Source organism: Massilia sp. TS11 (assembly GCF_022012445.1).
In the GTDB taxonomy this organism is placed as follows: domain Bacteria; phylum Pseudomonadota; class Gammaproteobacteria; order Burkholderiales; family Burkholderiaceae_D; genus Telluria.
The window spans coordinates 1-57,165 of sequence record NZ_JAKLTS010000005.1; the positions used below are offsets into that span (position 1 = coordinate 1).

The 57,165-nt window shown below is 67.6% G+C and carries 48 protein-coding genes, 1 tRNA gene and 1 pseudogene (1 of these 50 only partly in view); 27 read left to right on the top strand and 23 right to left on the bottom strand.

From position 1 onward, the window contains the following. Positions 1–243 precede the first annotated feature (243 nt). Positions 244–2,331, top strand: a complete 2,088-nt coding sequence (locus tag LZ005_RS21875; protein WP_237806832.1) for an EAL domain-containing protein — start codon at positions 244–246, stop codon at positions 2,329–2,331. 62 nt (positions 2,332–2,393) lie between these two features. On the opposite strand, the gene LZ005_RS08930 is transcribed toward LZ005_RS21875, so the two are convergent. Further along, a tRNA-Arg gene (locus tag LZ005_RS08930) sits at positions 2,394–2,470 on the bottom strand. A 273-nt stretch (positions 2,471–2,743) separates the two neighbouring features. Here LZ005_RS08930 and LZ005_RS08935 point away from each other — a divergent pair. Next, on the top strand, positions 2,744–6,667 hold the full coding sequence (locus LZ005_RS08935) for a two-component regulator propeller domain-containing protein (RefSeq protein ID WP_237806834.1): 3,924 nt from the start codon (positions 2,744–2,746) through the stop codon (positions 6,665–6,667). A 442-nt stretch (positions 6,668–7,109) separates the two neighbouring features. Here the strand turns inward: LZ005_RS08935 and LZ005_RS08945 are convergent, their stop codons facing one another. Then, positions 7,110–8,048: a D-2-hydroxyacid dehydrogenase gene (locus tag LZ005_RS08945; protein WP_237806836.1), complete on the bottom strand. Its 939-nt coding sequence runs from the start codon at positions 8,046–8,048 to the stop codon at positions 7,110–7,112. A gap of 11 nt (positions 8,049–8,059) precedes the next feature. Continuing rightward, positions 8,060–8,971, bottom strand: coding sequence for a LysR family transcriptional regulator (locus tag LZ005_RS08950; protein ID WP_237806838.1), 912 nt, complete (start codon positions 8,969–8,971; stop codon positions 8,060–8,062). Between the two features lie 105 nt (positions 8,972–9,076). On the opposite strand from LZ005_RS08950, the gene LZ005_RS08955 reads away from it, so the two are divergent. From LZ005_RS08955 to LZ005_RS08965, 3 genes are read left to right on the top strand one after another with little or no spacing between them, the layout of a single operon-like run. Beyond that, positions 9,077–9,268 (top strand): hypothetical protein, encoded by a 192-nt coding sequence (locus LZ005_RS08955; RefSeq protein WP_237806840.1) that lies wholly within the window; start codon positions 9,077–9,079, stop codon positions 9,266–9,268. After that, positions 9,268–10,077 (top strand): alpha/beta hydrolase, encoded by an 810-nt coding sequence (locus tag LZ005_RS08960; RefSeq protein ID WP_237806842.1) that lies wholly within the window; start codon positions 9,268–9,270, stop codon positions 10,075–10,077. Before LZ005_RS08955 ends, LZ005_RS08960 begins: the two co-directional genes overlap by 1 nt. 37 nt (positions 10,078–10,114) lie before the next feature. Then, positions 10,115–11,335 (top strand): hypothetical protein, encoded by a 1,221-nt coding sequence (locus tag LZ005_RS08965; protein WP_237806844.1) that lies wholly within the window; start codon positions 10,115–10,117, stop codon positions 11,333–11,335. A gap of 64 nt (positions 11,336–11,399) precedes the next feature. On the opposite strand, the gene LZ005_RS08970 is transcribed toward LZ005_RS08965, so the two are convergent. Further along, complete coding sequence (locus LZ005_RS08970) at positions 11,400–11,648, bottom strand: hypothetical protein (RefSeq protein ID WP_237806846.1); 249 nt, start codon at positions 11,646–11,648, stop codon at positions 11,400–11,402. Positions 11,649–11,806: 158 nt separating this feature from the next. On the opposite strand from LZ005_RS08970, the gene ligD reads away from it, so the two are divergent. Then, positions 11,807–14,164, top strand: a complete 2,358-nt coding sequence (ligD, locus tag LZ005_RS08975; protein WP_237806848.1) for a DNA ligase D — start codon at positions 11,807–11,809, stop codon at positions 14,162–14,164. Between the two features lie 3 nt (positions 14,165–14,167). Here the strand turns inward: ligD and LZ005_RS08980 are convergent, their stop codons facing one another. Then, on the bottom strand, positions 14,168–15,004 hold the full coding sequence (locus LZ005_RS08980) for a Ku protein (protein ID WP_373889315.1): 837 nt from the start codon (positions 15,002–15,004) through the stop codon (positions 14,168–14,170). 4 nt (positions 15,005–15,008) lie between these two features. Next, a complete protein-coding gene (locus LZ005_RS08985; protein ID WP_237806852.1) occupies positions 15,009–15,842 on the bottom strand; it encodes an SDR family oxidoreductase in 834 nt (277 codons plus the stop codon). A gap of 134 nt (positions 15,843–15,976) precedes the next feature. On the opposite strand from LZ005_RS08985, the gene LZ005_RS08990 reads away from it, so the two are divergent. From LZ005_RS08990 to LZ005_RS09030, 8 genes are all read left to right on the top strand, one after another. Continuing rightward, positions 15,977–16,558, top strand: a complete 582-nt coding sequence (locus tag LZ005_RS08990; protein WP_237806854.1) for a TetR/AcrR family transcriptional regulator — start codon at positions 15,977–15,979, stop codon at positions 16,556–16,558. 44 nt (positions 16,559–16,602) lie between these two features. Then, positions 16,603–18,249, top strand: coding sequence for a SulP family inorganic anion transporter (locus LZ005_RS08995; protein WP_237806856.1), 1,647 nt, complete (start codon positions 16,603–16,605; stop codon positions 18,247–18,249). Between the two features lie 63 nt (positions 18,250–18,312). Then, positions 18,313–20,052 carry a DUF1302 domain-containing protein gene (locus LZ005_RS09000; protein WP_237806858.1) on the top strand — a complete coding sequence of 580 codons (1,740 nt, stop codon included), beginning with the start codon at positions 18,313–18,315 and terminating at the stop codon, positions 20,050–20,052. An 81-nt stretch (positions 20,053–20,133) separates the two neighbouring features. Then, on the top strand, positions 20,134–21,339 hold the full coding sequence (locus LZ005_RS09005; protein WP_237806860.1) for a response regulator: 1,206 nt from the start codon (positions 20,134–20,136) through the stop codon (positions 21,337–21,339). Then, positions 21,336–21,956, top strand: coding sequence for a response regulator (locus tag LZ005_RS21880; protein WP_237806862.1), 621 nt, complete (start codon positions 21,336–21,338; stop codon positions 21,954–21,956). Before LZ005_RS09005 ends, LZ005_RS21880 begins: the two co-directional genes overlap by 4 nt. Before the next feature lie 81 nt (positions 21,957–22,037). Beyond that, a complete protein-coding gene (locus LZ005_RS21775; RefSeq protein ID WP_307727788.1) occupies positions 22,038–23,657 on the top strand; it encodes a methyl-accepting chemotaxis protein in 1,620 nt (539 codons plus the stop codon). A gap of 20 nt (positions 23,658–23,677) precedes the next feature. Beyond that, entirely contained in the window at positions 23,678–26,248 is a 2,571-nt protein-coding gene (locus tag LZ005_RS09025; RefSeq protein ID WP_237806864.1) for a response regulator, read from the top strand. Continuing rightward, on the top strand, positions 26,245–27,480 hold the full coding sequence (locus tag LZ005_RS09030; RefSeq protein WP_237806866.1) for a sensor histidine kinase: 1,236 nt from the start codon (positions 26,245–26,247) through the stop codon (positions 27,478–27,480). Before LZ005_RS09025 ends, LZ005_RS09030 begins: the two co-directional genes overlap by 4 nt. Here LZ005_RS09030 and LZ005_RS09035 read toward each other — a convergent pair. After that, the gene (locus tag LZ005_RS09035; RefSeq protein ID WP_237806868.1) at positions 27,462–28,073 is read right to left on the bottom strand and encodes a 1-acyl-sn-glycerol-3-phosphate acyltransferase; all 612 of its coding nucleotides are present in this window, start codon (positions 28,071–28,073) and stop codon (positions 27,462–27,464) included. The genes LZ005_RS09030 and LZ005_RS09035 overlap by 19 nt on opposite strands. A 130-nt stretch (positions 28,074–28,203) precedes the next feature. On the opposite strand from LZ005_RS09035, the gene arsC reads away from it, so the two are divergent. Together arsC and LZ005_RS09045 are read left to right on the top strand one after the other, a co-directional pair. Next, the gene (arsC, locus tag LZ005_RS09040; RefSeq protein WP_237806870.1) at positions 28,204–28,545 is read left to right on the top strand and encodes an arsenate reductase (glutaredoxin); all 342 of its coding nucleotides are present in this window, start codon (positions 28,204–28,206) and stop codon (positions 28,543–28,545) included. A gap of 87 nt (positions 28,546–28,632) precedes the next feature. Next, positions 28,633–30,258 (top strand): M28 family peptidase, encoded by a 1,626-nt coding sequence (locus tag LZ005_RS09045; RefSeq protein WP_237806872.1) that lies wholly within the window; start codon positions 28,633–28,635, stop codon positions 30,256–30,258. A 177-nt stretch (positions 30,259–30,435) separates the two neighbouring features. Here LZ005_RS09045 and LZ005_RS09050 read toward each other — a convergent pair whose 3' ends face one another. From LZ005_RS09050 to LZ005_RS09060, 3 genes are read right to left on the bottom strand one after another with little or no spacing between them, the layout of a single operon-like run. After that, a complete protein-coding gene (locus LZ005_RS09050; RefSeq protein ID WP_237806875.1) occupies positions 30,436–31,494 on the bottom strand; it encodes an alkene reductase in 1,059 nt (352 codons plus the stop codon). 9 nt (positions 31,495–31,503) lie between these two features. Continuing rightward, positions 31,504–31,863, bottom strand: coding sequence for a DUF1304 domain-containing protein (locus LZ005_RS09055; RefSeq protein ID WP_237806877.1), 360 nt, complete (start codon positions 31,861–31,863; stop codon positions 31,504–31,506). A gap of 9 nt (positions 31,864–31,872) precedes the next feature. Further along, a complete protein-coding gene (locus LZ005_RS09060) occupies positions 31,873–32,763 on the bottom strand; it encodes an EamA family transporter (protein ID WP_237806879.1) in 891 nt (296 codons plus the stop codon). Positions 32,764–32,863: 100 nt separating this feature from the next. Here LZ005_RS09060 and LZ005_RS09065 point away from each other — a divergent pair, with 100 nt between their 5' ends. The 4 genes from LZ005_RS09065 to LZ005_RS09080 all read left to right on the top strand — a co-directional run bounded on the left by LZ005_RS09065 (position 32,864) and on the right by LZ005_RS09080 (position 36,178). After that, positions 32,864–33,544, top strand: a complete 681-nt coding sequence (locus tag LZ005_RS09065) for a c-type cytochrome (protein ID WP_237806881.1) — start codon at positions 32,864–32,866, stop codon at positions 33,542–33,544. After that, the gene (locus tag LZ005_RS09070; protein WP_237806883.1) at positions 33,541–34,821 is read left to right on the top strand and encodes a cytochrome c; all 1,281 of its coding nucleotides are present in this window, start codon (positions 33,541–33,543) and stop codon (positions 34,819–34,821) included. Before LZ005_RS09065 ends, LZ005_RS09070 begins: the two co-directional genes overlap by 4 nt. A gap of 9 nt (positions 34,822–34,830) precedes the next feature. Continuing rightward, positions 34,831–35,148, top strand: coding sequence for a quaternary ammonium compound efflux SMR transporter SugE (gene sugE / locus LZ005_RS09075; protein ID WP_237806885.1), 318 nt, complete (start codon positions 34,831–34,833; stop codon positions 35,146–35,148). An 85-nt stretch (positions 35,149–35,233) separates the two neighbouring features. Beyond that, positions 35,234–36,178, top strand: coding sequence for a 4-hydroxyproline epimerase (locus tag LZ005_RS09080; RefSeq protein WP_269106628.1), 945 nt, complete (start codon positions 35,234–35,236; stop codon positions 36,176–36,178). Here LZ005_RS09080 and LZ005_RS09085 read toward each other — a convergent pair whose 3' ends face one another. The 7 genes from LZ005_RS09085 to LZ005_RS09115 all read right to left on the bottom strand — a co-directional run bounded on the left by LZ005_RS09085 (position 36,179) and on the right by LZ005_RS09115 (position 41,210). Next, the gene (locus tag LZ005_RS09085) at positions 36,179–36,910 is read right to left on the bottom strand and encodes an AraC family transcriptional regulator (protein ID WP_237806887.1); all 732 of its coding nucleotides are present in this window, start codon (positions 36,908–36,910) and stop codon (positions 36,179–36,181) included. Then, entirely contained in the window at positions 36,891–37,853 is a 963-nt protein-coding gene (locus LZ005_RS09090; RefSeq protein ID WP_237806889.1) for a succinylglutamate desuccinylase/aspartoacylase family protein, read from the bottom strand. The genes LZ005_RS09085 and LZ005_RS09090 overlap by 20 nt, the downstream gene beginning before the upstream one ends. A gap of 25 nt (positions 37,854–37,878) precedes the next feature. After that, the gene (locus LZ005_RS09095) at positions 37,879–38,364 is read right to left on the bottom strand and encodes a hypothetical protein (protein WP_307727789.1); all 486 of its coding nucleotides are present in this window, start codon (positions 38,362–38,364) and stop codon (positions 37,879–37,881) included. Between the two features lie 8 nt (positions 38,365–38,372). Beyond that, a complete protein-coding gene (locus LZ005_RS09100) occupies positions 38,373–38,843 on the bottom strand; it encodes a cupin domain-containing protein (RefSeq protein WP_237806893.1) in 471 nt (156 codons plus the stop codon). 9 nt (positions 38,844–38,852) lie between these two features. After that, a complete protein-coding gene (locus LZ005_RS09105; protein ID WP_237806895.1) occupies positions 38,853–39,611 on the bottom strand; it encodes an ABC transporter substrate-binding protein in 759 nt (252 codons plus the stop codon). A gap of 60 nt (positions 39,612–39,671) precedes the next feature. Then, on the bottom strand, positions 39,672–40,544 hold the full coding sequence (locus tag LZ005_RS09110; RefSeq protein WP_237806897.1) for a pirin family protein: 873 nt from the start codon (positions 40,542–40,544) through the stop codon (positions 39,672–39,674). Between the two features lie 66 nt (positions 40,545–40,610). Beyond that, a complete protein-coding gene (locus LZ005_RS09115) occupies positions 40,611–41,210 on the bottom strand; it encodes an FMN-dependent NADH-azoreductase (RefSeq protein ID WP_237806899.1) in 600 nt (199 codons plus the stop codon). A 115-nt stretch (positions 41,211–41,325) separates the two neighbouring features. On the opposite strand from LZ005_RS09115, the gene LZ005_RS09120 reads away from it, so the two are divergent. Both LZ005_RS09120 and LZ005_RS09125 read left to right on the top strand, forming a co-directional pair. Continuing rightward, the gene (locus LZ005_RS09120; RefSeq protein ID WP_237806901.1) at positions 41,326–42,243 is read left to right on the top strand and encodes a LysR family transcriptional regulator; all 918 of its coding nucleotides are present in this window, start codon (positions 41,326–41,328) and stop codon (positions 42,241–42,243) included. Between the two features lie 92 nt (positions 42,244–42,335). Continuing rightward, a complete protein-coding gene (locus LZ005_RS09125) occupies positions 42,336–42,560 on the top strand; it encodes a hypothetical protein (protein WP_237806903.1) in 225 nt (74 codons plus the stop codon). A 46-nt stretch (positions 42,561–42,606) separates the two neighbouring features. On the opposite strand, the gene asd is transcribed toward LZ005_RS09125, so the two are convergent. Next, positions 42,607–43,458: an archaetidylserine decarboxylase gene (gene asd / locus LZ005_RS09130; protein ID WP_237806905.1), complete on the bottom strand. Its 852-nt coding sequence runs from the start codon at positions 43,456–43,458 to the stop codon at positions 42,607–42,609. Between the two features lie 156 nt (positions 43,459–43,614). Here asd and LZ005_RS09135 point away from each other — a divergent pair, with 156 nt between their 5' ends. From LZ005_RS09135 to LZ005_RS09150, 4 genes are all read left to right on the top strand, one after another. Then, a complete protein-coding gene (locus LZ005_RS09135) occupies positions 43,615–45,795 on the top strand; it encodes a TonB-dependent siderophore receptor (protein ID WP_237806907.1) in 2,181 nt (726 codons plus the stop codon). A 71-nt stretch (positions 45,796–45,866) separates the two neighbouring features. Beyond that, on the top strand, positions 45,867–48,032 hold the full coding sequence (locus LZ005_RS09140; RefSeq protein ID WP_237806909.1) for a TonB-dependent siderophore receptor: 2,166 nt from the start codon (positions 45,867–45,869) through the stop codon (positions 48,030–48,032). Between the two features lie 56 nt (positions 48,033–48,088). Then, positions 48,089–48,544, top strand: coding sequence for a hypothetical protein (locus tag LZ005_RS09145; protein WP_237806911.1), 456 nt, complete (start codon positions 48,089–48,091; stop codon positions 48,542–48,544). Beyond that, positions 48,531–50,798 (top strand): GAF domain-containing protein, encoded by a 2,268-nt coding sequence (locus LZ005_RS09150; protein WP_237806913.1) that lies wholly within the window; start codon positions 48,531–48,533, stop codon positions 50,796–50,798. The genes LZ005_RS09145 and LZ005_RS09150 overlap by 14 nt, the downstream gene beginning before the upstream one ends. 4 nt (positions 50,799–50,802) lie before the next feature. Here LZ005_RS09150 and LZ005_RS09155 read toward each other — a convergent pair whose 3' ends face one another. The 5 genes and pseudogenes from LZ005_RS09155 to LZ005_RS09175 form a co-directional block, all read right to left on the bottom strand. Beyond that, positions 50,803–51,594, bottom strand: coding sequence for an ABC transporter substrate-binding protein (locus LZ005_RS09155; RefSeq protein ID WP_237806915.1), 792 nt, complete (start codon positions 51,592–51,594; stop codon positions 50,803–50,805). Positions 51,595–51,636: 42 nt separating this feature from the next. Then, a complete protein-coding gene (locus LZ005_RS09160; protein ID WP_237806916.1) occupies positions 51,637–52,434 on the bottom strand; it encodes an ABC transporter substrate-binding protein in 798 nt (265 codons plus the stop codon). After that, positions 52,431–53,678, bottom strand: a complete 1,248-nt coding sequence (locus LZ005_RS09165; protein WP_237806918.1) for an MFS transporter — start codon at positions 53,676–53,678, stop codon at positions 52,431–52,433. The genes LZ005_RS09160 and LZ005_RS09165 overlap by 4 nt, the downstream gene beginning before the upstream one ends. Positions 53,679–53,717: 39 nt before the next feature. After that, entirely contained in the window at positions 53,718–54,377 is a 660-nt protein-coding gene (locus tag LZ005_RS09170) for an HD domain-containing protein (RefSeq protein ID WP_237807808.1), read from the bottom strand. A gap of 45 nt (positions 54,378–54,422) precedes the next feature. Then, a pseudogene (locus LZ005_RS09175) lies at positions 54,423–54,761 on the bottom strand (reverse transcriptase-like protein); the annotation flags it as partial. A 78-nt stretch (positions 54,762–54,839) separates the two neighbouring features. Here LZ005_RS09175 and LZ005_RS09180 point away from each other — a divergent pair. Continuing rightward, positions 54,840–57,165, top strand: the 5' portion of a protein-coding gene (locus LZ005_RS09180; RefSeq protein ID WP_237806920.1) for a penicillin-binding transpeptidase domain-containing protein. The gene runs 668 nt beyond the window's last position; 2,326 of the gene's 2,994 nt are visible here — the first part of the coding sequence; its start codon is at positions 54,840–54,842; its stop codon lies beyond the right edge, outside the window.

The window sequence follows — 57,165 nt, forward strand, 5'->3', positions numbered from 1 at the left end:
AAAAAAAGGCCCACTCCGGGGAGTGGGCCGAATCTATTTCCTGTTGAGGAGAATAGAGGAGACAGGTTCATAATGCTGCATCGCAAAATGCTTTTCCAATTGTATTTCGTGATAACAGTCATAGCTAGAACTTATTTCTCTGAGGTAAAAATAACCTAATGGAATGATCGCATCGCAAGCGCTTATGGCGATGAACTTTGGGCGTGCGGTGGCGGTCCAAGTCGATAAAAAGACAGGTTCGCCGTGGCTCATCGTGTCGTCATCATCTCTGCCCACCCTGCAGACGTGCAGGCGCTGGAACACGCGCTCGGTCAGGCCCGTGATGGCCCCTTCGAGTGTGTGCCGGCCGCCTCATTGGCCGAAGGGCTTGCCGCAGTGGCCAGGCTGCAGCCGGACGCCATCCTGATCGACCTCGACCTGCCCGACAGCCAGGGCCTGGCTGGCTTCTATCGCCTTTATGCGGCGGCGCGTCATACGCCGATTCTGACGCTGTGCGCCCTCGACAATGAGGATGATGCCACCGCCGCCGTGCAGCACGGCGCCCAGGGCTTCCTCTCCAAGGGCTATTTCGACAGCTACCTGGTGCCCCAGGCGCTGCGCAACATCATTCAGCGCAAGGCGTTTGAAGAGCGGCTCTATCTGGCCCAGGTGCGTGCCGAAATCACGCTCAACTCGATCGGCGACGGCGTCATCTCGACCGACATGCATGGCCGTGTCGACTATCTGAATATCGCCGCCGAGCAGTTGTCTGGCTGGACGCGCGAGGCCGCGCGCGGGCGCCTGATCAGCGAGGTCCTGCAGCTGGTTGACGCCGACAGCGGCGAAGCGATCAGCAATCCGGTTGCGCATGTGCTGTCGCACGACACCGGGATTGCCTTGCGTGCCGACACCGTTCTCATCAGCCGCACCGGCGCCTGCGCGCCGATCGAGGATTCGGCCGCGCCCATCCACGACCGCGACGGCCAGATCGTCGGGGCGGTGCTGGTGTTTCGCGACATTTCGCGCACCCTGGCCCTGACGCGCGGGATGCGCCACCTGGCCCAGCATGACTATCTGACCAATCTGCCCAATCGTCTGCTGCTGAACGACCGCATCGAGCAGGCGATCGCCATGGCGCGGCGCCACGACGCCCATCTGGCCGTCCTCTTTCTCGACCTCGACAAGTTCAAGCACATCAATGACTCGCTCGGCCATGCGGTTGGCGATAAATTGCTGCGCTCGGTTTCGCAGCGCTTGCTCGCCTGCGTGCGCACCTCGGACACGGTCAGCCGCCAGGGCGGCGATGAATTCGTGATTCTGCTGGCCGAGGACCGGCGCGTCGAGGACGCGGCGCTGACTGCGGAAAAGATTCTGGCCGCGCTCAACCGCCCCCATTGGATTGGCGGCAATGAATTGAGCGCTTCCACCAGCATCGGCATCAGCGTCTTCCCGGCCGATGGCGAAGATGCCGGCACCCTGATCAAAAACGCCGACACCGCCATGTACCACGCCAAGGAGCGCGGCCGCAATAACTACCAGTTCTTCCGCGAGGAAATGAATACCCGGGCGGTCGAGCGCCAGCGCATCGAAGCCGACTTGCGGGGCGCCATCGCGCGCGCCGAGCTGCAGGTGTTTTATCAGCCCAAGGTCGACTTGCTGACCCGACGCATCACCGGCGTCGAGGCTTTGCTGCGCTGGCAACATCCGCAGTGGGGCCTGCTGCTGCCCGAGCGCTTTGTGGCCGTGGCCGAGGACTGCGGGCTGATCCTGCCGATCGGCCGCTGGGTGCTGGAGCAGGCCTGCCTGCAGGCGGTACGCTGGCGCGCGGACGGCTTGCATCCGATCTCAGTGGCCGTCAATGTCTCGGCCCTTGAGTTCCGCAACAAGGACTTCTACGAGCATGTGTGCGACACCATCCGCACGACCGGCGTCGATCCGCATTGCCTGCAGCTGGAGCTGACCGAAAGCGTGCTGATGCGCGATGTCGACGCCAGCGCCGCCGTGCTGAGCAAGTTCAAGGCTTGCGGCGTGCAGATTGCCGTGGACGACTTCGGCACCGGCTATTCAAGCCTCAGCTATTTGAACCAGTTCCCGATCGACGTGCTGAAAATCGACCAGTCGTTTGTGCATGCGATCAATGCCGGGGCGGAGCGCAATGGCGCCATCGTCAGTGCCGTCATTGGCATGGGCAATAATCTGCACCAGCGCGTTATCGCCGAGGGGGTGGAAGATCTGGCTCAGCTGGCCTTTTTGCGTGCGCGCCAGTGTCCGGAGGGGCAGGGCTATCTGTTCAGCCGCCCGGTCGATGCGGCTGCCATGCAGGGCATGCTGCGCACGGGCGTGTGTGCGTGAGGGGAGGTAAAAAGACAAAGGGCCTAGGATTTCTCCTAAGCCCTTCATCCTACTACTGAATTTGGCGCGGCTGGCAGGAATCGAACCCACGACCCCTTGGTTCGTAGCCAAGTACTCTATCCAGCTGAGCTACAGCCGCTTAAGCAACATTATAGCATCTTTATTTCATTTTCGGAAGAGCGATTTAAAAAATCTTTTTTCGCTCACCAAAAGCGCGATGCTTTTGATCAGGCAAACACGATGTTCTGTCTTTGCTTGTCTTCGTCGATGTGCAGCAACGAAGAAGCAAGATTATAGGGGTGCTGTCAGATTTTGTCTAGTGCTTTCCAAAAGTTTTTGCTGGGTTCGGTGAAAGGCCCCTGTAAGGGATTTCCGGTGGTAAATTTGTCGCACGACTATCCACCTCTACATAATGCGCTGGCTTCGCTCCCTGTGCGTGCTGTGTTTTGTCTTGCTTGGCTGCTGGAGCCAGGCCGCGACGCCGCCGTCGCGCAGTCTGCGCTTCGAGCGCATGGGCGTGGAGCAGGGCCTTGCGCAGGAGTCGGTGCTGACGGTGCTGCAGGACCGTCAGGGCTTCATGTGGTTCGGTACCCAGGCTGGTTTGACCATGGCCGATGGCTACCAGACGACGATCTTCAAGAACGATCCTTCCGATCCGGCCAGCCTGGTCGACAATTATGTGCTCGCCTCCTATGAAGATGGGCAGGGGCGCCTGTGGTTCGGCACCAAGGGCGGTCTGGTGGTCTATCTGCCGGCGACGCGCAAATTTCAGCGTTTTCTGCCCGACGCCGACGCCGCCGGCGTGCGTCCCAACCGGACCGTCAGCGCGATCACCGGCGATGGCGCCGGCGGTCTGTGGCTGGCCAGCGGCGATGGACTCAAACACCTGGACCCGGCCAGCGGCAAGTTCACCAGCCTGCGTCACGAGTCGGCGGATGCGCAGAGTCTCAGCGATGACCGGGTGAATGCGCTGCTGCGCACGGCCGAGGGCGATCTGTGGGTGGGCACGGCCAGCGGGCTCGATTGGCTGCCCAAGGGCGCACAGCGCTTCCGCCATATCGACATCGAACAGGCGGCAACCGGCGGCAAGCAGACGGCCGTGCAGTCGCTGGCCCTGCTGGGCGGTGCAGCGCCGGTGCTGTGGGTCGGCACCAGCGCCGGACTGCAGGCGTTCGCCCTCAAGCCGCACGGTCCCCAGCGCCAGGGCGCCACCCAGCTGCCCGGCCAGCGCATTCTGAGTCTGCTGCACGACCGCGAGCAGCGCCTCTGGATCGGCACCGACAATCAGGGCCTGTTCTGGCGCCATCCCGAGAGCGGGGCCCTGATCAACTACCGCAATCAGCCGCTCGACCTGCATGCTCTGTCGGACAATCAGATCAGCGCCATCTATCAGGACCGCACCGGCACGCTCTGGGTCGGCACCTGGTATGCGGGCGTGAACCGGGTCGATCTGGCCAGCGGCGGCTTTGAGCGCGTGAGCTTCCGCGCCGGCGAGAGCGGCGGCCTCAGTAACAGCAAGGTCAAAGCCGTGGCCGACGCGGGCGCGGGCAAGCTGTGGCTGGCCACCTCGGGCGGCGGCTTGAATCGCTACGATCCGGCCAGCGGCACATCCGAGGTCTGGCGCGCAGCGCCGGGCAAGGCCGGGGCGCTGCAGGACGATCTTCTGACGACAGTGGAGCCGGGCGCGCACGGCAGCCTGTGGGTCGGTTCCCAGACCGGGCTGGCGCGCTTTGATCCGGCGCGCGCCAGCTTTACGATGGTGCCGCTGTCTTCCGACCCCAACGCCAACTATATACAGCGGGTCTATCACGACCGCGCCGGCTACGTGTGGGTGGTCACGCGCGGCGGCCTGCACCAGCTGGACGCGGACGGGCACATGGTGAAGACCTGGCGCCACGATCCGCGCGACCCCTCCAGCCTGGGCGACAACTGGGGCTTCTTCGCGCTCGAAGACCGCGAGGGCAATTTCTGGATCGGCACCGACAATGGCCTGGACCGCATGGACCGCGCCGGCGGCCGCTTCCGCCATTACCGCCACGACCCGGCCAATCCGGCCTCGCTCAGTCATAGCCGCGTGCACTGGATGCTGCAGGCGCGCGATGGCACGCTGTGGGCCGGTACGGCCGGTGGCCTGAACCGGGTCAGTATCGACGCCCAGGGGGAGGTGCGCTTTCAGCACTACTCGCTCAGTAACGGCAGCATGTCGGACCCGATCGGCGCGGTGCTCGAGGATTCGTCGGGCCAGCTGTGGATCTCGACCACCGCGGGCCTCGTGCGCTTCGATCCGCGCAGCGGGCGCTTCAAGCAGTACACCTCGCGCGATGGCCTGATCGATGGCTCCTTCTTTGTCGGCTCTGGCTTCGCGGGTAATGACGGCAGCCTGTATTTTGGCGGGTTGAATGGCCTGCTGATGTTCCGGCCTGGCGCCATCCACGATAATCCGCATCCGCCGGCGGTGGCGATCACCGATTTTCTGGTGTCGAACCATTCGATCCGCAATGTGCCGCCGCTGGGCGGCGAGCTGCTGTCCACGCCGATCGCGGAGACGCGCGAGATCGCGCTGTCGTATCTGAACTCGGTGTTCTCGTTCGAGTTCGCCGCCCTGCATTTCGCCGACCCGGCGCGCAATCGCTACGCCTATCAGCTCGAAGGCTTTGACCGCGAATGGGTCACCACCGACGCCAGCAAGCGCTTCGCCACCTACACCAATCTTGACCCGGGCCGCTACGTGTTCCGCGTGCGCGCCGCCAACAAGGACGGGGTCTGGAATGAAACCGGGGCGCGCCTGGAGGTGGTGATCCTGCCGCCGTTCTGGCGCACCTGGTGGTTCCGCCTGATGCTGGTGGCGCTGGTGCTGGGCAGCGCCTACGTGATCTACCGGCTGCGCGTGCGTGCGCTGCTGGCGCAGCAGCACCGGCTGGAGGAGGAAGTCGGCGCCCGCACCGAGGAGCTGGTACGCCAGAACGCCAGCGTGGAGCGGCAAAAGGCCCATATCGAGCAGGCGCACCGCAATATCTCGCTGCTGTCCGAGATCGGCCGCACGCTGACGGCCAAACTCGATTACGAGCAGATCATGCTGATCCTGTACGACCGCGTGAACGCGCTGATGGACGCGCATGTCTTCGGGATCGGCTTCTACCGCCCCGAGCTGGAACTGATCGAATACCCGTTTGCCATCGAGATGGGCAAGCGCTATGCGCCCTACACGCGTTCGATGCGCGAGCCGAACCAGCTCGGCGTGTGGTGCATCACGCATAACCGCGAAGTCTTCATCAATAACCTCGATGCCGACTACAAGCAGTACATCGACCACCTTGACTACACCTCCAGCCCGGAGGACATGGGCACGCTCGACGACGGCACGCTGCCGACGGTGCCGCATTCGATGCTGTATGTGCCGATCGTGGTGGGCGAGCGGGTGCTGGGCGTGATCTCGGTGCACAGCTACCGCGAGAATGCCTACCAGGGCGTGCACCTGGATATGCTGCGCACGCTCGCCTCGTATGTCGGCGTCGCCTTTGATAACGCCGACGCCTACCGCCAGCTGAAGGACACCCAGCAGCAGCTGGTGGCGCAGGAGAAGATGGCGGCCCTCGGCTCGCTGGTGGCTGGCGTCGCGCACGAACTGAATACGCCGATCGGCAATAGCCTGCTGATGGCCAGCACCCTGCAGGAGCGCACCACCAGCGTGGGACGCCTGATGGAGGCCGGCACGATCAAGCGCTCGGACCTGAGCGGCTTTATCGCCGCGGCGCAGGAGGCGACGACCCTGATCATGCGCAGTCTGCGCAGTGCGGCTGATCTGGTCAACAGCTTCAAACAGGTGGCCGTCGACCAGGCCAGCGCCCAGCGCCGCAAATTCAATCTGGCCCAGACCTGCGGCGAGATCGCGGCCACCATGGCCAATGCGGTGCGCAAGGCGGGCCACAGCCTGACGCTCGACATCCCGGAACGCATCGAGATGGAGAGCTATCCGGGGCCGCTCGGCCAGGTCATCATCAACCTGATTAACAACGCCCTGCTGCACGCCTTCGATGAGCGCAAGGGCGGGCATATCCAGCTGAGCGCCAGCCAGCCGAGTCCCGAGCGGGTACTGATCGTATTCAGCGATGACGGCTGCGGCATCCCGCGCCAGCATCTGGCACGCATCTTCGATCCCTTCTTCACCACCAAGATGGGGCAGGGCGGCAGCGGCCTGGGTTTGAACATCACCTATAACATCGTCACCGGTCTGCTGGGCGGCTCGATCCGGGTCGAGAGTGCGGTCGGCAGCGGCACCAGCTTCTTCCTCGATATCGCGCTGCAGGCGCCGGTCCAGAGCGCACCGGAGGCCTGATCGCGCAGGCCGCAAACGCGCTACAATCGCGGCTTCAACGCGATTGACCATGTCCGCTCAACTGCCCATCTCACTGCGTACCGAATGTCCGCCAGGCGCCTGCACCTGCGAGCGCGCGCGCCTGTTCGACGATCCGCAGGCCGACACGCGCGTGCTGCGTCTGACCCAGGCGGAGGAGAAGAAGCTGGTGGCGCGCATCGAAACTATCGGCACGCTCGAGGATCTGCGCCGCATCACGGAGCGCATGGACAGCCTGCTCGGCATCCGCCTGCACATCCTGCCGTCGGTGCGCGGGGTGCGCACGGTGCTGGGCTTTCGCATCTATCTCGACAAGCGCCCCGGCCTGTGCCGCAAGACCCACAAGGCGATTCCGGCGGCCGTGCGGCGCTGCCTGCGGCGGCACCCGCAAATCGTCTATGACCTGCTCAACTCCCTCGACCTGCTACAGTCGATTGAGGGGACGCCCGGCGGCGAAGGCTTCTATGTTCTCGATGAGGATGTCGGCGAGCCGCTGCATGGACCCGGCGCTGGCCCAGGCGTTGTGGGGCGTGAGGATGAAGTTCGGCTGATCGATTGAGAGCAGCGGCTGGCTGTCCGTGGGCGGCTCCTGGCTCAGCACATCGAAGCCGGCGCCGCCGATGCGCCCGGCCCGCAGGGCCTCGGCCAGGGCCTGCTCGTCCACCAGGCCGCCGCGCGCGGTATTAATCAGCAGGGAGTCCGGCTTCATCCAGCCCAATTCGCGCGCGCCGATCAGGTGGCGCGTGGCTGCCGACAGCGGCAGGTGCAGGCTCACCACGTCGGCGCTGCGCAGCAGGCTCTCCAGATCCAGATTGGTTTCATCCGGCACCGGGCGGCGGCTGTGCACGACCACTTCCATCCCAAACGCGCGCGCCAGCCGCGCGACCGACTGACCAAGCACGCCGTAGCCGATGATGCCCAGGCGGCTGCCGGCCAGGTCGCGCAGCGGGCGGTCGAACAGGCAGAAGGCGGGCGCCTGCTGCCAGCGCCCGGCGCGTACATCCGCGTGGTAGGCCAGCAGCTGGCGGCGCAGGGCCAGCATCAGCATGAATACGTGTTCGGGCACGGCCGCCTGCGAGTAATTGCGCACGTTGGCCACGGCGATGCCGCGCGCGCGGCAGGCATCGAGGTCGATGATGTCGGTGCCGGTGGCCGCCACCGCGATCATGCGCAGCTGCGGCAGCTGGTCGAGCTGGGCCGCGTTCAGGCGCACCTTATTAGTGACGGCGATGCTGGCGCCGGCCAGCCGTTCGACTACCTGATCGGGCGTACTGTAGTCGTAATCGGTCCAGCGGTGGGCGAAGCCGGGGGCGCGCAGCTGGGCGATCAGGGTGGCGCGGTCAAGAAAAACGATGTCGTGCATGCGGTGCTCCATCAGGTCGGACGCAGATCGGGGTGGGCGGCAAACAGGTCGGCCACCCATTCGACAAACACGCGCACCTTGACCGACAGGTGGCGGTTCTGCGGGTAGACCACCTGCACCGGACGGGCGCCGACCTCCCATTCCGGCAGCAGGCGTTCGAGCTGGCCGGCGCGGATCAGGGGCAGGGCGGAGAAACTGGCCAGGCGCACCACGCCCAGGCCTTCCAGCCCGGCGCGCAGGTAGGCCACCGAGTCGTTCACGGCCAGATTCCAGGGCGTGTTCAGGGCGATGCGCTGGTCGCCGCGCGCGAACTCCCAATCATAGACCTTGCCGGTGCGGTGGGAAAAATAGTGGATGCAGCGGTGTGCGGCCAGATCCTGCGGTTGGGCCGGGCGGCCGTGCCGGGCGAGATAGGCCGGCGCGGCGGCGACCACAAACTGCAGCACCCCGATGCGGCGCGCAATCAGGCTGGAGTCGGCCAGCTCGCCGGCGCGCAGCGCGCAGTCGACGTTTTCCTCGATCAGATCGACCGGCCGGTCGCTGCAGCCCAATTCGAGCGTGATATCGGGATAGCGTGCGAAGAAGTCGGGCAGGGCCGGGATCAACAGGTGGTTGCCGATGCCGGTCGAAACGTCGACGCGCAGCCGGCCGCTCGGGCTGGCGCGGGTGCGCGACAAGGATTCCTCGGCGTCGCGCACATCGGACAGGATGCGCACGCAGCGTTCGTAATAGGCGGCGCCATCGGCGGTCAGGCTCAGGCGTCTTGTGGTGCGGTGCAGCAGCCTGACCCGCAAGCCTTGCTCCAGCTGTTGCAGCAGACTCGATACCGTCGCCTTGGGCAACTGCAGCTGGTCGGCCGCGCGCGAAAAGCTGCCGGCATCGACGACCTGGACAAACACTTCCATTGCCTGCAGTTTATTCATGGTAGCCTGTATTATCCAAAAATCTGAACAATGATTTCCAAATTATGCGCTTTATCTTTGATTTCATCAATATTACAGTGTGAACCATCGATTAAGGAGGCAATCATGCGTACGAAACACATCACGCTTGCGCTGGCCACCCTGGCCCTGAGCCTGGTGGCATTCGCGGGCATGGCCAATACCGACCAATTCGCTCGCGCTGCCGTGGCGGAAGCCGCTGGCCGCGATGCCCTGGTGCTGCAGGTGTTCGGTGGTGCCGATGCTGCATCGCAGCAGCTGTGCCAGGTCGAGCAGTAATGATGCTGGACGCGCCGCTGCAGATCCGCGCGCTCGACGTCCAGGGACAAGAGGATGCGCTGGCCGCCCGCCTGTACACGGCGGGGGCATGCGCAGCCAAGTCCGATACTTTGCTGGTGTTCTTCCATGGCGGCGGTTTCGTCGGCGGGGATCTCGATCAGGCCGACCCGCTGCTGCGCCAGCTGGCCAGCGAGGGCGTCAGCGTACTGGCCAGCACCTACACGCTGGCCGGCGTGCGGCCCTTTCCCGCCGCAGTCGAAGATGCGCATGCCGTGCTGGCCTGGGCGCGCAAGCACAAAACCGCTCTGAAATGGAGCGGCAAGCGCCTGGTCGTCGCCGGGATTGAAGCCGGCGCCAATCTGGCGGCCGCCTGTACCCTGATGGCGCGCGACCGCGGCGGCCCGGCGCTGGCCGGGCAGGTGCTGATCATGCCGATGCTGGACCCGGGCATGAGCAGCGGCTCGATGCGCGCGATGCGCTGCCCGAATACCGTCAAGCTGGCCGACAGCTGCGCCGCCAGCTACCGTGGCTATCTGCCGCATGCGGCCGACCGCATGCATCCCTACGCGGCGCCGCTGCATGCCAGCCGCCTCAAGCAGCTGCCGCCGGCCCTGATTCTGGCGGCCGAGGCCGACCCCCTGTGCGACGAGGCCGAGCAATATGCGCGCAAGCTCGACGCCTGCGCCGTGCCGGTGACGGTCCGGCGCATCGATCCGGTGCCGCTGCAGGACCCGCAGGCGCGCATGGCTTGCGCCTGCCGCCACGCGGCGCTCGACGAAATCCAGCACTTCCTGGCCGCGCTGGCCTGATTGCCAGCGGCGGCGGGCCTGCCTACAATGGGCCGCCATGGACCCCGCCGATTCGGACGAGACCCTGCTCGATGCCTTGAGCGACGGCGATCTCGACGCCTTCCAGACCCTCTATCAAGGCCATGCCGCCGAGATGGCGCGTCTGGCCGCCGTGCGCGTGGCCGATCCGGCCTGGGTGGAGGCGGCGCTGCGTGCGGCCTGGGCCCAGCTTCAGCATGGCCGCTCGCGCGTCCAGGCGGGTGTGGCGCTGCGCCTGCAGCTGCTGCGCTGGGTGCGCGACCAGCTATTCGAACAACTGCGCCAGCAGCAGCATCTGCTCGATTGCGAGGCGGACCCGCACGGCCAGCGCCGCCTGGCCGATCTGATGCTCGACAGCGTCGGCGCGCCCAGCGCCCGCGATGGCGAGACCGACCCGTGGCGCAGACGCTTGCGCAGCCTGCCCGGCGAACAGCGCGAAGTGCTGCTGCTGGCCGCGCACGGCCTGAGCGCGGCGGATATCGCTTATGTTGTTGACAGTACGCCGAGCGCCGCCCACGCCATGCTGGAGACGGCAGCCCACGCCTGGGGCCTGGACGACGCCGCCATGCTGGCCGATGGGGAGCATGCCGCGGCGCGTGCCTTGCGTGGCCTGCCGGCGGACGCCGCGCCGGCACTGGCGGCCAGCATTGGGCGCGCCATGCGCTTCGCACTGCGGCCCACAATCACCACGCCGCGTGTGCCCGCACCGCGCCCATCGCGCGCGTGGCTGTGGCAGCTGCCGCTGGCCGTGGGCAGCCTCGTCCTGATCGGCGCACTGCTTTCGCTGTGGCTGACACCGGACCGCGAGAATGCCGGGAGCGCGGGTGTGACCGCGATGGCCGGGGCCGGACTGGCCGGACCGGGCGCTCGGAATGCGGCGGCGACCGCGGTCGGTAACGGCGCACGGGGCGCTGAAGTCAGCCGCCAGTCAACGATGCTGGGCGGCGCCAGCGGCGATGGCGCGGGCAGCGGCCAGATTGTGCGTGAGGCGGATGTGGTGGAGCAGGGCGCGGCGGCGGGCAAGACCGCGGGCGGGGGCAGCCGCGCCGGCACCGAAGCCAGTGTGCAGGTCGGCGCACTGCCGAGCGAAGCAGCCTGGCTTGATTTGATCGATGCCTTGCTCCAGGCCGGAGAGCGGCGCGAAGCCCTGGCGGAATGGGCGCGTTTTCGCGCGGCCTACCCGAAAGCGAAGCTGCCACCTGCGCTGGCCAAGCGTCTGGCCGCCGCGGCACAGCCCTGAAATGGCGCTGGCGCCGCCACCTTGCGGTGGACGGCGCCAGCGTCAGAAGCTCAGCGAGATGTGATTACTTCTTGGCTTCAGCCGAAGCAGCCGGGGCGCTGGCCGAGGCGCTGGCCGAGGCTTTGTGATGCTTGGCTTTGTGGTGCTCAGCCTTGGCCGAGGCCGAAGCCGGAGCCGAGGCAGCGGCCGAAGCCGAAGCCGGGGCGGAAGCGGCCGGAGCCGAAGCTTTAGCGGAAGCCGAAGCGGCCGGAGCCTGGGCGAAAGCAGCGGTAGCGAACAGGCCGGCGATCAGGGTAGCGAACAGTTTGGTCATTTTGTAACTCCTTAGCGATGTTGAGGTTTGGGGAACGATTCCCGCGTTCCTTGAGCCAGAAACGGGTCAGGCTTTCCTGGGGTTGACCCTTTTTACATCCAGTAACAAAGTGCGTTCGCGTACAGACAGCTTCGACCCGCGCGGACCAGACTGCGGGCATGGCCGATCCGCTCGCCCGCTACAAAGCCAAGCGCAACTTCAGCCGCACGCCGGAGCCCGCGGCAGGCGGCAGCGCGGCCGGTATCTTCGTCGTGCAGGAGCATCACGCGCGCCGCCTGCACTACGATTTCCGGCTCGAGCTCGACGGCACACTCAAAAGCTGGGCCATACCCAAAGGCCCGAGCCTGGATCCGGCCGTCAAGCGCATGGCCGTGCAGGTGGAGGATCACCCGGTGGCTTACGCCCAGTTCGAGGGGCGCATTCCCGCGCCCGAATACGGCGCCGGCGAGGTGCTGGTGTGGGATCAGGGCCTGTGGACGCCCGTGGGCGACGCGCGCGCGGGGCTGGCTAAAGGCGAGCTCAGGTTCACGCTGGACGGGCGCAAGCTCGGTGGCGCCTGGGTGCTCGTGCGCCTGAAGGATGGCAAGAACTGGTTGCTGATCAAAGAGAAGGATGCCTACGCGCGGGCCGGCAGCGACTTCGACGTGGCGCGCGACCGGCCCGGGAGTGTACTGACGCCAGTCCTGCCAAGGCACTTGGCTCCGCAGTTGGCCACGCTGGTCACCCAGCCGCCCCGGGACAGCGAAGACTGGCTGTTTGAGGTGAAGTTTGACGGCTATCGCCTGCTGGCCCGGCTCGCCGCGGGCGAGGTCCGGCTGTTCACGCGCCAGGGCCTGGACTGGACCGCGCGCCTGCCGCGGCTGGCGGACGAGCTGCGCCAGCAAAAGCTGCCCGATGCCTGGCTTGACGGCGAAATCGTCCTGCCCGGTGCCGACGGGCGGCCCGATTTTGCCGGTCTGCAGCAGGCGATCGAGGGCGACACGGCGGACCTCGTCTACTACCTGTTCGACCTGCCATTTGCCCACGGCCAGGACCTCCGCCACCTGCCGCTGGCGCGCCGCCGCGCCTTGCTCAGCGAACTGCTGGCGGACCGTGCATCGCCGCATCTGCGCCTGTCCGAGGCGATTGCCGCCCCGGCCGCGGAGATTGTGGCGGCGGCCTGTGCGCTGGGACTTGAGGGCGTGGTCGGCAAGCGTCGCGACGCCCCCTATGTGGCCGGACGCTCGCCCCACTGGATCAAGCTGAAGTGCGGGCAGCGCCAGGAGTTTTTGATCGTCGGCTACACGGCCGCAAGCGCACAGCCTGACGGTCTGTCGGCCCTGATGCTGGGCTACCACGCGGACGATGGCCAGCTGCGTTTCGCGGGCCATGTGGGCACGGGCTTTGACCAGGCGGCCCGGCGCGATCTGCTGGAGCGCCTGCGTCCGCTCGAACAGGCCGGTCCGGCTGTGCCGCTGCCGACGGCGCGTGCGAGACGCCGGCGCGGCGTCACGCTACACTGGGTGCGTCCGCAACTGGTCTGTGAAGTCAGCTTTGCCAACTGGACTGCGGGCGGCGCCTTGCGCCATGCCAGTTTTCGCGGTCTGCGCACTGATAAGCCTGCCAGCGCCATCGGGCGCGAGCGGGCGCAGCCGGTGGAGGAAGCCATGCACCTGACCCATGGAGAACGCGTGATCGATGCCCGCAGCGGCTGCACCAAGCAGCAGTTGGCGGCGTATGTCGATGCGGCAGCCGATCGCATGCTGCCCTGGCTGCAGGACCGGCCGGTGGCCCTGCTGCGCGCGCCCGGCGGTATCGGTGCTGAACGCTTTTTTCAGAAGCACGCCGAGCCCGGCAGTCTGGACGGCGCGCGCTTGCTGCCGACGGCGCTCGATCCTGGTCATCCGCCGATGCTGGTGCTCGACACGCGCGCGGCGCTGCTGGCCGCCGTGCAATGGAATGTCGTCGAAATTCACGCGCAAAATGCCTGCGGCGCGCGCTATGCCCAGCCGGACCGCATGGTGTTCGATCTCGATCCCGGCGAGGGTGTGGCCTGGCCCCAGATGCAGGAAGCGGCGCGCGTCGTGCACGGTTTTCTTGATGAACTTGGCCTCACGGCCTTTCTCAAGACCAGTGGCGGCAAGGGCCTGCACCTGGTCGTGCCGCTGGTGCCACGCTGGGGCTGGGACGCCGTCAAGGCCACCTCCCAGGCTGTGGTTCAGCAGCTGGCCAAGGTGCTGCCCCAGCATTTTGCCGCCAAGAGCGGGCCGCGCAACCGCGTCGGGCGCATCTTTGTCGACTATCTGCGCAATGGGCGCGGCGCGACCACGGTCACGGCCTGGTCGCCGCGCGCCCGGCCCGGCATGGGTATTTCTGTGCCGCTGGCTTGGGATGAACTGGACGCGGTGGGCGCCGGCGACCATTGGCATATTCTGAACGTGTTCGCCAGACTGGAAGTCGGCAATACCCCATGGGATGGCTATGCCGATGCCGCGGGCCGGCTCGACAAGGCGCGCCGGCGCCTCGGTCTGGATTAGCGCTCAGGCCTTGCGCTTGCGCGGCGGCGGCTTGGGCTTGGTGTCGGTTCGCTCGCCCAGGCTTTGCTTGAGCAGGGCGACCAGGTCGACCACATTGCCGGTTTCGGGCGTTGGCGCCGCTTCGGGCGTCAGTACAGCGTGGGTCTGCTGGGCGGCGACCTTTTTCTCGACCAAGGCCAGCACGTCCTCGCGGTAGGTATCGCGGTAGGCCTCGGGCTGCCAGGGCGCATTCATGCTGTCGACCAGGGACAGCGCCATGGCCACTTCCTTGTCGCTGATGGCTGTGGCCTCGGCGGGAATCTTCAGCTCGCCAGCTTCGCGGATCTCGTCCGCATAGCGCATCGTCATCAGGACAATGGCATCGCCCTCGCAGACCAGCGCCGCCAGATGCTGCTTGATGCGGATGACGACCTTGGCCACGCCCAGCTTGCCCGCCCGGCGCAGGGTTTCGCGCAGCAGCGCATACACCTTGGCGCCGCCTTTGTCCGGTGCCAGATAGTAGGGCGTGTCGAAATACAGCATGGAGACCTCGGCCGCATCGACAAAGGCAAGGATGTCGATCGTCTGCGTGGCCGCCGGATTGGCGCTGCGTAATTCCTCGTCGCTCAATAGCACGTAGTCGCCGTGCGCGACCTGATAGGCCTTGACGATGTCCTCCTTGTCGACATCGTCCCCCGTGCTTTTGTTATAGCGCTTGAAGCCGATCGGCGCAAAGTCGCGCCGGTCGACCAGGTCCAGGTCGAGCGCATTGTCGCGCGTGGCCGGGTACATCTCGACCGGAATGTGCACGAGGCCGAAGCTGATGGCGCCTTTCCATATGCTGCGTGGCAAAGCCTGCACCTCCTTACATGTCGCTGATGCTGCCGGTAACGGGCAGCACAATGCCGGTGATATAGCTGGCGCAGCAGGGCGCGGCCAGGAACACATAGGCCGGGGACAGCTCCTCGGGCTCGGCCGGGCGGCCCATGTCGGCGTCTTTGCCGAACTGTGCCAGCTGCTCGGGCGGCTGGTCGGCCGGATTCAGCGGCGTCCAGACCGGGCCTGGCGCCACCGCATTGACGCGGATGCCGCGCGCCAGCAGATTGTGCGCGAGCGATTTGGTAAAGGCGTGAATCGCGCCCTTGGTGGTGGCGTAGTCGAGCAGGTGGCCGGAGCCGCGCAGCCCGACCACCGAGCCCGTGTTGATGATGGCCGCGCCCGCGCCCAGGTGGGGCAGGGCAGCGCGTGCCATATACAGATAGCCGAGGATATTGGTGCGGAAGGTGCGTTCGAGCTGATCGTCGGGGATGTCTTCGAGCTGGGCCGCCTGCTGCTGGAAGGCGGCGTTGTTGACCAGGATATCGAGCCGGCCCAGGCCCTGCAGCACCTGCTGGACGGCCTGACGGCAGAAGTCCGGGTCCTGCACGTCGCCGGCGATGGCGATGCAGCGGCGGCCCTCGGCCTCCACATATTGGGTGGTGATGGCAGCGTCGTCATGCTCGGACAGGTAGACAATGGCGACGTCGGCCCCTTCGCGTGCGAACAGCACGGCGACGGCCCGGCCGATGCCGGAATCGCCGCCGGTGATCAGGGCGACTTTGCCCTCGAGCTTGCCGCTGCCGCGGTAGCCATGGGCGAGAAATTGCGGTTTGCGCTCGAGCTCGGTTTCATGCCCGGGCTTGGGAATGGTGGTAGTCATGCTGGCCTCCTGACTGCCAGTGTCCCGGCGCCGCCAATCCGGCGTCCGTACGCACGCGCACATTCGGCAGGGAAAAGACCTTGATATATGACGGTCATCACATATAATGAGGGTCAGGTCTGGAGGAAGGCATCATGAAAGTCAGCAAGGAACAAGCGAAGGAAAACCGCGAGCGCGTGATCGATACGGCGGCACGCCTGTTTCGCGAGCGCGGCTACAACGGCGTCGGCGTGGCCGACCTGATGCAGAACGCCGGCCTGACCCACGGCGCTTTCTACGGCCAGTTCAAATCCAAGGACGACCTGCTGGCCGAGGCCTGCCAGCATGCGATCGAAGGCGCCACGCGCACCTGGGCCAAGGTGGGCGCGGCCCATCCCGAGGACCCGCTGGCGGCCATCGCCGGCGCCTATCTGTCGCCCCTGCACCGCGACCATCCGGGCCAGGGCTGCGCGCTGGCGGCGCTCGGCCCCGAGCTGGCGCGCCAGTCCCTCACCGTGCGCGACGCCGTCACGACGGCGATGAAAAAGCAGGTCGGCCGCCTGGCGCCGCTGATGCACGGCGAGACCGAAGCCGAGCGCGAGCAGGGGGCGCTGGTGACCATCGCCTCGATGGTCGGGGCGCTGCTGTTGTCGCGCATCGTCACCGATCCGGCGCTGTCCGAGGGTTTTCTCGACGCCGTCCACGACGCCATCACCGGGCACGAGACTTCCGACTGAAGCGTGGCCATGGTAGGCTGGCGCCTTTCCCATCCAAGGCGCGCATGAGGCACTGGCTTTTTCATTACCGGCGGGAGCACCTGGCGGGCGATCTGATCGCCGGCGCCGTGGTCGCCATGATGATGATCCCGCAGGGGATGGCCTATGCGCTGCTGGTCGGCCTGCCGCCGGCCACCGGCCTGTACGCCAGCCTGGTGCCGTGCGCCGTGTATGCGCTGATCGGCACCAGTTCCACCCAGTCGGTCGGGCCGATGGCGGTGATTTCGCTGATGACCGGGGCTGCGCTGGCGCCGCTGGCGGCGCCCGGCTCCGGCCTGTATCTGGTCCTGTCGGCCCAACTGGCCCTGCTGGTGGGCGTCTGCCTGCTGGTGTGCGGCCTGCTGCGCCTGGGTTTCCTCTCGCAGTTTTTCTCGCGCCCGGTGATGAGCGGCTTTACCAATGGCGCGGTGCTGCTGATTATCTGGGGCCAGCTGCAGGTGGCCTGCGGCGGCGCCGTATTCGCTCCCCATCTTCCGAGTCTGCTGCTGGCCGCCTGCGCCGTGGCCCTGCTGCTGGCCGCGCGCCGCTGGGGCGCCGCAGGCCTGCGCGCGCTGGGTCTGGGCGCCAAAGCGGCCGATATCGGTGCGCGCCTTGCGCCGATGCTGGTGCTGCTGCTGTCGATCGCGGCCGACCTGGCCGGCGTGTTCGCGGGGCGCGGCGTGGCCCTGGCGGGCGAAGTGCCGCGCGGTCTGCCGGCCTTGAATCTGGCGACCTCGCCCGCGCATTGGCATGCGCTGCTGCAGCCGGCCGCCCTGATTGCCTTCATCGTGTTTGTGGTGTCGATGTCCTCGGCCCAGGCGCTGGCGATACGCCGCCGCGAGACCCTGCTGCCGGACCGCGAGCTGCTTGGCCTGGGCGCGGCCAATATCGGCAGTGCGCTGGCGGGCGGCTTTCCGGTCACCGGCGGCTTGTCGCGTTCGGCCGTGAATGCGGCTGCCGGCGCCCACTCGCAGCTGGCGTCGCTGGTGGCGGTGCTGCTGCTCGGCCTGGCCCTGTACGCGCCGACCGGCTGGCTGGCCCTGATGCCCTTGCCGGTGCTGGCCGCCACGATTCTGGTGGCGGTTGCCAATATGCTGGAGTGGGGCACCCTGGCCGCCGCCTGGCGCTACGACCGCGCCGATGCCCTGGCCCTGCTGGCCACCTTCGGCGGTGTGCTGCTGCTGGGCGTGCAAAGCGGGGTGCTGATCGGCGTGGCCCTGTCCATGGCCACCCTGATCTGGCGCGAGAGCCGCCCGCACATCGCCGTGCTGGGGCGCGTCGCCGGCACCGAGCACTTCCGCAATGTCCAGCGCTTCGCCGTCGAGACCCAGCCCGGCGTGCTGCTGCTGCGGGTCGATGCCGATCTGTTCTTCGCCAATACCGGCGCCGTCACCAACCGCATCGAGCAGGAGCTCGAGCGGCATCCGGCCACGCGGCACCTGGTGCTGGTGCTGTCGGCCGTGAACGGAATCGACACCTCGGCCCTGTTCGCGCTGGAGGAACTGAATGCCGCCCTCAAGGCGCGCGGCATCGGCCTGCACTTCGCCGAGGTCAAGGGACCGGTGATGGACCGGCTGCGCGGCAGCCGTCTGCTGGCCCAGCTGCACGGGCGGATTTTCCTCTCCACGGCCATGGCCAGCACGGAACTGGGCGCCCTCGCCAATGCGCATTGACGCTGTCCGGCAGCGTCGCTAGCATCAGTTTCGTCACCAACAAAACAAGAAGCGGGAGACCCCATGGGGAACTGGCGTGACGCCGGCTGGCTCGGCCTGTGTCTGCTGTCGCCGCTGGCGCGCGCGGACGTCGACGTGGACTTCAGCGGCCGGTTTGCGCTGGGGGCGGTGTACCGGATGCAGGCGCGCGCGCCGCAGCTGCTACAGACGGTCAATGCGGCTGCGCTCGGCCTCCCCGGCAGCGCCGGCAGCGGCCAGAACATGGACGATGGCCAGCTCAATTTCGGCCCTCACGATGCGCTCTCGGGCGCGCTCCACGGCTACCTCGATGCAGGTCTGCGCGGACGCGGCTGGCATGCCCTGGTGCGCGTGCTGGCCTGGTACGACGACACGCTGCGGCACGCCGCGCGGCCGTGGGGGAATAGCCCGAACGGCTATCAGCCAGGCTTGCCGCTGTCGGATGTCGGGTTTGCGCCACTATCGCGTTTTTCCGGCCTGCTGCTGGGGGACGCCTGGGTCGCTGTGCCGCTGGGCGGCGGCGAACTGCGTCTCGGCCAGCAGAGCCTGGGCTGGGGCGAAGGCGCCGCTTTTCCCGGCGGTCTGGCCGTACTGGACGCGGCCGATTTGCCGGCCCTGCACCGTGCCGGCAGTAGCGCGCCACAGTGGCGCGTGCCTGCGCCGCAGTTGGTGCTGCACCTGCCGCTGGCGGCAGGACGGCTCGAAGCCTTTGTCCAGACCCGCTTTCGCGCCAATGCGGCCGACGGCTGCGGCACCTTCTTCGCCATCAATGACTTCAGCGCCGAGGGCTGCAACCGGGTCGTGGTCGGCCAGCCGAACGGGCCGGATGCGCAGCGTCTGGGCGCGGGCGCCTACCTGAAACGCATCGCCTCGCCGTATCGCCCCGGCGCGGGCGAATTCGGCCTCGCCTGGCGCCAGCGCCTGGAAGGCGAGGGCGAGTGGGGCCTGTATGGCGCCCAGTTCACCGCGCGCCACGCCCACCCGGGCCTGAAGAAGAGTACCCGCGCCGGCCTGCCGTTCATCAGCGCTGACCCGGACGGGCGCAACGTCAGCTACTTTGTGGAATACCCGGACGCGGTGCGCATGCTGGCCCTGCGCTGGCAGCAGCCGATCGACGGGGTGCGCTGGAGCGCCGAACTGGCCTGGCGTCCCAATCAGCCGCTTCAGCAAACGGCGACCGACCTGCTGACGCCCTTCGTCAATGCCAGCGCGGCGGCCCTGCTGCGGCGCGAGGTGGATGCACTGCCGCCCGGTGGCCTGTACCACGGCTACGACCGCAAGCCGGTCAGCCAGCTGCAGGCCGGCGCGCAGTGGCAGTGGCAGGGGGTGGGCCTGCGCTGGGGGACGGCATTCGACGCGGTCTGGAAGCACGTGCACCATCTGCCGCCGGCGGCGCTGCGCCGCTATGGCCGCGCAGACGTATTCAACCCCGGGCCGGTGAATGGTAGCTGCAGCGTCAGCAGCGCGCTGCCAGCACTGCAGTGCAGTCTCGATGGGTTTGTCAGCGCCGATGCGCTTGGCATGCGGGTGCGCGTGGATACGCGCGTGAGCGGCCTGGCGGCGGGCCTTGTGCTGCAACCGAGTGTCACTTACGCGCGCGATCTGCACGGCTGGTCTTACGATAATCAACTCAACGCCGGCCGCCAGAGCGCCCAGCTGGCGCTGCGGGCGCAGTGGCATGGCCGCTACACGGGCGAGCTGGTACTGGCGCCCATCTGGGGTGGACATTACAATGCCTTGGTCGACCGCGACTGGCTGGCCTGGTCGCTCGGCGTCAAATTCTAAGCCGGGACCACCCGGCCACAACGGGAGAGGATCGACGTGCGCACGGATTGGCCAGACCTGGAAGCGCAGGGAGAAGTCTTGGTGGTCGAAGACACACCGTCTTCGCTGAAGCTGTTGGCGGGCCTGCTCGCCACGGCCGGCCACCGCGTGCGTCAGGCGCCGAACGGCGAACTGGCGCTGTGGACCGCGGGCGCGCATCCGCCCGATCTGGTCCTGCTCGACATCCGCATGCCGGGCATGGATGGTTTCGAAGTCTGCCGCCGCCTGAAGGCCATTCCCGGCCTGGGGGAGGTGCCGGTCATCTTCCTGTCGGCCTCCACCGACACCGACGACAAGGTCAAGGGCTTCGAAGCGGGCGGGGTCGATTACATCTCCAAGCCCTACCAGTTTGAAGAGGTCAATGCGCGCGTCAAGACGCATCTGAAGATCCGCCGCCTGCAGCAGCGCCTGGCCTACCAGAACGAGAATCTGGCCCAGCTGGTCGAAGCCAAGGCCAGCGAACTGGCCCAGACCAAGGTGTCGCTGATGGCCGAACGCGAGCTGCGCGATATCGCCGAGCGCGAATCGGCCCAGCGTCTGGCCGAAATCGCCCACATGAACCGCAATGCCAGCGCCTCGGTGTATTCGGCGGCCCTGATCCACGAATTGAACCAGCCGCTGGCGGCCATCCTGTCGAATGCCGAAGCGGCCGAACTGCTGCTGCGCCAGGCCCCGCCGGCCCTGGGCGAAGTCGCCGAGATTCTGGCCGACATCCGGCGCGACGACTTGCGCGCGCGCGACCTGATCCTGCGTATGCGCGAGCTGCTGCGCAAGTCCGACCCGCGGACCGAGGCGATCGACCTGAACGCGCTGCTCGACACCGTGGCCACCCTGCTGGGCAGCGAGGCGCGCATGCGTCAGGTGCGCCTTGAAACCCGCCCGTCGGCCGCGCCGCTGCTGGTGGCCGGCGACCGCATCCAGCTGCAGCAGGTGCTGGTTAATCTGGTGCTGAATGCGATCGAGGCGCTGGGCGCGGCCGGCAGCGGTGCGCGTCTGGTCAGTCTCGAGTGCCTGCCCGGTCCGGCCGGCGAAGCCGAAGTGCGGGTGCGTGACAGCGGCCCCGGCTTCCCCGACCTGGGCCGTGTATTCGAATCGTTTTTCACCACCAAACCCCAGGGCATGGGCCTGGGTTTGCCGATCTGCGCCTCGATCATCGCCGCCCACGGCGGCCGGATCTGGGCCGAGAATCCCGGCAGTGGGGCCCTGGTGGCCTTCCGCCTGCCCCTGTATGAAGAGGAGACCGTGTGAGCGCTGCCCAGATCCATATCGTCGACGATGACCAAGCCCTGCGTACCGCCCTGACGCGCCTGTTGAGCGCGCACGGCTACCAGGTGGTGGCGTATGAATCGGCCAGCGCTTTCCTCGAGCGCGTGCCGGACGACGCGGCCGGCTGCATCCTGCTGGACGTGGACATGCCGGGCCTGACTGGCCTGCAGCTGCAGGAGCATCTGGCGCGCACCGGCTCCATCCTGCCCATCGTTTTCCTGACCGGGAACGGCAATATCGCCATGAGCGTCAAGGCGATCAAGGCCGGCGCCGAGGATTTTCTGGCCAAGCCGGTCGCCTCCGAAGACCTGCTGGCCGCGCTCGAACGGGCGCTGGCGCGCTACCGCGAGGCCGCCGCCAGCAACCACCATCTGCTGGAGCTGCAGCGCCGCTTCGGCACCCTGTCCGGGCGCGAGCGCGAGGTGTTCGAACTGGTGATCCAGGGCCTGCTGAACAAGCAGATCGCGTTCGAACTCGGGAACACCGAGCGCACCGTCAAGGCCCAGCGCCAGGCGGTGATGGAGAAGCTGGGCGCGCGCTCGGTGGCGGAACTGGTGCAGATGGGGATGCAGCTCGGGGTGCTGAAAAAGGCCGCCTGAACGTCTGTATTGCACCAAAGGACAAGTGCCAGCGCTCGCGCCAGGACCTAGAGTGCTGTTGAGGGGACGGAGGGTAAAAGCATGCTAAAAGACTTGTCGATCAAAGGACGCCTGATCGGGGCCATGAGCGTACTGGCGGCGCTGCTGCTGGCCACTGGTAGCGGCGGCCTGTATAGCCTGAGCCGGGCGAACGACGCGTTCAAAACTGTGTACGAAGACCGCCTGGTGGCGCTCGGCCAGCTGGCCGATGTCAATGTGGCGATGCTGAATGTGCAGGTCGCCCTGGGCAAGGCGGTGGACCAGGAAGGCAGCGCGCGCGAGGCGGAAATCCAGGCCGCCGACCAGGCCCTGGCCCGCGCCGACAAGCGCTGGGGCGAGTACATGGCGACCTTCCTCACCGCCGACGAACAGAAGCTGGCCAAGGAATACGACGCGGCGCGGCGCCTGGCGCGCGAGCAGGGCATGCAGCCGCTGCTGGCCGCGCTCAAAGGCAGCGATGGGGCCAGCGCCCAGGCCGTGCTGCACGAGCGCTTCGACCCGGCCGTGACGGCCTCGCTGGCGGTGATGGAGCGTCTGAGCCGCCTGCAGCTGGAGGTCGGCAAAGCCGAATACGAGCGCGCCGAGCAGACCTATGAACGCTTCCGCCTGATCGCCGTGCTGGCCATCGTGGCGGGGCTGCTGGTGGCCGCCGGCATGGCGGTCTGGCTGCTGCGCGCGATCATGCTGCCGCTGCAGCACGCGGTGCAGTTGGCCGAAGCAGTGGCCGCCGGCGACCTCACGCAGCAGATCGAGGTCGATTCGCGTGACGAGATGGGCCAGCTGGTGCAGGCCCTGAAAACGATGACGGAGAGCCTGGCCCGGATCGTGGCCCAGGTACGCAGCGGCACCGACACCATCAGCGTGGCCTCGCAGCAGATCGCCAGCGGCAATGCCGACCTGTCGGCGCGCACGGAGACCCAGGCCTCCACGCTGGAAGAAACGGCCAGCTCGATGGAGGAACTGACCGGCACCGTGCAGGCCAATACCGAGAATGCGCGCCAGGCCAATACCCTGGCCACGGCCGCCAGCGACGTCGCCACCAAGGGCGGCGCGGTGGTGATGCAGGTGGTCGATACGATGGGCAGCATCAGCGCCGCCTCGACCAAGATCGTCGATATCATCGGCGTGATCGACGGGATCGCCTTCCAGACCAATATTCTGGCCCTGAACGCCGCCGTGGAAGCGGCGCGCGCGGGCGAGCAGGGGCGCGGTTTCGCCGTGGTGGCAAGCGAAGTGCGCAATCTGGCCCAGCGCAGCGCCGCCGCCGCCAAGGAGATCAAGACCCTGATCAACGACTCGGTGGCCCAGGTCAATGCGGGCAGCCGGCTGGTGAACGAGGCCGGCGTCACCATCCAGGAGGTGGTGGGCAGCGTCAAGCGCGTCACCGACATCATGGCCGAAATCATGCATGCCTCGGTCGAGCAGTCGGCCGGGATCGAACAGATCAACCACGCCGTCACCGAGATGGACACGGTCACCCAGCAGAATGCCGCCCTGGTCGAGGAGGCCGCCGCGGCGGCCATGGCCATGCAGGAGCAGGCCGCGCGCCTGGCCGAGGCGGTGTCCGTATTCCGCGTCGACCAGCGCACTGCCCTGAGCGGCGCGCCAGCGGCTCCCCGCCTGACCAGCGCCGCGCCGCGTCTGCGCAGGAGCCTGGCCTGAGCGATTGAGGCGACACCCCGATGCTTAAGCGCCTGCTCCAGCGCACCAGCCAACTGTCGATCGCCCTGATCGCCAGCGCTGCGCTCACCACCGTGGTCACTCTGATCCTGCTGGTGTTTGCGTTCATGTCGTATAGCGGCGAGCGCAGCCAGCGCGAGGAGGCTTTGCATCACGACCTGGTGGCGGCGGCCGACCAGATGGCCTTGTCGCTGGCCCTGCCGACCTGGAATTTCGACGACAGCCAGGTGCTGGCCGTGATGCGCTCCAGCCTGAACGACCCTGATCTGGAAGCCGCCGTGGTGGCCGCCACCGCCAACCGCCGCACCTTCGCCGTGACCCGCGCGGCCGACGGCAGCCTGCAGGTGGTCGATCATGGCCCGAACGATCCCGAGCTGCTGGTGGCGGTGCGGCCGATCAAGATCGCCGAGCAGACCATCGGCACCGTCAGTGTGTATGCGACCCACCGCCTGCTCGAAGAAGACCTGCGCCAGCGCCGCTTTGCGCTGGGCGGCGTGATTCTGCTGCTGGACGCGGCCCTGGTGGCGGCCCTGTATGGCCTGATCTGGCTGCTGATTCTGCGTCCGCTGAAGGACCTGGGCCACTACGCGGCCGCCGTGAAGGATGGCGGTGAAGTCGGCCACATGGCCGGCCAGGACACCTATTTCGCCGGCGAGCTGCTGGTGCTGCGCGATGCCGTGACCGAGATGGTGGGCCTGCTCGACCAGCGCTACCTGGCCCTGCGCACCAGCGAGGAGCGGCTGTCGATCGCGACGCGCGCCGCCAATATCGGCATCTGGGACTGGAATGTGCTGACCAATGTGCTGGTCTGGGATGGCGAGATGTACCGCCAATACCAGCTGACGCCCGCCCAGTTCGACGGCCAGTTCGAAAGCTGGACCCGCTGCATCCTGCCCGAGGACCTGAGCGCCACCAACGAAGCGGTGCTGGCGGCCCTGCGTGGCGAGCGCGAGTTCCAGGCCGAATTCCGCATCCTGTGGCCGAACGGCGCGATCCGCCATCTGAAGGCCGACGCCATGACCGTGCGCGATCCGGGCGGCCGGCCGCTGCGCATGATCGGCGTCAGCTACGACGTGACCGACACCAAGCTCGCCCAGCAGGAGCTGATGCGCCACCGTAACCACCTGGAAGAACTGGTCGCGGAGCGCACGGCGGCGCTGTCGGTGGCCGTGGCCGAGGCCAAGGCCGCGAATCACGCCAAGAGCGTGTTCCTGGCCACCATGAGCCACGAGCTGCGCACGCCGCTGAACTCCGTGATCGGCTTCTCGCGCCTGATGGCCAATTCGGCCACCATGTCGGACGAGGAGAAGCGCAATCTGAGCATCATCCACCGCTCTGGCCAGCATCTGCTCACCCTGATCAATGACATTCTCGAGTTGTCGAAGATCGAGGCCGGCCGCGTCACGCTGCAGGAAGAGGCGATCGACCTCAAAGGCCTGCTGCGCGAAGTGATGGACATGAACAGCGCCCGCGCGCGCCAGGGCCAGCTGCGCCTCGAACTCGATACGCGCGACCTGCCGCCGGCCGTGCGCCTCGATGGCGCCAAGCTGCGCCAGGTGCTGCTCAACCTGATGAGCAATGCGGTGAAATTCGTCGACCAGGGCAGCGTCACCCTGCGCGCCTGGGCCAGCCCGGCCGGGCCGGAGCGCGTGCGTCTGGCCTTCGCCGTCAAGGACACCGGCATCGGCATCAGCCCGGCCGACCAGGCGCGCGTCTTCGAGCCCTTCATCCAGGGCGAGAACAACAGCAAGCGCGATGGCACCGGCCTGGGGCTGACCATCTCGCGTGAATTCGTGCGCCTGATGGGCGGGAATCTGGAAGTCGAGTCCGAGCTTGGCAAAGGCTCCGAATTCCGCTTCAGCGTGGAGGCCGCGATTGCGGAGGCCCTGCCGGTGCAGGCGCCGAATGAAGCGGTGTCGCTGCCGGCCGAGCAGCGCGGCAAGCATATCCTGATCGTCGACGACAACGCCGACGGCCGCGCACTGCTGGCCGGGCTGCTGCAGCCGCTGGGCTTCGTGGTCGATGAAGTCGGCGACGGCGTGGCCGCGCTGGCCGCGCTCGAACGGCATGTGCCCGATCTGGTGATCATGGACTGGCGCATGCCCGGCATGGACGGCCTGACCGTCACGCGCCGCCTGCGCGCGCGCCAGCTGCCACGCCAGCCCAAGGTGGTGGTGCTGACGGCTTCCGCCTTCGAAGACGAACGCACCCAGGCGCTGGCCGCCGGCGCTGACGACTTCCTGCGCAAGCCGATCGAATACGACAAATTGTGCCGCGTGCTCGAACAGCAGCTTGGCCTGCAGTTCGAACGGCGCGCGCGGCGCGAAGAGCCGGTGCCGCCGCCGGCGCCGCCGCGCGAGCCGACCGAAGCCGAACTGGCCGCGCTGGCGCCGGAACTGCGGCGCGGTCTGCGCGCGGCGCTGCAGGACCTGGACATGGAAGAAGTCGAGCGGCTGCAGGCGAGCGTGGCCGCGGCCAATCCGGCGCTGGCCGAGGCCATCGCCCAGATGCTGGGCCGGCACCAGTATCCGCGCCTGTGCGCGCTGATCGACGCCTGCGAGGTGAGCGCATGAAGCAGGATGTGCAGAACAGCGGCGAAGTGCTGGTGGTGGAGGACACGCCGGCCTCGCTCAAGCTGCTGACCGATCTGCTCAAGGCCGAGGGCTATGCGGTGCGCCAGGCGCCCGACGGCGAGCTGGCCCTGTGGTCGGCCCAGTCGCGTCCGCCCGAGCTGATCCTGCTCGATATCCGCATGCCCGGCATCGACGGCTATGAAGTCTGCCGCCGCCTGAAGACCAATCCGCGGCTGGCGCCGATTCCGGTGATCTTCCTCTCGGCCCAGCACGACACCGACGACAAGGTGCGCGGCTTTGCCGCCGGCGCGGTCGATTTCATCGGCAAGCCCTACCAGGCGGAAGAAGTGCTGGCGCGCGCCCACGTGCACATCACACTGGCGCGCACCCAGGCCGCGCTGGCGCGCACCAACGGCGAACTCAGTGCCACGCTGGACAAGCTGCGCACCGCGCGCGACGAAGTGCTGCGTGCCGAGCGCCTGGCCGCGCTGGGCGCCCTGGTCAACGGCGTGGCGCATGAACTGAATACCCCGATCGGCAATTGCGTGCTGACCGCCTCCACGCTGGCCGGGCACGCGCGCAGCTTTGGCGAGCGGATCGAGCAAGGCGTGCGCAAGTCGGAGCTGGCGCAGTTCGTGGCCGAGACCAGCGTCGCCGCCGATCTGCTGATGCGCAATCTGGACAAGAGCGCCGCGATTGTCACCAGTTTCAAGCAGGTGGCGGCCGATCAGGCCAGCGCCGAGCGGCGCCGCTTCGACCTGGGCCAGCTGGCGCGCGACATGAGCATCACGATCGCGCCGCTGCTGCGCGAGCGCAGCGTGCGGCTGGAGCTCGATATCCCCGATGGTCTGATGCTCGATAACTATCCGGGGCCGCTCTGCCAGGTGTATAACCAGATCGTCAGCAACGCGCTCCAGCATGGCTACGGCCCGCACGACGCGGGCTGCATCCGTGTCTCCGCCTCGCTCGAGGGCGAGCAGGTACGCATGCGCTTTTGCGATGACGGGCGCGGCATCGCGCCCGAGCACGTCGAGAAGGTGTTCGATCCCTTCTTCACCACCCGCATGGGCCAGGGCTCGGGCGGCCTTGGCCTGCACATCGTCCACAACCTCGTGAACAATGTGATGGGCGGGCATATCGGCGTGTTCAGCGCGCCCGGCGCCACCTGCTTCGAGCTGTGGCTGCCGCTGACGGTGCCGCAGATCGGTCCCGCTCAGCTGTCCTTGAACTGAATCGGCGCCGCCAGTTCCGGGTGCAGGCCCGGACGGTCCGCGTACACGGCGGCGATCGCGGCCAGGTCGCGCTGCGGGTCGCCACTGAGCTCCAGGCAGTCGACCACGCCGAGTTCCTTGCGCTTGTAATCGAGGTAGACCACCAGCAGCGGCACCTTGGCCGCCACCGCGATGTGATAGAAGCCGCTGCGCAGATAAGGCTTATAGGAGCGCGTGCCCTCCGGCGCCAGCGCCAGCCAGCACCAGGGTTCGGCCTTGATCTGGGCGGCCAGGCGTTCGATCGCCCCGGTCGAGGCATGGCGCTCGACCGGCATGCCGCCCCAGGCGCGCATGAAGGGGCCGAGCAGGCTGCCGATCGGCCCTTTGAACAGGCTGTCCTTGCCGAGCCAGCGGAAGGGCAGGCCGAGCGCCCACTTGCCGAGCAGGCCGACGAAGAAGTCCCAGTTCGACGTGTGTGGATAGACGATGGCCACACCGTGCGGGCCGGGCAGGGGTTTGAAACGCATATTCCAGCCAAAGGCATTCAGAATACGCAGGGCGGCGCGCTGTCCCCAGCGGGGCAGTTGTTCCGGTTGCAGCCGGGTGTCGGTCATACCATCTCCTCTCGCGCCCGGCGTTGCATAGCCGCCGGGTCTGTCGTCTGTACGCATTTTATCGGCGCCGGCGAGACCCCACAAGCGCGGCGCCAAGCTGCTATCCTTCGATTTTTTGTCCGAGGCGAGCATGAAGGCCACCATCTACCACAACAACCGCTGCTCCAATTCGCGCGGCGCGCTCGAACGGCTGCGCGCGGCCGGCATCGAACCCGAGATCATCGACTACCTGGCCAATCCGCCGTCGCGCGCCCAGATCGCGGCCCTGATCGGGGCGGCCGGCCTGAGCGTGCGCGAGGCGATGCGCAGCAAGGAAGCCGTGTACAGCGAGCTCGGTCTGGCCGACGCCAGCGACGCCCAGCTGCTCGATGCGATCGCCGCCCATCCGGTGCTGCTGAACCGCCCCTTCGTCGTCACGCCCAAGGGCACGCGCCTGTGCCGCCCGCCCGAGCTGGTCGACCAGCTGCTGTAAGGACTGGCAGCGCGCGCGCCTTGGCATACAATGCAGTGGCCGCGCGCGACCCGCTCGGCTCCACCACCAACAACCAACAAGATCGCCATGCATACACTGATCAAACCCCTGGCCGCGAGTCTGCTCGCCGCCAGTTTGGCACTGGCCTATCCGGCCGGCGCCGCCCCCGTCGGCCCGCAGGTACAGGAAGCTCCGCTGCGCGCCCATCTCGCCTTCCTCGCCAGCGATCTGCTGGAAGGGCGCGGTACCGGCCAGCGTGGGGCCGACCTGACCGTCGCCTACCTCGAGGCGCAGGCACGCGCGCTCGGCCTCAAGCCCGGTAACGGCAGCAGCTATCTGCAGCCGGTGAATATCGCCGGCGTGGTCGCCCGTCCGGCCGACAGCAGCCTGGCCCTGAGCGCGAACGGCGCCGCCCTCAAACTCCAGTTCGGCAAGGACTGGGTGTGGGCTCCGGGCGACGCCGTGGCCGAACACAGTTTCGATGCGCCGCTGGTATTCGCCGGCTATGGCATCAGCGCGCCCGAGGAGGGCTGGAACGACTTCAAGGACCTCGACGTCAAGGGCAAGATCCTGGTGGTGATGGTGAATGACCCGCAGCCGACCGAGGCCGAGCCGAATCGCTTCGGCGGCAAGTCGCTGACCTACTACGGCCGCTGGACCTACAAGTTCGAAGAAGCGGCGCGCCAGGGCGCGCTCGGCGTCCTGCTGATTCACACCACGCCGAGCGCCTCGTATGCGTGGTCGGTGGTGCAGAACAGCTGGGACAATGTGGAGCGCTTCCAGCTCGCCGACGGCGAGCGCGGTACCGCCCTGCAGGGCTGGATGACCGAAGACAGCGCGCGTCAGCTGTTTGCCGCCGCCGGTGCCGACCTCGATCAGCTGCGCGCCGCGGCCGAGAAGAAGGGCTTCAAGGCGGTGCCGCTGAACGCCCGTCTGCAGGGCAGCGCCAAGGCCAGTGTGCGCAAGATCGAGCAGTTCAACGTGGCCGCCGTGGTGCCCGGCACCGATGCGCGCCTGAAGGACGAAGTGGTGATCTATTCGGCCCACTGGGACCATCTGGGCAAACAGGGGACGGGCAAGGACACCATCTTCAATGGCGCCGTCGATAACGCCTCCGGCACCGCCGGCCTGCTGGCGATGGCCGCCGAAGCGCGCCTGAAACCGGCCAAGCGCAGCCAGATGTTCCTGTGGGTGGCGGCCGAAGAGCAGGGCCTGCTGGGTTCCGCCGCGTATGCGAGCAAGCCCCTGTGGCCGCTGGCGAAAACGGCCGCCAACCTCAATCTGGACAGCCTGAATTTCGTCGGCAAGGCCAAGGACATCGGCGTGCAGGGCAGCGAACGCACCGAGCTGGTGAAGTTCGCGCGCCAGGCCGCCACGGCGCTCGGCCTGCAGATCGCGCCGGCCAAGCCCGACCTGGGCGGCGGCTACTTCCGCAGCGACCATTTCAGCTTCGCCAAAGTGGGCGTGCCGGCCTTCTCGATCGAGGGCGGGCGCGACTACGTGGGTGACCAGGAAGCGGCCAAAGCCAAGGCCAAGGCCTACGGCGCCCGTTACCACCAGGTGACCGACGAGTACGACCCGAGCTGGGACCTGACGGGCATGGTGCAGCAGGCCCAGTTCACGCTGACGCTGGGCCTGCTGGTCGCGAATGCGCCGGCCATGCCGGCCTGGAACAAAGGCGACCCCTTCGGCGCCGCCCGCGCCAGCAAGTAAGATCCGAGCAGTCCCCCGGGCTTGCTCAGCGCATCCCGGGGTCAAACTTGCTCCGCAAACAAATCGGGGTCAGACCCCATTTATCCAGAGAGAAAAAAGGGGTCTGACCCCATTTTTCTTCGAAGATAAATGGGGTCTGACCCCGATTTTTCTTTGCGGCAGCGGTGCCGTGCGGGCTTAGGCGGGCAGGGCGGGATAGTCGGTGTAGCCTTCCGCCGTGTCGTGGTAGAAGAACTCGGCGCGCGCGGGGTTCAGGGCCGCGCCTTGCGCCAGGCGCTTGGGCAGGTCCGGATTGGCGATGAACCACTTGCCGAAGGCGATGGCGTCGGCGTCGCCCTTGGCCAGCAAGGCGTTGCCGCTCTCGGTGTCCATCTGCTCGTTGGCGATGAAGACGCCGCCGAACTCGCGCTTGATCATCGGGCCGAGGCTGTCCGCGCCGATCTTCTCGCGCGCGCAGATGAAGGCGATCTTGCGCTTGCCCAGCTCGCGCGCCACGTAGCCAAAGGTGGCGGCGGGATCGGAGTCGCTCATGTCGTGCGAATCGCGGCGCGGCGCCAGGTGCATGCCGACGCGGTCGGCGCCCCATACCTCGATGCAGGCGTCGGTCACTTCGAGCATCAGGCGTGCGCGGTTTTCAATCGAGCCGCCATAGCGGTCGGTACGCTGGTTGGTGCCGTCCTGCAGGAACTGGTCGAGCAGGTAGCCATTCGCGCCATGGACCTCGACGCCGTCGAAACCGGCGCGCTTGGCATTCTCGGCACCCTTGCGGTAGGCCGCGACGATGCCGGGGATTTCTTCGATGTCGAGCGCGCGCGGCGTCACGTACGGGCGCTGCGGACGCACCAGGCTGACCGTGCCCTTGGGGGCGATGGCGCTCGGCGCCACCGGCAGGTCGCCATTCAGGAAGATCGGGTCGGAGATGCGGCCGACGTGCCACAGCTGCAGGAAGATGCGGCCGCCGGCGGCGTGCACGGCCTCGGTCACCTGGCGCCAGCCTTCGACCTGTTCGTCGGACCAGATGCCCGGGGTGTTGGCGTAGCCGACGCCCTGCGGCGTGACAGCCGTGGCTTCGGACAGAATCAGGCCGGCGCTGGCGCGCTGCACGTAGTATTCGGCCATCAGGGCGTTCGGCACGCGGCCTTCGCCCACGGCGCGCGAACGGGTCAGCGGCGCCATGAAGATGCGGTTGGGGAGGTTCAGATCGCCGATGGTGATCGGGTCAAACAGAGTTGGCATGGTTTCCCTTCATTGTGTCATGGTGGCGACCAGCGCCAGGATCGCTGGCGCGGTCTGGATCCAGAGGATCGAGCGTTTCACCGTCACGCCGCCCCATAGGCCGGCCACGGCGACGCAGCCAAGGCCATACAGGGTGAAGGCGTGCCGGATCGCCGCCTCCGGGTGAAACAGGCCGAGCGCAAGCGCTGCGGCCAGAAACAGGTTGTAGCAGCCCTGATTCGACATCGCTGCCTTCAGGACGGCCGCTTCTTCCTTCTTCAGTCCAAATACTTTGCGGCCGCGGGTCTCAAAAACAAGGGCCTCGAGCACAAAAATATAAACATGCAGGAGCATGATCAGGGCGACGAGGGCGGTGGCGAGCGTGGACATGGGGTCTCCTCAGGCAGTGGGGGGAGCCTTGATTGTAAGGGCCTGCCAGCGCGGCCCGTACAAATTGAGCACCAGCCCGGCCAGCACCAGGGCGCCGGCGGCGAACACCCACCAGTGCAGGCGCTCGCCGAGGAACAGGGCGCTCGAGGCCATGCCGGTGACGGGCACCAGCAGCGCAAACGGGGCGATGGTGGCGGCCGGATAGCGCTTCATCAGCAGCGACCACAGGCCGAAACAGAGGATGGTGTTGGGGTAGCTCTGGTACAGCACCGCGCCGACCGTGCGCCAGCTGGCGTGCTGCCACGCGGTCTGCCAGGCGCCGATGCCTTCGAATAGCAAAGAGGCGAGGAACAGCGGGGGCATGGCATACAGCGAGCCCCACACCATCAGCGCGACGGCATCGACCTTGGCCATTTTTTTGGTGACGATGTTCGCCGCGCCCCAGCTGATCGCGGACAGCACCACCAGGCTGAATCCGAGCAGGGTGGCGCGGTTGTCGAGATGGGCGGCCACCAGCAGCATGCCGCCGAACGCAATAGCGGCGCCGGCCAGCTGCAGCCAGTGCGGGCGCTCGCCCAGCAGGAGTACGGCCATGCCGATCGTGAAGAAGGCCTGCAGCTGGATCACCAGCGAGGTCAGGCCGGCCGGCATCCCGAGGCGCATGCCGATGAACAGCAGCGCGAATTCGAGGGTGAACTGAAACAGGCCGTAGGCGGCCACCAGGCGCCATGATGCTCCAGGGTGGCGCACGAACAGCACCATCGGCAGGGCCGCGAACAGAAAGCGCAGCGCGGAGAACAGCAGCGGCGGCAGGTCCTGCAGACCGATCTTGATGACCACGAAATTGGTGCCCCAGATGGCCACCACGGCGAGCGCGGTCAGCACATCGGTCAGACTCATATGCGCCTTCATGTGCGCCCCTTCTTGCGATGCAATCGGGCGATTATCGCGCGCTTCCGGCTTTCCTGCTGAAGCGGCCCGGATGCGGCACAATAGCGGGATGCGAATTCTCCTGATCTCCCTCTTGGCCGTCAGCGCGCTGGTGCGCGCCGCACCGGTCGAAGACAGCATCGCCCAGCGCGCCGTGGCCTGCGCTGCCTGCCACGGCAAGGAAGGGCGGGCGACGCGCGACGGCTTCTTCCCGCGCATCGCGGGCAAACCGGCCGGCTATCTTTACAACCAGCTGATCAACTTCCGCGACGGCCGTCGTCAGTTCCCGCAGATGCGCCATATGGTGGGGCAGCTGTCGGACGACTACCTGCGCGAGCTGGCCGATTACTTCGCGGGGCTGCATCCGCCGTATCCGCCGGCCCAGGCGCCGGCCGTTCCGGAGGCGCTGCTGCAGCGCGGCCAGCGCCTGGTGCAGGAGGGCGACGCGGCGCGCAAGCTGCCGGCCTGCGCGGCCTGCCATGGGCGCGAACTGGGCGGCACGCAGCCTGCGGTTCCGGGCCTGCTTGGCCTGCCGCGCGACTATCTGAATGCGCAGTTCGGAGCCTGGAAGGCGGGCACGCGCCGCGCCGCCGCGCCGGACTGCATGGCCCAGGTGGTGCGCCAGCTGTCGGATGAAGACGTGGTGGCCGTATCGGCCTGGCTGGCAGCGCAGCCGGTGCCGGAATCGCTGCGGCCGGCCGCCGCCGCACCGGCCAAGCCGCCGCTGGCCTGCGGGAGCATGCAGCCATGAGGGCGCGCCTGTTTCCGATGCTGGCCGGGCTGCTGGCCGTGGCGATCCTGGCGCCGGCCGTGATCATCGGCCTGGATATCGTGCGCGAACCGGGCGCCGGCACGCGGGCCGCGCCGGCCAGCAGCGACTCGCGCGCACTGGTGGCGCGCGGCGCCTATCTGGCCCGGGCCGGCAACTGCATGGCCTGCCACACGTCCGTGGGCGGCGCGGCCTATGCGGGCGGGCGCGCGATTCACACGCCGTTTGGCGACATCTATGCCTCGAACCTGACGCCGGACGCCGCGACGGGCCTGGGCGCATGGTCGGCCGACGACTTCTGGCGCGCTCTCCACAACGGCAAGGGCAAGGACGGGCGCTTCCTGTATCCGGCTTTCCCGTACACGAATACCACCAAGGTCACGCGCGAGGATGCCGATGCGCTCTACGCCTATCTGCGCTCGCTGCCGCCGGTGCGTCAGGCGACGCCGGCACCGGCGCTGGCCTTTCCCTTCAATCAGCGGCTGCTGCTGCCGCTGTGGCGCTTCCTGTACTTCACGCCGGGCGAGTTTCAGCCCGATCCGGCGCGCAGCGTGGCCTGGAACCGCGGCGCCTATCTGGTCCAGGGGCTCGGCCACTGCAATGCCTGCCACACGGCGCGCGGCGCCCTGGGCGGCAGCGCGGGACGTGAACTGGCGGGCGGCATGATCCCGATGCTGGGCTGGCACGCGGCCTCGCTGACGGACCGCCCGGGCCTGGGCGATCCGGCCGAACTGGCGCAGCTGCTGGGCAGCGGCGTATCGGCGCGGGCGGCCGTGTTCGGGCCGATGGCCGAAGTGGTGCGCGGCAGCCTGCAGTATCTGGAAGCGGCCGACGTCCAGGCCATCGCCAGCTATCTGGTGTCGCTGCCGCCGACCCAGCCCGATTTACCGGAAGCGCCGGCCATGACGGCCAGCCTGCAGGCGGCGCTGGCGCGCGGCGCGGCCCTCTACAAGAACCACTGCGCCAGCTGCCATCAGGCCGATGGCAGTGGCGCCGCCGGCGCCTATCCGGCCCTGGCGGGCAGCCGCAGCCTGCGCGAAGCGGGTGCCACGAATGCCGTGCGCATGGTGCTGTATGGCGGTTTTCCGCCCTCCACGCGTGGCAATCCGCGCCCGTATGGCATGCCGCCGTTCGGGCCGAATCTGAGCGACGCCGAGGTGGCCGACGTGGTCACCTATGTGCGCCAGCAGTGGGGCGTGCCGGGCGTGGAACTGGAGGCGCGCGATGTGCAGCGCCTGCGCACGGTGCCGGTCGAATAAGGAGGCGCGATGCATTGGTGGTGGCTGTTTGTGGCGGGACTGATGGAAGTGGGTTGGGCCATCGGCCTGAAATACACCGAGGGCTTTACGCGCCCGCTCCCCTCGGTGCTGACCTTGGCGGCCATGGTGGCCAGCGTGGTGCTGCTCGGTGTGGCCATGCGCCAGCTCCCGCTCGGCACGGCCTACGCTGTCTGGACCGGGATCGGCACGGTCGGCACGGCCATCGCCGGCATGCTGCTGTTCGGCGAATCGGCCGGGGCGCTGCGCCTGGCCTGCATCGCCCTGATCATCGTCGGCATCGTCGGTCTCAAATGGCTGGCCCATTAGGGGGCCGGCACTTGTGCCGATTTCGTCGTCGCCGCGCGGCCCGCCGCGCAAGACAGGGCGGGGGGCGCGCGCTATGCTGGCGGCCATGAAAACCATCTCCATCATCGATTCCCATACGGGCGGCGAGCCGACCCGCCTGATCATCAGCGGCGGCCCCGATCTGGGCGACGGTCCGCTGAGCGAGCGGCGCGCCCGCTTCCAGCGCGAGTTCGACCATGTGCGCAGCGGCGTCGTCAACGAGCCGCGCGGCTCGGACGTGCTGGTTGGCGCGCTGCTGGTCGAACCGCATGCGCCCGGCTGCGTGGCCGGTGTCATCTTCTTCAATGATGTGGGCTACCTCGGCATGTGCGGGCACGGCATGATCGGCGTGGTCGCTTCGCTGGCCTTCCTGGGCCGGATCGGGCCGGGCCTGCACCGCATCGACACCCCGGTGGGCGCGGTGGCGGCCACCCTGCACGAGGATGGCAGCGTCACCATCGACAATGTGGCGGCCCGGCGCACGCGCGCCGAAGTCACGATCGACGTGCCGGATTACGGCCGCGTGACGGGCGATGTGGCCTGGGGCGGCAACTGGTTTTTCCTGATCGAGTCGCACCCGTTCACGCTGGATCTGGCCAGCATCGACCAGCTGATGGCCTTTACCAGCGCGGTGCGGGCGGCCCTGCAGGCGCAGGGTATCGCCGGCGACGACGGCGCCATGATCGACCACATCGAGCTGTTTGCGGCGCCGCGCAGCGGCACGGCCGATAGCCAGAACTTCGTGCTCTGTCCGGGCAAGGCGTATGACCGCTCGCCCTGCGGCACCGGCACCAGCGCCAAGCTGGCCTGCCTGGCCGCCAGCGGCAAGCTGGCCCCGGGCGCGCTGTGGCGCCAGCAAAGCATCATCGGCAGCGTGTTCGAAGCTTCCTATCGCCTGGTCGATGGCGAGGTGCGCCCTTCGATCCGCGGTAAAGCCTGGGTCAATGCGCGCGCCGATCTGATCATCGACGACAGCGACCCCTTCGTCTGGGGCATCCGCGCCGGGGCCTGATCAGGCCTTGTGCAGGGCGGCCCGGTACTGCGCCGGGGTGAGGCCGACTGTGGCCTTGAACTGGCGCGTGAAGGCCGAGTGGTCGCTGTAGCCGCAGGCGAGGGCGATCTGGGCGATGCTGCTGTCACCGGCCAGCAGGCGCGAGGCGGCATCGAGCCGGGTCTTGATCAGCATCTGGCGCGGATTGATCTGGAAGATGCGCACGAAATAGCGCTCCAGCTGGGCCACCGACATGCCGGCCGTGCGCGCCAGCTCGGGCATGCTGAGGGCGCGCCCATACTCCTCCTGAATCAGTCGTACGCTGGCGGCCAGCTTCTGGTAGCCGGGGTTCTTCTTGTCGGCCATGGCCAGATCGCGCGAAATGCCGCACAGGCCGACCACTTTGCCGTGGGCGTCGCGCAGCGCCAGTTTGCGCGTCAGGCACCAGCCGGGATCGCGGTCCGGGTAGAGGTGCAGCTCCAGCTTGTCATCGATGTCCTGGCCGCTGGCCAGCACGGCCTGGTCCTGGGCCAGCCAGGTTTCGCCATACGGCGGACGGAATACCTCGGCCGCCGTCTTCCCGACCAGGGCCTCCTTGCTGCGCATGCCGCAGCGCCGTGCCAGCGTGTGATTGGCCAGCACGTAGCGGCAGTCGGCATCCTTGACGAAGAAGACGACGTCCGGCAGCGCGTCGAACAGCGGCGCGGCGAAGAAGGGATTGGCGGCCAGGGCCTCAGTCAGCGTAGCGCTCAAAATCCTGATGCGGCTGGGCGAGGTAATACCATTCGTGGCCCGGCTTGGCGTTCACGTCCGGGAACAGGATGCGGCCTTCGAGTTCGGCCAGCACCGGCGTACCGTCGGCGCGCACGCCGATCTGGTCGCCCACCTTGACCGGGTCGAAGCTCGACCAGGTCTTGATGAAGCGGTCGCCCTCGCTGGCCTTGTCGTGCACCACCACCATCGACAGGGTCTCCATCTCGGCCAGCGGCATCGGTTGCGGGCGCGGGGCGTCGATCATGCCGAAATGGGCCAGCACGTTCTTGATGGCGCGGTAGCCGACGTCGGGCGCCTGCGGGTCCAGATGCTGGCCGCATTCGAGCGTCAGCGCGTAGCCGCCGGTGGAGCGCATGTATTCGGTGGTGCCGATCCCGTAACGCACGACCTTGTCGCGCTCGGACGGATCGCGCGTCTGCATGCGCCGCTCGACCCCGGCGCCATAGGTGGCCAGCCAGCCATCGACATAGCGCTTGACGCCCAGGATGCGCGCCATCGCGCGTTCCTGCTCGGCGTGGCGGAAGGGCTGCAGCGGTCCGGCGTTGTTGCGCGGGCCGACCATCACGAAGGGCTCGGCCTGGGCGTTGAACGAGTGCAGATCGAGCAGCACCTCGTGCCGGGCCAGCAGTGGGCACAGCCAGTTGGCCACGTGGTCTTCGAATTCCTGCGGGTCGTCGGTCGGGCACAGGTTGCGGTTCAGGTTACGGTCGCCCGCGCGCTCGCCCTTGGCATAGGCGAGCGGATTGGTGACCGGGACGAAGGTGACCGTGCCGGCCACGATTTCATAGTCGCCGCGTTCGAGTTCCGCCAGCACGCGCTCGATGGCCTTGGTGCCGGCGGTTTCGTTCCCGTGGACGGCGCCGGTGATGATCAGGCGCGGGCCTTGCCCCAGACCCGTGTACTGCACCGATTTGAATTGCATGTGAATCCTTGTTGAAGTCGAAGTGTCATTTTATCGGTTTTGGCGCCGCGCCTGCGGCCTCGATCACATCGCCCTGGGCCGCGTGTTCGGCCAGGAACGCCAGCAGGGCCTGGGCGCGCTGCGCTGGCTCCAGCCCCTGTGTCGCGCTGATGGCCTGGCGCAGGCCGGGCAGGGCTTCGCGCGTGTGCGGACTCTGAAAGGCCTGGATCAGCAGGCCAAGCAGGTCGCCCGGCACACCGCAGGCGCGGCGCATGCGCGCGCCGATCTGCGCGATCAGGGCGCGCTGCATGCGCGGGGTCGGGTGTTCGATGTGGGCGAATACGCTCGGCGTGGCGTCGATGGCGGCCACTATGCGGCGCTCGATCTCCTCGGGCGCGACGTCGGACGCAATGTCGAAATAGGCCTTGTCCCAGCGCGTGCGCGCGTACGCGTGCCCGGGCGGGAAGCGGTCCACGGTCTCCAGTCCGAGGCGGCGGCTGGCCCAGGACAGGGCCGCCCCGATCGTCTCCATCAGTGCCATCAGAGCGGCGAGCCGTCCTTGCGGGTGAAGCGCCAGGCGCCGTCCTCACCCATGCTGGCCGCCAGATCCTCGTGCGGATAGCTGACCTGGTCGCCGCGCGTGCGGTCGCCGATTTCGAGATACATGGCTTCGCTGTCGCTGCGGTTCTCCATGTGGTGGGCGACGCCGCTGCCGGCCGCGAAGCCGGCGCACATGCCGGCCGTGAGCGTGGTTGCGGCGCCGTCGGTGATCAGGGTCAGGGTCCCGGCCAGCACGTAGACGAATTCGTCCTGGCGCGCATGCGCGTGCGGCAGCGCCGATTTACCGCCCGGCTGCAGGCGGGTCAGATTGATGCCGAAATTGGTGAGGCCGAACACATCGCCGAGCGCGCGCTTCTCGCGGCCCTCGAACAGCGGGGCAAAGGGGCCGGGCAGGATGCTCGGCTTGGCGCGCGGGGCGACTTCCAGGGCGGTGACGGCAACAGGCTTCATCAGGCTTCCTCAGGGATTGGCAGGATCACCGATTGTATACTTGGCGCGCAGGCGCTGCAGCAGAGGGCGCTGTTTTTGCAGGAAGTTGTTGAACTGGGCGACGATCTCATGGTGGCGCCGGGTCGACAGGCTGAAGTCAGAGGCCAGGTGCGGCAGCGCGGTGTCGAACACCAGGGCATTCGGCTGGCCCAGTTCGTGGGTCAGCAGGTAGTGGCCGACGTCGGCATTGATGTAGACGGCGTCGAGCTGGCCGGCCAGCACGCGCTGCAGCAGCGGGGCGAAGCTGGTATCGGTCTGCAGGCTCAGGCTCCGGCGCTGGATCGCCTGCTGATAGGGCACCGGCGTGAAGCCGCGCACCGTACCGACGCTGTGCAGGCGCGCCAGCGGTTTGCCCTTATTCGCGGGCAGGACCATCAGGCCTTCGTAGGAGGGCACGATCGGCAGGCTGTAGGTCAGGTGCAGGCCCTTTTTCAGGCCGGTCTGCCAGGCCGGGTTGTCCGGGTATTTGAAGTCGAGCGCGTCCGCGCGCAGAAAGTCGCGGAACAGGCGCTCGACCGGCAGCGGCACATAGCGGAAGGTGTAGCCGTATTCCTGGGCGAAGGCGTCGAGCACGTCGCGCGCGTAGCCGGTGTAGTCGCCGGTGGCGCTGGTGCTGTGCAGGGGCGCGTACTGCAGATTCTCGACCCCGACCTGGAATACGCGCGGCCCGCCCTGCGCGTGCAGCGCAATCAGGCAGGCAGCAAGGCCAATCCAGCGGCGAACCAGCATGCGTCTCTCCGTCAGGGACAGTGAGACGCATTGTAAACCTTTTCGCTGCGCGTTTAAAACTCAGCTGCCGAAGCGGCCGGCGCGGAAGTCTTCCACTGCTTCATACAGCTGCTGCTGGGTGTTCATCACGAACGGGCCATACTGGGCGATCGGTTCGTTCAGCGGGCGACCGGCGATCAGGATGAAGCGGCTGTCTTCGGCCGCCTTGACGAGCACCCCGTCGGCGTCGGCCGGATTGGCCAGGATCGCCATGCGCGTCTGGGCCACGCCCTTGCCCTCGATGACCACGTCGCCGCGGTACACGTAGATGAAGGCATTGTGCCCGGCCGGCAGGCGCTGGCTGAAGCTGGCCCCGGCCGGCAGGTGCACGTCGAGGTAGACCGGCTCGGTGCGCGGACGCTGCACGGCGCCGGCCACGCCATGGCTGCTCCCGGCGATCACGGTGACCTCGGCGCCGGCCTCGGTGCGCAGGCGCGGCAGCTCCTCGGCCGGAATATCGCGGTACCAGGGCGCGCACATCTTGTCTTCACCGGCCAGGTTCAGCCACAGCTGGAAGCCTTCCATCAGGCCTTCTTCCTGCTCCGGCATTTCGGAGTGGACGATGCCGCGGCCGGCCGTCATCCACTGCACGCCGCCATTGGTCAGCAGGCCCTCGTTGCCGCCGCTGTCGCGGTGGCGCATGCGCCCATGCAGCATGAAGGTCACGGTCTCGAAGCCGCGGTGCGGGTGTTCGGGGAAGCCGGCGATGTAGTCGCCCGGTTTGTCGGAGCCGAAGGCATCGAGCATCAGGAAGGGATCGAGCCGGCGCTGCAGGGTATTGGTCAGCACGCGGTTGATCTTGACGCCGGCGCCGTCAGTGACGAACTGGCCGGCGACGAGGCGCTCGACCGAACGGCTGCGGACAATGGTTTCGGCGGGAAGGGTGGGGGTCATGCTCGGCTCCTTAGTCAATCAACGCGACGTGCGCCGCCGCCTGGTGGTGGCGGCGCACGGCTGCGATTATGCCAGCACGGCGGCGACTTGCTGGTCGGCGTCGGCCTGGGCTTTGGCCACGGCGTCCGGACCCATGCCCATGCCTTCGGCGTAGATGTAGGTGACGTCGGTCATGCCGAGGAAGCCCAGCATCTGCTTCAGATAGGGCACCTGGGTGTCGCTGGCGGCGCCTTTGTGCATGCCGCCGCGGGCCACGGCCACGTAGACTTTTTTACCGGTCAGCAGACCTTCGGGGCCGCTCGCCGTGTAGCGGAAGGTGACGCCGGCGCGGGCGATGGCGTCGAACCAGGCCTTGAGCTGCACGGTGATGCCGAAGTTATACATCGGCGCGCCGATCACGATCACATCGGCCGCCTGCACCTGGGTGATCAGGGCGTCGTCGAGGGCGATCCGCGCGGCCTGTTCGGCGCTGCGCTGGTCGGCCGGGGTGAACAGGGCTTGCAGGGTCGGCTCGTCCAGCACCGGGTGCGGTTCGCTGGCCAGATCGCGTCGCTGCACGCTGGCTTGCGGGTGGGCCGCGGTGAGGCGGGCCACGATGCTGTCGGCGATGCGGGTCGATTCGGAACCCTGGCTGCGGGCGCTGGAGTTAATTTGCAGGATGTTCATGATTTATTCCCTTCATGTGGTGTTTTTTGCTGCGGTGAATCTATTATGGTGGTTCCAAAAACGAAGCGGTAGACGCTAAAATGGATAAGATTGTTTAACCAGTGGAACAATGGCCATGGATATTGAAGCGAATGATCTGATGCTGTTTGCCCGCATCGTGGAGGCGGGCAGCTTTTCGCAGGCGGCCCAGCGCGTGGACCTGCCCAAGTCGACGGTGTCGCGCCGCATCGCCCAGCTCGAGGCGCGCCTGGGCGAGCGTCTGCTCCAGCGCACCACGCGCAAACTGGTGCTGACCGAATTCGGCCAGGGCCTGCTGGAACACGCCCAGCGCGTGACCGAGGAAGTGGAGGCGGCCGGCGCCCTGGCCCAGCACCGCCAGCAGGAGCCGAGCGGACGCCTGCGCGTGTCGGCCCCGGCCGACCTGGCGAATATGGGTCTGAACAAGGTGATCACCACCTTCCTGGCGCGCTATCCGCAGATCTCGCTCGACCTCGACCTGTCGCCGCGCCGCGTCGATCTGGTGGCCGAAGGCTTCGACATCGCCATCCGCATGGGCGAGCTGCCCGACGATGCGACCCTGGCCGCGCGCCGCGTGATCCAGCAGCAGTGGGCGCTGTACGCGGCGCCGTCCTATCTGGAACGGCATGGGGTGCCGCGCCATCCCGACGATCTGCTCGAGCACGACGCTCTGTGCATCCTGCGCCGCTCGGGCGCGCACGAAGTGTGGAAGCTCACCAAGGGCAAGATCGTGTGGGAGCGCGCCCCGCGCGCGCGCCTGAACGCCAACTCGCCCGACCTGCTGTGCCGGCTGGCCGTCGAGGGCAATGGCATCGCCGCGTCGACCGATCTGTATGCGAGCGGCTACGAGGCTGACGGGCGTCTGGTGCGCGTGCTGGCCGACTGGGAAATGCCGGTGACGACCGGCTGGGCCGTGTTCCCCGGGCGCCGCCTGATGCCGGCCAAGACGCGCGCCTTTCTCGATCTGATGCAGAGCCACTGCTGCAGCGACGGGCTGTCGGTACAGATGTCATGAAACCGTCACGGCCCTGTCATAAAGCCTTCGTATGCTGGGCGCCAGCGTTCGCGCTACTTCAAATTCACATAAATCATAGAGGGTGATACACCATGAACAAACTGATCGCTGCTTTGATCGCTGGCCTGTTTGCTGTCGCTGCTTCGGCCCAGACCCCGGCTGCCAAGGATGCCAAGGCTGACAAGCCGGCCGCCGCCAAGGAAGCCAAGGCCGATGTGAAAGCTGACGCCAAGGCCGACGCCAAGGCCGAGAAGAAGGAAGAAAAGAAAGAGGCGAAGAAAGCCGCCAAGAAGGAAGAGAAAAAAGACGGCAAGTAATCCTTGACGCCAGGGCGGGCCAGCCGGCCCGCCTTGCAGTACGGGCTCAGGCCGGACGCTGGCCCATCATCTCGCCCAGACGCACCGCGCGCGCCGGCGCCCAGTCGGGATTGAAGCCGATGGTCTGCGGCTGGAACAGCATCACCACCGTGGAGCCAAGCAGGAAGCGGCCCATTTCCTCCCCCTTTTTCAGCACGACCTCGCCCGGCGCATAGGTCCATTCGCGCACGCTGTCGTGGCGCGGCGGGTTGACCACGCCATGCCAGACGGTGGCCATGCTGCCGACGATGGTGGCGCCGACCAGGGTCAGCACGAATTCGCCATGAGTGGGGCTGTCGAACACGCAGACCACGCGCTCGTTGCGGGCGAACAGACCGGGAATGCCGCGCGCCGTGGTCGGGTTCACCGAGAACAGCGCGCCCGGCACATAGATCATGCGCGTCAGCGTGCCGTCGCAAGGCATGTGGATGCGGTGGTAGTCCTTCGGGCTCAGATACAGATTGGCGAAGGCGCCGTGGCGGAAGCGCTCGGCCAGGGCGGCGTCGCCGCCGACCAGGGCCTGGGCCGTGAACAGGTGGCCTTTAGCCTGGAAGATCTGGCCGTCCTCGATGCTGCCGAATTGGCTGATGGCGCCATCGACCGGGCAGACGAAATCGGCTGCCGCCAGCGGGCGCGCGCCGTCTTTCAGCGGGCGGGTGAAGAACTCGTTGAAGCTGCGGTAGCTGGCGATGTCGGGATTGGCCGCCTCGGCCATGTTGACGCCATATTTGCCGACGAACCAGCGGATCAGGCGGGTGGTGTTGGCGCCGCCCTGGGCGCCGGCGATGCGGCCGGCCAGGCGGGTCAGGGCATGTTTGGGCAGCAGGTACTGGGGCAGAACGGCAAGGCGGTCGGACACGGGCATCCCTCGAAATCGGTGAGCGCGCATTATACCGCCGCCGGCGAGGGGCTTTCGCCCTCATGCATATCAAATTTTCATAGACGACAGCAAGCACTCAAACCGATTCTGTAAGACAATAACGCGTTTCGTTTTTCTCGCATTCCGAGCTTTACCATGCCATCGACCCCTTTCCGTTTGACCCTCGGCGCCGCCATCGTGCTGGCCGCCTTCTCCGCCCAAGCCCAGCAGGCCACCAGCGCCGCCCCTGACAGCAAGGAAAAGCTGCAGCAGGTGGAAGTCAAGGGCACGGCCGCGAACTATGATCCGCGCCGCGACGACACGGCTTCCAAGATCGTCATCAATCACGAAGAGATCATCAAATACGGTGACACCATGGTCACCGATGTGCTCAAGCGTCTGCCCGGTGTGACCGTCGGCGGCGGCGCCGGCCGCATGGGCGGCGAGGTGCGCATGCGCGGCCTCGGCGCCGGCTACACCCAGGTGCTGATCAATGGCGAGCGCGCGCCGATCGGCTTCTCGCTCGATTCGATTTCGCCCGACCTGATCGAGCGCATCGAAGTGCAGCGCGCCGCCAGCGCCGAATTCTCGACCCAGGCCGTGGCCGGCACCATCAACATCGTGCTCAAGCGCGCCATCTCGACCCAGCAGCGCGAGGCCAAGCCGAGCTTCATGGCCGGCCATGGCGTGCTCTCGCCGAGCACCAGCATTCAGCTGTCCGACCGCATGGGCAAGATGTCGTATTCGCTGGCCGTGAACGGCATCTACCAGGAACAGGACCGCGAGAATCCGGCCACCGAGGAAGGCACCGACGCCAAGGGCAAACCGAACCTGTCGCGCGTGACCAGCAACCGCGAGAAGGGTAACTTCCGCGGCCTGTTCATCGTGCCGCGCCTGAACTGGTCGCTCGAGAACGGCGACGCCCTGGTGTCGCAGTCCTTCATCGGCATGAACCGCGTGCACGGCAATGGCCACACAAATACCGTGACCACGCTGGGCGCGCCGAGCGTGACGCCGAATCTCGACTACCGCAACACGGTCGAATTCGCGAGCCTGCGCACCGACCTGACCTGGACCCACAAGATCGAAGGCGGCGGCAAGCTCGATGCCAAGATCGGCGTGAACCTGCAAAGCGTCGACACGACCACCCACCAGTGGGGCCACACCCAGTCGGGCGGCCCGCTGATTCTGGACCGCGCGATCGACACCAATGGGCGCGAACATGGGCTGAGCACCACCGGCAAATATCTGAGCGCGGCCATGGAAGGCCATTCGCTCGCCTTCGGCTGGGACGGCGGCTACAGCAAGCGCAGCGACGAGAACCTGCAGGTCGATCTGCCGATCCCCGGCTACAAGCCGTTTAACATCAACGAAAACAGCGATGCCACGGTATCGCGTTTCGCCACCTTCGTGCAGGACGAATGGAATGTCACGCCGCGCTGGTCGGTCTACACCGGCGTGCGCTGGGAAGGCATCCAGACCAAGACCACGGGGAACACCTTCGGCACCATCGAAAACAAGAGCAGCGTGTGGAGCCCGGTGTTCCAGACCCTGTTCAAACTGCCGGACTCGAAGGGCGACCAGATCCGCTTTGCGCTGACCCGCACCTACAAGGCGCCGGCCACGCAGAGCCTGACGCCGCGCCGTTCGCTGTCGACCAATAACAGCCCGACCGAGCCGGATCGCCAGGGTAATCCGAACCTGAAGCCGGAACTGGCGCTGGGCCTGGACGCCTCGTATGAGCACTACTTCGCCGAGGGCGGCCTGCTGTCGGCCAGCGTCTCGACGCGCCGCATCACCGACTACACGCGCCAGGGCCTGATCCTGGATAACGGCCGCTGGGTCTCGCTGCCGGTGAACGAAGGCCGCGCCAATACGCACAGCCTGGAACTGGAAGCCAAATTCCCGCTGCGCCTGGTGTTCGAGGGCGCGCCGGCGATTGACTTCCGCTGGAATATCGCGCGCAACTGGTCGCGCGTGGAATCGGTGCCGGGTCCGGACAACCGCCTCGACCAGCAAACGCCGCTGTCCTCGACCCTGGGGCTGGACTACAAGGACGGCGCGCTGTCGATGGGCGGCAGCCTGACCTTCCGCAACGGCGGCTTTGTGCGCATCTCGAATACGACCAGCGGCTACCAGAGCGTGCGCCGTGACCTGGACCTGTATGCGCTGCTGAAGACCGGCCCGAAAACGCAGTGGCGCTTCGCCGTGCAGAACCTGCTGCAGCAGGACCTGCATAACGCGAACATCTATGCCGACGCCAATGGCAGCGACACCCGGGTGGCGACCCTGCCGGGCCACGCCACCGCGCGCGTGACCTACGAAGTGAAGTTCTAAGCCGCTGGCGGCGACAGGCGGGCTGCGTGCCCGCCTTTTTTTTGAAATCGATGATTAGCAAAATTCCAAATATGCCAAACCATTCACTGCCGCGCCTGAGCGTGGTCGCCTTTGCCAGCGCGCTGCTGTGCGCCCAGGTCCAGGCCGACGAAACCAAGCCCAGCGCCGCCAAGCCGAAGGAGGAGGACAAGACCATCCAGAAGGTGGAGGTGAAAGGCACGGCCGACGCCTACGATCCGCGCCGCGACGACACCGCCTCGAAGATCGTGGTGGGACGCGAGGAGATCCTCAAATACGGTGACAGCACCATCCTCGATGTGATGAAGCGCCTGCCCGGGGTGACCGTGGTCGGCTCCTCGGTGCGTCTGCGCGGCCTGGGCAGCTATACCCAGATTCTGGTGAACGGCGAGCGCCCGCCGGCCGGCTTCTCGCTCGATAATCTGCCGCCCGAGCAGATCGAGAAGATCGAGATCGTGCGCGCCGCCACGGCCGAATACAGCACCCAGTCGATTGCCGGCACCATCAATGTGATCCTGAAAAAATCCGTGCAGAAGGCTTCGCGCGAAGTGCGTGCCGGGTATGGCGCGGAGCCGAACAACTACAATGTCAGCGCCGGTTTCAGCATGTCGGACAAGGTCGATACCCTGTCCTACACGCTGGGCGCGAACAGTGGCTTCAACAAGAACACCAACTTCAACCGCACCGACGAGACGCGCGAGGATGCGACCGGCGTGCTGATGAGCCGGCGGGTGACGGACTTTAGTAACGATAATCGTTACGTTTATAACAGCGGCAATGCGCGCCTGGCCTGGCAGCTGCAGGATGGCGACAGCCTGGCGTGGCAGAACTTCTTCAATGCCGGCCATGGCCACAGCGAGAACCAGGGGCAGGAGCTGACTCTGGCCGGTCCGGTGGGCCCGTACGCGCAGCAGCAGGGGCGCTTTCGCAGCAGCTATGCGTATGGGCGCAGCGAACTCAATCCCGTGCTCAAGCTCGAGGGCAGCGCCAAGCTCGATCTGAAGCTCAGCTACGCGTATTCGAGCAATGAGAACAGCGGCTACCGCGCGGCCCAGCGCAATGGCGCCACCACGCTGGACCGCACGTCCTCGGGCGAGGGGCGCGACCACACCGTGGGCAGCACCGGCAAGTACACGCGTCCGGGCGCCGAGGATCATGCGCTGGCCGTCGGCTGGGACCTCAGCCAGGGACAGCGGCGCGACACCCAGCACCAGCTGGACCGCGTGGCCAGCACCGATGGCCTGAACTTCGATAATCTGTACGAGGCGCGCATCCGCCGCGCCGCCGTGTTCGCGCAGGACGAATGGAACGTCAGCAAAGCCTGGTCGGTGTACCTGGGCGCGCGCTGGGAGGGCATCGAGAGCACCAGCCATGGCAGCGGCTATGCGGACAGCAGCTCGCGCAGCAGCGTGTTCAGCCCCCTGTTCCAGACGCTCTACAAGATCCCCGAGCGCAAGGGCGACCAGCTGCGCCTGGCCCTGACCAAGACCTACAAGGCGCCCAATCTGAGCAGCCTGATCCCGCGCCGCTACTACAGCGCCCTGAATTCGGCCACCGCGCCCGACTACAGCGGCAACCCGCGCCTGCAGCCGGAGCTGGCGGTCGGCGTCGACGCCGGCTACGAGCGCTATTGGGCCGAGGGCGCGCTGTTCTCGGTCAGCCTGTCGACGCGCCGCATCAGCAATTACACCCACAATGGCATCGTGATCGACAAGGACCGCTACCTGGCGATGCCGCTCAACCTCGGTTCGGCCGAATCGCACGGGATCGAGCTGGAGCTCAAATTCCCGCTCTCGGCCCTGATGGCCGATGCGCCCAAGCTCGATCTGCGCGCGAATGTCTCGCGCAACTGGTCGCGCGTGGACAATGTGCCGGGGCCGGACAACCGGCTCGACCGCCAGACCCCGCTGTCCCTGAATCTGGGCGCCGACTACAAGCACGAGCAGCTATCGGCCGGCTTTAACTTCGCATTCCGCCAGGGCGGCATGGTGCGCTCGAGCGACAAGGAGCGCTCCTACGACACCTATGGGCGTGACCTCGAAGTCTACGGCCTGTGGAAGTTCAGCGCCCAGGACCAGTTGCGCCTGACGGCGCGCAATATGCTGAAGCAGGGCTACCACAACGAAAACGTGTACGAGGACGGCAGCGGCACCATGCGAGCGCGCTTCGACACCGAGCGCGGGGCCGGCTGGCGCATCAACTTCGAGCACAAGTTCTGAGGCCGGACGGCGGCGAGGATTGTGCTGATGGGCTTGCTTGATTTACCATCGTACGTATGAGTGCCATCGTCGAGAACCTGGCCGTCGACCCGGCGGCCTTTCAGCAGGCCGTGACCGAGGTCCGGGAGCTGCAGAAGACCGTGACCGTCCTGCGCGGCGAACTGGAAGCCATGCAGGCCGAACGCGCGCGCGCCGTGCAGGAGGCGGCGGCAGCGGCCCACAATGAGCTGGGCATGATGCGCGAGACCGTCAACGCCCTGCGCGACACGCTCGAAGCCGAGCGCGCCGACCGCGAGGCCCAGGTCAAGCAGGCGATCGCCGGCGCGAACAGCGAAATTCTGCAGCTGCGCGAGACGGTCGCCGTGCTGCGCAACGAATTGGAGCAACTGGCGGCCAGCAAGGGCGAGGCCCTGCAGCAGGCCGCGGTCCAGCACCGGGACGAACTGGTGCAACTGCACGAGACGATCCGCGCGCTGCGCCAGGAACTTGAGGAGCGCAATGGAAAAGCCTAAGGCGGAGAGCGCGGCCCAGCACCGGCGCCTGCGCGAAGTCGAAATGCTGCTCGAGGTGTCGCGTCGGATGGCGGCCTATGACACGCTCGACGAAATCCTGAATGCCCTGGTCGAGGTGACGACCGAGGAACTGGGGGCCGAGCGCGGCTCGCTGTTCCTGAATGACCCGGAGACGAATGAGCTGTTCTCGCGGGTGGCGCAGGGCAATGCGCAGCGCGAAATCCGCTTCCTCAATCACACCGGCGTGGCCGGGCATGTGTTCTCGACCGGCGAGCCGCTGCTGATCGAGGATGCGTATGCCGATGAACGCTTCAACCGGGCGATCGACGAGCAGACCGGTTTCGTCACGAAGAACATCCTGTGCGTGCCGATCCGCACCTCGAAGGGCGAGATCATCGGCGTGGCCCAGACGCTGAATAAAAAGCGTGGCAAATTCACGCGCCGCGATCTGAGCCTGCTGGAGGCGCTCACCACCCAGGGCGTGCTGGCCCTGCAAAGCGCGCGCTTCATCGAACGGATGAAGAAGGTGCGGCGCCAGGAGATGGAATTCATCGATGTGGTGTCCGAGGTCACGGCCGACATTAAGCTCGGCTCCCTGCTGCAGCGGGTGATGGGCGAGGCCACCCGCCTGCTGAACGCCGAGCGCTCGACCCTGTTCCTCAATGACGAAAAGACCGGAGAGCTGTACACGGAAGTCGGGCAGGGCCTGAACTCGATGCAGATCCGGCTGCCGAATACGGCCGGCATCGCCGGCGCCGTATTCAGTTCGTCGAAGACCATCAACATCCCTTACGCCTACGCCGACCTGCGCTTCAATCCGAGCTTCGACAAGAAGACCGGCTTTTTCACGCGCTCGATCCTGTGCGTCCCGATCATCAACAAGAACGGCAAGACGATCGGCGTGACCCAGGTGCTGAACAAGCGCGGCGGGCCGTTCACGGCCGAAGACGAATCGCGCCTGCGCGCGTTCACCGCGCAGATCTCGATTGCGCTGGAAAACGCCAAGCTGTTTGCCGACGTCCAGCAGATCAAAAACTACAACGAGGCGATGCTCGAATCGATGTCGAACGGGGTGCTGACCCTGGACGACAACAACAAGATCGTCACTTGTAATGCGGCCGGCCTGCGCATCTTCCGCAGCGGCGTGGCCCAGATCGTCGGCAAGACGGCGGCCGAATTCTTCACCGGCCCGAACGCCTGGGTACTGGAGCGCCTGCACCAGGTGGAGGAGGGCGCCCTGGGCGACCATGTGATGGACGCGGAGCTGATCGTGGCCGAGGAAAAGGTCTCGGTCAATCTGTCGCTGCAGCCGCTGCTGTCGGTCGAGAAGAAGCGCATCGGCTGGATGCTGATGATCGAGGATATCTCGAACGAGAAGCGGCTGCGCTCGACCATGTCGCGCTATATGGACCCGGGCATCGCCGACCAGATGCTGGCCAACGGGGCCGAGAGCCTGGGCGGCAAGAACGTGCTGGCGACCGTGCTGTTCTCGGACATCCGCTCGTTCACCACGATTACCGAGGCGCTCGGCGCGCAGGGTACGGTGGCGCTGCTGAACGAGTACTTCACGCTGATGGTCGACTGCATCCAGCGCGAGGAGGGCATGCTCGATAAATTCATCGGCGACGCCATCATGGCCGCTTTCGGCATCCCCGTCTCGCACGAGGACGACGCCGACCGCGCCGTGCGCACGGCGATTGCGATGATCCGCGAGCTGTGGCACTGGAACGAGGCGCGCGCCGGCGAGGGCAAGCTGCCGGTCGATATCGGCATCGGCCTGAACTCCGACAATGTGGTGTCGGGGAATATCGGCTCGAAAAAGCGCATGGACTACACGATCATCGGCGATGGCGTGAACCTGGCGGCGCGGCTGGAATCGGCCTGCAAGCAGTACGGCGCGCATATCCTGATTTCGGAATTCACCTACCGCGCGCTGCGCGGCACCTACCGCGTGCGCGAGCTCGATCACGTGATCGTCAAGGGCAAGACCAAGCCGGTCGCGATCTATGAGGTGATGGACTTCCACACCGACAGCAGCTATCCGAACCTGATCGACGCCATGGGCGCCTTCCGCAATGCGCTGGCCAAGTACCGGGCGCGCGAATTCGGCGCGGCGCGCAAGCTGTTCGACGAAGTGCTGGCCCTGAACCCGAAGGACAAGGCGGCCCACATGTACGTGGAGCGCTGCGACACCCTGGCCGCCAACCCGCCGCCGGCCGACTGGGACGGCGTGTATGTGATGGAGTCGAAGTAGACGCTCAGCGCGGGCGCAGGCTGGCCGTCAGCAGCTCGGCCGGGTAGTAGCGCTTGTAGCTGTCCCAGACGGCGCTGCTGGCGGCCGCCTCGCTCAGGCTTTTCATCAGCTCCTGGCGGTCCGATTCATTCAGGCGGTTGGACAGATAGATCCCTGATTCGATCCAGGCCAGTTCCGGCACCGGGTCCACGCGCAGGCGCTGCAGCAGGTCGGCCACACGGCTGTCTTCCTGGATGGCGCCGGCCAGCACGGTCGGCGTCATGATGGTGGCGTCGGCGAAACCGGCCTTCAGCAGGCGCGCCACCGCGATCGGGTCGACTTCCAGATACACGCGCCCGGCCGCCTTGTAGGCTTCGATGAACTGCTGGTAGGTGGGGCCGTAATCGAAGCCGCGCACGATGGCCAGGCGCAGATTCGCCTCCTTGAGCTGGGCCAGCGAGTGTATGACCGGCAGCTTGGGATCGATCGAGATGATGGTGGCGCGCGCCTGCACCAGCGGAATGAAGGTCCCGGACGGGTCGCGTTTGGGGGTGCGCGGCGCCGGGAACAGCAGATCGGCGCGGCCGGCTTCAAACAGGGCTTCGAGGCGGGCGCGCGGCACCGGCTGGTAGACGAAGCGGCAGCCGGTGCGGCTGCTGACGCCGGCCAGAATATCGGGATAGATGCCACTGACCTGGGCGCCGTGCACGATCACCGACATGCCGGTGGAGGCGACGGGCACCTGAATCGGACGCGAACACTCCGCATGGGCGGCGGCGGCACACAGCGACAGCACGAGGGGGCGCAGGATCTTCATGCGCCTGATTGTCGTTCAAACCGGTGTAATTTCCAAGCACTGTTAACGCAGGGGGCGCACGCTTTCGGTCACGATCTCGGCCGGGTAGTAGCGCCGGTAGTTGTCCCAGACCGAGGAGGTGCGCGCCAGCGCGGCCAGCGCCTGTTCGAGCGTGCGGCGGTCGGCGTCGCTGAGCGTGGTGCGCGACAGGTAGACGCCGTTGTCGGTCCACGGCAGTTCGGCCAGAGCGTGCAGGCGCAGGCGGCCCTGCAGGGCCGAGATGCGCGGCTCGTTCTGGACCGAGCTGGCAATCGCCACCGGCGGCATGATGATGCCGTCGACGTAGCCGGACTGGATCAGGCGGGCGGCGCTGACGATGTCGTCGACCGGTTCGGTGCGGCCGGCACGCTGCATGTCGCGGATGAAGGCCTGGAAGGCGTCGCCGAAATCGAAGCCGCGCATCACGGCCAGGCGCAGGCTGGTGGCGTCGCGCAGCTGGGCCAGCGAGGTCACGGGCGGATGCCTGGGGTCAACGGTGACCAGCATCGGGCGCAGCTGCATCATGGGCACGAAGCTGCCGTAGCGGTCGCGCTGCGGGGTGCGCAGGGCGGGCGCCAGCAGATCGGCCTTGCCGGTCTCGAACAGGGCCTGCTGCTGGGCGCGCGAGACGCCGCGAAAGCGGAACTGGCAGCCGCTGCGCACCGAAATCGTGCGCAGGATATCGGGGTAGATGCCGCTGATGTCGGCCCCCTGCACATTGACGGTCTGGCCGAGGGCGGCCAGCGGCACGTCGATCGGCCGGCTGCAGCCGGCGTGGACCGCGAGCGGCAGCAGCAGGGTGGCCAGCAGCAGGCTTTTCATTCGCTCGGCGCGGGCGCGCGCAGGCTCATATGGTGGTTGCGGAAGAAGCGCCAGGCCGCCAGCACGCTGACCGCCTGCAGGGCGGCGCAGGTGAAGAAGGTGGCGCCGACGCGCCAGTCGGCCGGCGGCAGGTGGCTGACCATGGCCAGGATCTGGTTGCCGGCCAGCGGCGTGATGATGATGGCCAGGCTGGAGATCGACTGCAGGGAGCCCATGAGCTCACCCTGCTGGCTGGGCGGCGTCGATTTCGAGACGATGCTTTGCAGGGCGGGGCCGGCGGCGAAGGCCAGCAGATTGCACAGAATGAGCACATACATCTGCCAGCCGTGCGTGGCCAGGCCATACAGCAGGAAGGTGATGGCGCCCGAGCTCAGGCCGAGCAGGGCCAGGCGGACTTCGCCGAAGCGGCGGATCAGCATGGCCAGCAGGCCGGCCTGCACCACGGCGGCCGAGACGCCGACGCAGAACAGGGCGATGCCGTTGTCGGTCGGGGTCCAGTCGAAGCGGATGGTGGTGTACAGCACCCAGGTCGACTGCAGCATGATCTGGGCGAAGGTGGTCAGCACGAACACGATCAACAGGCCGCGGATGTCCTCGCGCTTGAGCAGGCGCTGAAGCGCGGCAAACGGGTTGATCTGGGCCCAGTTGAGCGGCTTGCGCGCGCCCGGGGCGAGCGACTCGGGCACCATCAGGTAGCCGTAGATCAGGTTCAGGGTCGACAGGCCGGCCGCGACGTAGAAGGGCAGGTGCAGGTCGACCCCGCCGAGCAGGCCGCCCAGCATGGGGCCGCAGATGAAGCCCATGCCGAAGGCGGCGCCGATCTTGCCGAAGCTTTTGGCGCGCGTGTCCGGCGTCGAGATGTCGGAGGCGTAGGCCGAGGCGACCGACATGCTGGCCGAGGACATGCCGCCGATGACGCGGCCGAGGAACAGGCAGGCCAGATTCGGCGCCCAGGCCGTGGCCAGGAAATTGAGCGCCATGCCGGCCATCGAATACATCATCACCGGGCGGCGGCCGACGCGGTCGCTGATCGCGCCCAGCATCGGCATGCAGAGGAATTGCATCAGGCCGAAGGTGGCGGCGAGCACGCCGTACCACTGGGCCTGGGCGTCGCGGCCGGCGACGAATTCGCCGACCAGCACCGGCAGCACCGGCACGATCAGGCCGATGCCGAGCATGTCGATGAACACGCAAACGAGGATGAAATTGAGGTTGCCTTTGGGGGTGGCGGGCGCTTGGGTCATGACAGCTCGCGGTACGAAAAGGGGCAGTGTAACGAAGTTTCAGCGGCCTAGCCACTCGTCGGCGAACTCGGCGCGAAATGCGTTCAGGCGGGCCAGGCGGCGCAGGCCCTCGGCGCGCCCGGCGGCGGTCTGCATCAGGTCCGGCAGCGTGGCCAGCTTGACGCTGATGTGGTCGAGCGCGTACTGGCGGTCGTCGAGCGGGCGGGCATGGGCGAGCGGGTCGTCCGGGTGGGCCATGGCCCGGCGCAGCGTGCCGGACACGTACCACATGCGCGCCAGGCCGACCGCGCCGAGGGCGTCGAGGCGGTCGGCGTCCTGGACGATTTTCGCTTCGATGGTGGCGGGCGTCAGGCCGGCCGAGAAGCTGTGGCAGGCAATCGCATGGGCGACGGCGTCCAGCTTCTCGGGCGGGAAGCCGAGGGTCTGCAGCGCGTCCACGGCCAGCGCGGCCGAACGCTGCGAGGCCAGGTGGCGCTGCGGGTCGTCCTTGGGCAGGTTGACCAGGTCGTGCAGGTAGCAGGCGGCCAGCACCACCAGGCGGTCGGCCTCGGGATGGTGGTTCAGCAGCGCGCCGGCATTGCGCCAGACGCGGCGCAGGTGGCTCAGGTCATGGGCGCCGTCGTCGTCGGCGTGGGCGGCGGCCAGGGCGGCCAGGCGCGGCTCCCACTCGGTGTCGGGGCGGCGCGCGCGCTGGGACAGGGCGTCGGCCTCCTGGTTGCGGTGGCGCGGCACCCAGCGCAGCGTGGCCGGCTGCAGCTGCGCGAGCAGGGCGCGCGCCTGCTTGCGGTAGTCGTGCAGCACTGCGGCGGCAGCGCCATCGCTGCCGTTGACATCATCGATCACCACCTTGCTGTCGCCCTCGACCAGCAGATCGTGCGCGCCGTGCTCGCGCGCCGCCGTCAGCACGGCCAGCAGGGCGCGGTATTCGGCCTCGCTGCTGTCGCCGACGCCGGCCTCGCGCGAGATCTCGACGCGTTCGCCGGCGGGGCCGAGCAGCACGGCGCCAATGGTGCAGCGGCCGGGATTGGGCGTGGCCGAACCATCGAACCAGGCGCGCCAGGCGGGTGGGGCAGAAGCCTTCATGAGCGGGGGCGGAAAGTGGGAAAGGCATAAGCATACCTGAGCGGGCGTTTTTTCCGCCGCCCCCGGCTAGGGGCGGGCATGAAGACCACGCTCACTGACTGGCTGCGCCAACGGCGCCGCCGGCGCCATCTGCGCCAGGCGCGGCCGGCGCACCGCCTGCCGGCCTGGACCGCGCTGCTGCTGCTGATCGCGGGCGGGGCCTGGCTGCTGGCCGGGCACGCCCAGCGGCTCGGGCAGGCGGCGCAGACGGTCAGCCCGAGCGCGCCGGCCGTGCAGGCCCTGGCGGCCGTGCTGCCCGGTGCGCGCCTGCATCTGGACCCGGACGCGCCCTTCGAGGTGCAGCGCGTGGGCGCCGCCACCCTGCTCAGCGTGGCCGGGATGCAGAGCGAAGCGGCGCAGCGTTTCAGCCTGTGCCAGCCGCTGCAGATCGTGCCGCAGGCGTCGGCCACCCTGGGCCGCAGCGGGCAGGTGGTGGTCAGCGCCGATCCGGCCCTGCCGCCGCTGCGCCTGGCGCGCGCCGGCGGCGCACTGCACCTAAACGGACTGACGGCGGCGCTGCGCCTGGTCGGCGATGGCGCCGGCCCCGAAGTGCGCCGCCATGGCTGGCTGCTGGGACCGGGCACGGCGGCCTTGGCCATCGATGTCGACGACAGCGGCGCCTGCGGCAGCGTGCAGCTGCGCGCGTGGCGCCCGGCGGCCGGCGCGCGTGCACTGCGGGTGGTGGCGTTTGGCGCCGATGGCGCGCACGCCGAGGTGCAGTTGGCGCGCGGCGACTACGCGCTGGCGGGGGCCGCGGCGCCGAGCGAGGATGCACGCCTGTTCACGGCGCTGCAGGCGCGCGGCCTGCTGCGCCTGGAGGCGGACGGCCTGATCGCGCTGGCCCCGCGCGAGCTGGCCGTGTGGCGCGCGCTGCCGCCAGCGCAGCGCAGCCCCGGGCCGGAACGCTGGGACGCGGTGGTGCTGGACGAGACCGCGCGCGGCCTGCTGCGCCGTTTGTACAGCGAGGCCGACGGCGCCTTTGTGCTGGCCCAGGTGGCGCGCTTCAACAGCGAGCGGCGCTGGCTGGGCTGGCGCGTCGCGCGCAGCAGCCTGGCCCTGCTGGCCGAGGCCCTGCCGGCGCCGGCCCTGCCCGATGCGGCCGCGCGCCTGCTGCTGCCCGCGGCCGGCGACTGGGAGGCCTGGCGCAGCGCCGAAGGCCCGATCGAACTGCGGCTGGCGGCGCCGGCGGCGGCCGGCAGCACGCTGGCGCTGACGCTGGCCGGGCGCCTGCAGTCGCTGCAGGGCGCGCGGGTGCTGGAGGCCAGCCCCGCCTGTCTGGGGCCGGCCTGCACGGCGCCCGACCAGATTCAGACCCTGCGCCTGGCGCTGGAGCCGGGCAGCCGCAGCGTGCAGATCAGCGCCGCGCCACTCGACATCAGCGGCCTGGCCGCCAGCGGCGAGCAGGCCTACCGCCATCTGCGCGTGAGCGCCGGCCAGCTGGTCTGGCACAGCGCGGCCGGCGGCGCCCCGGCCGTGGCGGGCGCACCCTGGCAGGGCCGGATTGTCGACCGCGCGCAGACCCCGCTGTGGCAGGGCGGCCAACTGAGCGCGGCGGCGCGCGCGGCGGGTCTGGGGCCGCTGCTCGGTGTCGACGCGCGCCAGCGGCATGGCCTGGCCGGGATGCTGGGGCGGCTGGCGGCGGCCCCGCGCGAGGCGGCGCTGACGCTCGACCTGCTGTGGCAGGCGCGCGCCCAGGCCATCATCGACTGCATCGGCCTGGCCGAAGGGCGCTGGGATGGCCAGGCCTGCCAGGGCGGGCAGGCGGCCATGCCGGGGCGCAGCGCGGCGGCCGTGGTGCTGGACGCCGACAGCGGCGAGATTCTGGTGGCGGCCCAGGGCGGGGCGGCGGCGCCGCTGGCCGACTGGCAGGCGCTCGAGGCCTTCGAGCGCAGCCGCCCGGGCGCCAGCCCGCTGCGCCAGGCCGGCTGGCAGCACGATGGCGGGGCCGAACACAGCCCCGGCTCGAGCTTCAAGCTGGTCAGCGCGCTGGGGCTGGAACTGGCGGCCCAGCGCCAGGGCGAGATCGAGGCCCTGCTGGGCGGGCAGCCGCTGGCCACGCTGGACCGGCTGGCGGCCGCGCGCGGCTTCGGCTTTCGCAGCGCGGCGCCCAGCTATCCGGCCAGCGGCAGCGGCGCGCGCATCACCAATTACCGCGAGGCGGCGCCGATGGCCAAGGCGGTCGATGGCCGTTTCGGCCTGGCCGAGGCGCTCAGCTTCAGCCTGAATACCTGGTTCGCCTGGACCACCGAACTGTCCGACGCCAGCCTCGGCGGGCAGGGCGAGGGCGGCCAGCCGGGCCTGCAGGCGCTGTCCAGCACGGGCCTGGACAGCCTGCGTCCGTGGCAGGCGATGGCGCACCGGGTCG

Bases quoted from the DNA above. Each gene is read 5' to 3' on its own strand.
- LZ005_RS08935 (WP_237806834.1), top strand. From the start codon at position 2,744: ATGCGCTGGCTTCGCTCCCTGTGCGTGCTGTGTTTTGTCTTGCTTGGC.
- LZ005_RS08945 (WP_237806836.1), bottom strand. From the start codon at position 8,048: ATGCACGACATCGTTTTTCTTGACCGCGCCACCCTGATCGCCCAGCTG.
- LZ005_RS08950 (WP_237806838.1), bottom strand. From the start codon at position 8,971: ATGAATAAACTGCAGGCAATGGAAGTGTTTGTCCAGGTCGTCGATGCC.
- LZ005_RS08955 (WP_237806840.1), top strand. From the start codon at position 9,077: ATGCGTACGAAACACATCACGCTTGCGCTGGCCACCCTGGCCCTGAGC.
- LZ005_RS08960 (WP_237806842.1), top strand. From the start codon at position 9,268: ATGATGCTGGACGCGCCGCTGCAGATCCGCGCGCTCGACGTCCAGGGA.
- LZ005_RS08965 (WP_237806844.1), top strand. From the start codon at position 10,115: ATGGACCCCGCCGATTCGGACGAGACCCTGCTCGATGCCTTGAGCGAC.
- LZ005_RS08970 (WP_237806846.1), bottom strand. From the start codon at position 11,648: ATGACCAAACTGTTCGCTACCCTGATCGCCGGCCTGTTCGCTACCGCT.
- ligD (WP_237806848.1), top strand. From the start codon at position 11,807: ATGGCCGATCCGCTCGCCCGCTACAAAGCCAAGCGCAACTTCAGCCGC.
- LZ005_RS08985 (WP_237806852.1), bottom strand. From the start codon at position 15,842: ATGACTACCACCATTCCCAAGCCCGGGCATGAAACCGAGCTCGAGCGC.
- LZ005_RS08990 (WP_237806854.1), top strand. From the start codon at position 15,977: ATGAAAGTCAGCAAGGAACAAGCGAAGGAAAACCGCGAGCGCGTGATC.
- LZ005_RS08995 (WP_237806856.1), top strand. From the start codon at position 16,603: ATGAGGCACTGGCTTTTTCATTACCGGCGGGAGCACCTGGCGGGCGAT.
- LZ005_RS09000 (WP_237806858.1), top strand. From the start codon at position 18,313: ATGGGGAACTGGCGTGACGCCGGCTGGCTCGGCCTGTGTCTGCTGTCG.
- LZ005_RS21775 (WP_307727788.1), top strand. From the start codon at position 22,038: ATGCTAAAAGACTTGTCGATCAAAGGACGCCTGATCGGGGCCATGAGC.
- LZ005_RS09025 (WP_237806864.1), top strand. From the start codon at position 23,678: ATGCTTAAGCGCCTGCTCCAGCGCACCAGCCAACTGTCGATCGCCCTG.
- LZ005_RS09030 (WP_237806866.1), top strand. From the start codon at position 26,245: ATGAAGCAGGATGTGCAGAACAGCGGCGAAGTGCTGGTGGTGGAGGAC.
- LZ005_RS09035 (WP_237806868.1), bottom strand. From the start codon at position 28,073: ATGACCGACACCCGGCTGCAACCGGAACAACTGCCCCGCTGGGGACAG.
- arsC (WP_237806870.1), top strand. From the start codon at position 28,204: ATGAAGGCCACCATCTACCACAACAACCGCTGCTCCAATTCGCGCGGC.
- LZ005_RS09045 (WP_237806872.1), top strand. From the start codon at position 28,633: ATGCATACACTGATCAAACCCCTGGCCGCGAGTCTGCTCGCCGCCAGT.
- LZ005_RS09050 (WP_237806875.1), bottom strand. From the start codon at position 31,494: ATGCCAACTCTGTTTGACCCGATCACCATCGGCGATCTGAACCTCCCC.
- LZ005_RS09055 (WP_237806877.1), bottom strand. From the start codon at position 31,863: ATGTCCACGCTCGCCACCGCCCTCGTCGCCCTGATCATGCTCCTGCAT.
- LZ005_RS09060 (WP_237806879.1), bottom strand. From the start codon at position 32,763: ATGAGTCTGACCGATGTGCTGACCGCGCTCGCCGTGGTGGCCATCTGG.
- LZ005_RS09065 (WP_237806881.1), top strand. From the start codon at position 32,864: ATGCGAATTCTCCTGATCTCCCTCTTGGCCGTCAGCGCGCTGGTGCGC.
- LZ005_RS09070 (WP_237806883.1), top strand. From the start codon at position 33,541: ATGAGGGCGCGCCTGTTTCCGATGCTGGCCGGGCTGCTGGCCGTGGCG.
- sugE (WP_237806885.1), top strand. From the start codon at position 34,831: ATGCATTGGTGGTGGCTGTTTGTGGCGGGACTGATGGAAGTGGGTTGG.
- LZ005_RS09080 (WP_269106628.1), top strand. From the start codon at position 35,234: ATGAAAACCATCTCCATCATCGATTCCCATACGGGCGGCGAGCCGACC.
- LZ005_RS09090 (WP_237806889.1), bottom strand. From the start codon at position 37,853: ATGCAATTCAAATCGGTGCAGTACACGGGTCTGGGGCAAGGCCCGCGC.
- LZ005_RS09095 (WP_307727789.1), bottom strand. From the start codon at position 38,364: ATGGAGACGATCGGGGCGGCCCTGTCCTGGGCCAGCCGCCGCCTCGGA.
- LZ005_RS09100 (WP_237806893.1), bottom strand. From the start codon at position 38,843: ATGAAGCCTGTTGCCGTCACCGCCCTGGAAGTCGCCCCGCGCGCCAAG.
- LZ005_RS09105 (WP_237806895.1), bottom strand. From the start codon at position 39,611: ATGCTGGTTCGCCGCTGGATTGGCCTTGCTGCCTGCCTGATTGCGCTG.
- LZ005_RS09110 (WP_237806897.1), bottom strand. From the start codon at position 40,544: ATGACCCCCACCCTTCCCGCCGAAACCATTGTCCGCAGCCGTTCGGTC.
- LZ005_RS09115 (WP_237806899.1), bottom strand. From the start codon at position 41,210: ATGAACATCCTGCAAATTAACTCCAGCGCCCGCAGCCAGGGTTCCGAA.
- LZ005_RS09120 (WP_237806901.1), top strand. From the start codon at position 41,326: ATGGATATTGAAGCGAATGATCTGATGCTGTTTGCCCGCATCGTGGAG.
- LZ005_RS09125 (WP_237806903.1), top strand. From the start codon at position 42,336: ATGAACAAACTGATCGCTGCTTTGATCGCTGGCCTGTTTGCTGTCGCT.
- LZ005_RS09135 (WP_237806907.1), top strand. From the start codon at position 43,615: ATGCCATCGACCCCTTTCCGTTTGACCCTCGGCGCCGCCATCGTGCTG.
- LZ005_RS09140 (WP_237806909.1), top strand. From the start codon at position 45,867: ATGCCAAACCATTCACTGCCGCGCCTGAGCGTGGTCGCCTTTGCCAGC.
- LZ005_RS09145 (WP_237806911.1), top strand. From the start codon at position 48,089: ATGAGTGCCATCGTCGAGAACCTGGCCGTCGACCCGGCGGCCTTTCAG.
- LZ005_RS09150 (WP_237806913.1), top strand. From the start codon at position 48,531: ATGGAAAAGCCTAAGGCGGAGAGCGCGGCCCAGCACCGGCGCCTGCGC.
- LZ005_RS09155 (WP_237806915.1), bottom strand. From the start codon at position 51,594: ATGAAGATCCTGCGCCCCCTCGTGCTGTCGCTGTGTGCCGCCGCCGCC.
- LZ005_RS09160 (WP_237806916.1), bottom strand. From the start codon at position 52,434: ATGAAAAGCCTGCTGCTGGCCACCCTGCTGCTGCCGCTCGCGGTCCAC.
- LZ005_RS09165 (WP_237806918.1), bottom strand. From the start codon at position 53,678: ATGACCCAAGCGCCCGCCACCCCCAAAGGCAACCTCAATTTCATCCTC.